Source organism: Streptomyces sp. NPDC052910, from assembly GCF_055585605.1.
The window spans coordinates 54,960-112,292 of the sequence record NZ_JBVJJR010000005.1; the positions used below are offsets into that span (position 1 = coordinate 54,960).

The window sequence follows — 57,333 nt, forward strand, 5'->3', positions numbered from 1 at the left end:
TTCCGTCACGAGGGGGGGGGGGGGGGGGGGGGGGTTGGTGGGTGCCTGTTTCCCCGCCCGGGGGGGCGGGCGGTCCCCCCCCCGCGGGGGGCTGGGTGGCGGCGCCGGGATCCCCCGCGGGCCGCCACCGTCGTTTGCGCGGGCGCTTCTGTCCGGTTCGCGGGCGCCCCCGTCCAGTTCGCGGGTGCCCCCGTCCGGTTCCGTGGGCGCTCTGTCCGGTTCCGTGGGCGCTCAACCCGTTTTTCGCGGGAGCCCCGGCCGCACCGGCCCGCGCATCAGCCCGCCGGCGTCGTCTCCGGCGCCTCGCCGGCCAGCGCCCACGCGACGGCCGCCTCCGCGTGCAGCCGGGCCGTCGGGAAGACCGGGACCGGGCTGTCCTCGGCGCCGACGAGGAGTTCGATCTCGGTGCAGCCGAGGATGATGCCCTCCGCCCCCGCCGCGACGAGATCGCGGATGACCGCCCGGTACGCCTCGCGGGACTCCTCGCGGACGATCCCGGCGCAGAGCTCCTCGTAGATCACCCGGTGGACGGTCGCGCGGCCGGCCGCGTCCGGCACCAGGACCTCCAGGCCGCCCGCCGTGAGCCGGTCGCGGTAGAAGTCCTGCTCCATGGTGAACGCGGTGCCGAGCAGGCCGACGCGGCGCGGGCCGGCCGCGCGGACGGCGTCGGCGGTGGCGGTCGCGATGTGCAGCAGCGGGACGTCGGTGGCGGCGGTGATCCGGTCCGCGACCTTGTGCATGGTGTTGGTGCAGATCAGCAGCAGTTCCGCGCCCGCGGCCGACAGCGACTTCGCGGCGGCGGCCAGGATCTCGCCCGCCTCGTCCCAGCGGCCCTCCTCCTGAAGCCGCTCGATCTCCGCGAAGTCCACGGAGTACAGCACGCACTTGGCGGAGTGCAGGCCGCCGAGCCGCTCCCGTGTGCGCTCGTTCAGCAGCCGGTAGTACTCCGCGGTGGACTCCCAGCTCATGCCACCCAGCAACCCGATCGTCTTCATCGGGTCACTCTCGTCCCGGTGGTCCGTGGAGGCAACCGAGTTGTGATGTGACGGTGGCCGCAACGGGGTTTCCGCGAGGAACGTGGGGGTGGTGTGATGACGGCGATGATCCACACTCGATCCCTCGACCTCGGCCGTTTCGCTTGGGAGAAGAGACGCGTGAACCGTCCCGGAACCCCGGAGGTGTCGGCCTCCTTAGGACGCCGCTCGCTCCTCCGCGCCTCGGCGGGTGCGGTGGGGGCCGCCCTGGCCGGAGGAGCCGCCGGCGCCCTGGGCCCGGCGGCGCACGCCGCGACCCCCGCGCCCCGCACACCGTCCATGGACCCCGTACCGCTGCCGGCCCCCTCCGGCCCCCACCCGGTGGGCACCTCCCGGCTGCATCTCGTGGACACCTGTCGTATGGACCCCTACGCGCCCGCGCGGGCAGCGCGTGAACTCATGGTGCAGATCTGGTACGCCACGGACCAGGATGCCGGGCGGACGACCGCCCCCTACCTGCCCGGCGGCCTCCTGCCGTCGGTGGAACAGCGCTTCACCCTCCCGACGGGCTCTCTCTCCCGCGTGCGCACCCAGTCCCGCGCCGGCGCGCCCGTGAGCCGTACGCTCCGGGACGCGCCCCTGGTCTTCTACAGCCCGGGCCGTCAGGACCCGGCCGCGACGGGGACCGCGTTCGCCCAGGAGCTGGTTTCGCGGGGGTACGTGGTGGTGGGCGTCAACCACACGTATGACGGGCCGGCCGAGTTCCCGGACGGCCGTGTCGTCCCCGGGAACCCACCGACGAGCGACCCCGGGCAACTGCGGCGGTACTCCGACGTCCGGGCCGCCGACCTGCGCTTCGTCCTGGACGTGCTGAGCGGTGAGCGGGGCGCGAGCCCCGCGCCCGCGGTGAGCGCCGCCGTGGACTTCGACCGGGTCGGCGCGTTCGGACACTCGCTGGGCGGCTCGGCCTCCGCCGAGGCGCTGCGCACCGACGCCCGGTTCTCGGCCGGGATCGCGCTCGACGGCAGGTTGTGGACGGACGCCGTCCGCACCGGGCTGACGCAGCCGTTCATGCTGTTCACGGAGGACTCCGCGGACACCGGCTGGGACTCCTTCATGGCGGCCCACCGGGCGTGGGGCCGCAAGGTGAACCTGCTGGGCACCCGGCACTACGGCTTCACCGACCTGGCGCCGCTGGGCGTCGGCCTGGAGCTGGCGAAGTCCTGGCCGCCGGAGCGGTTCCAGCGGTATTTCGGCACCCTGGAGGGGCGCCGCGCGCAGGCGGTGACCAGCCGTTATGTCACGGCCTTCTTCGGGCTGCACCTGTGCGGGCGGCCCGCGCCGGAGCTGGACGCGCCGGGCGCGGACCTGCCGGAGGTGCGGATCGCCTGGCGGCGGGACGCGGCGGGCTGAGCCGTCGCCCGGCGGCCGGCCCCGGCGCGGGGCGGTCGCCGGCGCGGGGCGGGTTCACCAGCGCGAGGCGGGCCGCCGGTCGCGGTGGCCGCGAGGCGGGCGGCCGTGGCCGGGGTGCCGCGGAGGCGACGGCTGCGGGTCGCCACGGCTCCCCGGCCGCCCGGGTCAGACCTCGCGCACGCCCCGGCGCCAGACCGCGGAGACCAGCGGGACGCCCGGCCGGTACGCGAGGTGCACGTGGCTCGGCGCGTCCAGCAGAACGAGGTCGGCGCGGGCGCCGGGGGCGACGCGGCCGACGTCCGTCCGGCGCAGGGCCGCCGCGCCGCCCGCCGTGGCGGCCCACACGGCCTCGTCGGGGGTCATCCCCATGTCGCGCACGGCCAGGGCGACGCAGAACGGTACGGAACTGGTGTAGGACGAGCCGGGGTTGCAGTCCGTGGAGAGCGCGACCGTGACGCCCGCGTCAAGCAGTCGGCGCGCGTCCGGCCAGGGGGCGCGCGTGGAGAACTCCGCGCCGGGCAGCAGAGTGGCGACCGTGTCACCGGAGGCCAGGGCGTCGACGTCCGCGTCGGTCAGGTGGGTGCAGTGGTCGGCGGAGGCGGCGCCGAGCTCGACGGCGAGCCGGACGCCGGGGCCGTGGCCGAGCTGGTTGGCGTGGACGCGGGCGTGCAGCCCCTTGGCGATCCCCGCCTCCAGGACCGCACGCGCCTGGTCGCCGTCGAACGCGCCGCGCTCGCAGAAGACGTCGACCCAACGGGCGTGCGGGGCACAGGCGTCGAGCATGTCGCCGGTGACGAGCGCGACGTAACCGTCCGGATCGTCGGCGAACTCCGGAGCCACGATGTGGGCGCCGAGGTAGGTGACCTCGTCGGTGTGGGCGGCGGCGATCCGCAGGGCGCGGGCCTCGTCGTGGACGCTGAGGCCGTAACCGGACTTGGTCTCCAGGGTCGTGGTGCCCTGGCGCAGGGCCTCCTCAAGGTGGCGCCGGAGGTTGGCCTCCAGCTCGGCGTCGGTCGCGGCGCGGGTGGCGGCGACGGTGGTGCGGATGCCGCCGGCGCTGTAGCTCCGGCCGGACATCCGGGCGTTGAACTCCTCGGTCCGGTCACCCGCGAAGACGAGGTGGGAGTGCGAGTCCACGAAGCCCGGCAGGACCGCCCGGCCCTCGGCGTCGACGGCGTTGTCAGTGGCGGGTGCTTTGCTTGTCGGACCGACCCAGGCGATGCGGTCGCCGTCGATGACGACCGCCGCGTTCTGGATCACGCCGAGGGGGCCTGTACCGGGGAGGGAGGGGTCGTTGGTGACGAGGCTGCCGATGTTGGTGATCGCCGTGGTGATGGGGGCCATGGGAGTGAGGACGTCCTTCGGGTTCGGGCGTTTCGGGCTCGGCCGCTTCTTGTCGGGGGTTCGGGCGGGGTTCGTGTCGGGGAGGTGGCCGGGCTTCCGGTCGGGGATCCCGGCGGGTGGTCGGACGGGCTTGCCGGCCCGCGGCCCGGCGGGAGCCGCGTCCGGCTTCTCGCCCGGTTCCGCTTCCCGGCGGTCCGGGGACGGACGCTTGCGGGCCGGGACCGGCCGCTCCGCCGCCGAACCTACCCGCCCTGGTGGACCGGGCGGGCCCGGCAGGCCCGGCGGACCGAACGGGACCGGCAGGTCCCCTGAACCGGTCGGGCCCGGGATACCGAACGGCCCGGTCGGGCCGGGCGGTTCCCACGGACCGGGCGGAGCGGGCAGCGTTGTCGGACCGGACGCGCCGGGCGCCTCCCCGGACCCGGACGGACCCGGGATGCCGACCGGACCGAGCGAGCCGGGCCGCTCCGGCGGACCGAACGGGCCCGGCAGGCCCACCGCACCGCCTGGAGCCGGCGGTCGCGTCGCACCGAACGGGTCCACCGGGTCCGGCCGCCTCAGGAGCGCAGGACCGCGATGGAGTCGGCCAGTGCGCCCGCCACGTCCTCCACGAGCAGGTGGACACCGTCCCGTACGACATGCCGCCCGCCGACGATGGTGTGCCGTACGTCCGCGTTGGTCGCCGCGAATACGGCCGTCTCGGCGCCCAGTCGGGGGTGCGGCCCTGCCGTGCGGACGGAGTCGAGCGCGACGGTGGTGAGGTCGGCGAGGGCGCCGGGTTCGATGCGGCCGGCCTCGGACCAGCCGAGGGCGGCGTGGCCGTCGCCGGTCGCGGCGCGCAGCAGGGCGGCGGCCGTCCAGTGGCCCCGGGTGCGGGTGCGGAGGCGCTCGTCGAGTTCCATCGCGCGGGCCTCTTCGAGGAGGTCGATGACGGCGTGGCTGTCGCTGCCCAGGGAGAGCGGGGAACCGGCCCGCTGGAGGGCGGCGGCGGGGCCGATGCCGTCGGCGAGGTCGCGTTCGGTGGTGGGGCACATGCAGGTGCCGGTGGAGGAGCCGCCGAGCAGGGCGATGTCCTCGTCGGTGAGGTGCGTGGCGTGCACGGCGGTGGTGCGCGGGCCGAGGACGCCGTGGTCGGCGAGGAGCCGGGTGGGGGTCACGCCGTGCGCGGCGCGGCAGGCGTCGTTCTCGGCGGTCTGCTCGGAGAGGTGGACGTGCAGGGGGGCGGCCCGGTCGGCGGCCCAGGCGGCGACGGTGGCCAACTGGTCGGCGGGGACGGCGCGCACGGAGTGCACGGCCGCGCCGATCCGGGCGTGCCCGCCGCCCTTGAGGGCGGCGGCGCGTTCGGCCCAGGCGTCGGCCGTGCCGTCGGAGAAGCGGAGCTGGTGCCGGTTGGGCGGCTGTCCGAAGCCGGCGGAGAGGTAGGCGGTGTCGAGGAGGGTGATGCGGATGCCGGCTTCGGCTGCGGCGGCGAGCAGGGCCTCGCCCATGGCGTTGGGGTCGTCGTAGGGGGTGCCGCCGGGGGCGTGGTGGAGGTAGTGGAACTCGCCGACGCAGGTGACGCCGGCGAGGGCCATCTCGGCGTAGGTGGCGCGGGCGAGCGCGAAATAGCGGTCGGGGGTGAGTTTGTCGGAGACGCCGTACATGGTGTCGCGCCAGGTCCAGAAGGTGCCTGAGCCGATCTGGACGGCGCCGCGCAGGGCCCGGTGGAAGGCGTGGCTGTGGGCGTTGGCCAGGCCCGGGAGGGTGAGTCCGCGCAGGGTCACCGCCCCGGGCGGGGGTGCCGTCACCTCGGTGCGCACGGCCGTGATCCGGCCGTCGGCCGGGTCGGTGTCGATGGCCACGCCGGGCTCGACGTGGGTGCCGAGCCAGGCGTGCTCGGCCCAGTAGGTGGTGGTCACCGGCACGCCAGGCCCTCCAGTACGTCGGTGAGTGCGGTCACCCCGGCCACGCAGTCGTCCTCGGTGGCCGTCTCGGCCGGCGAGTGCGAGACGCCGGTGGGGTTGCGTACGAACAGCATGGCGGTGGGAACGCTGCCGGAGAGGATCCCGGCGTCGTGTCCCGCGCCCGTGGGGAGCACGGGCACGCCGCCGAGCAGTCCGGCGAGCTCGTCGCGGAGGCCGTGGGCGAACTCGACGACGGGGGTGAACGACTCGCGGGTGACGCGGACGTCCACGCCGTCGCGGAGGCCGCGTTCGACGGCGGCCTGCTCGATGGCGGCGACGACCTCGGCCAGGGTGGCCTCGTCGGCCGCCCGCGAGTCGAGCCAGCCGCGGACGAGGGAGGCGATGGCGTTGACGCCGTTGGGTTCGACGGCGACCTTGCCGAAGGTGGCGAGGGCGCCGGCGAGGCGCGCCTTCTTGCGGGCGGCCAGGACGGTGTTGGCGTAGGTGAGCATCGGGTCCTTGCGGTCCTCGATGCGGGTGGTGCCCGCGTGGTTGGCCTCACCGTGGAAGTCGAACCGCCAGCGGCCGTGCGGCCAGATCGCGGAGGCGACGCCGACGGGGTGCGGCGTCTCGGCGAGCGCGCGGCCCTGCTCGACGTGCAGCTCGACGAACGCGGCGATGCGGGCGAGGCGTTCGGGGTCGGGGCCGATGGCCTCCGGGTCGTATCCGGCCCGTTCCATCGCCTGCGGCAGGCCGACGCCGTCGGCGCCGCGCAGCGCGTGCGCGGCCTCGGGCGTCAGGGTGCCCGCGGTGAGGCGGGAGCCGACGCAGGCGACGCCGAAGCGGGCGCCCTCCTCGTCGCCGAAGTTGACGACGGCGAGGGGCCGGGTGGGCGCGGCGCCGCGCGCGCGGAGTCCGTCGAGGGCGGCGAACGACGAGACGACGCCGAGGGGGCCGTCGAAGGCGCCACCGTCGGGGACGGAGTCCAGGTGGGAGCCGGTGACGACGGCGTCTCCGGCGGTGGGGTCGCCGAGCCAGGCCCACTGGTTGCCGTTGCGGTCGACCTCGTAGGTGAGGCCGCGGCTTTCCGCCTGGGCCTTGAACCATTCACGGCAGTCGGTGTCGGCGCCGGTCCAGGCGTGGCGGCGGTAGCCGCCGCTTTCGGGGTTCCGGCCGATGGGCGCGAGGTCGCGCCACATCTCGTGGAAGCTCGCGCCTGCGGCGGGCCGGTTCCCCACCCCTCCCCCAGAGGGGGCACCCCCACTTCCCGTTTCTTGCGGGGGCTGCGCCCCCGCACCCCCGAAACCGCGCTCCGCGCGGTTGTCCTCAAACGCCGGACGGGCTGTATCGCTCACGCGTCACCCTCGCGCATCGGCACCCGAACACCCCGGTTCTCGGCGACCGACTCCGCGATGTCGTACCCGGCGTCCACGTGCCGGATCACGCCCATCCCCGGGTCGTTCGTCAGCACCCGCCGGATCTTCTCGCCCGCCAGCGGCGTGCCGTCGGCGACCGTCACCTGGCCGGCGTGGATCGAGCGGCCCATGCCGACGCCGCCGCCGTGGTGGATCGACACCCAGGAGGCGCCCGAGGCGACGTTGACCATGGCGTTGAGCAGCGGCCAGTCGGCGATGGCGTCGGAGCCGTCGCGCATGGCCTCCGTCTCACGGTAGGGGGAGGCGACGGATCCGCAGTCGAGGTGGTCGCGGCCGATGACCACGGGGGCGGACAGTTCGCCGCTCGCCACCATGTCGTTGAACCGCTCGCCGGCCCGGTCGCGCTCGCCGTAGCCGAGCCAGCAGATGCGGGCGGGGAGGCCCTGGAAGTGGACGCGTTCGCCGGCCATCTTGATCCAGCGGGCGAGGGACTCGTTCTCGGGGAAGAGGTCGAGGATGGCGCGGTCCGTCGCGGCGATGTCCTTGGGGTCGCCGGACAGGGCCGCCCAGCGGAAGGGGCCCTTGCCCTCGCAGAACAGCGGCCGGATGTAGGCCGGGACGAAGCCGGGGAAGGCGAACGCCCGCTCGTACCCGGCGAGCCGGGCCTCGCCGCGGATGGAGTTGCCGTAGTCGAAGACCTCGGCGCCGGCGTCCTGGAATCCGACCATGGCCTCGACGTGCTTCGCCATGGACTCCCGGGCGCGGGTGGTGAAGCCGGCCGGGTCCTTGGCGGCGGCGTCGGTCATGTCCTCGAAGGCGATGCCGGTCGGCAGGTAGGCGAGCGGGTCGTGGGCGGAGGTCTGGTCGGTGACGATGTCGATGGGCGCGCCCATCGCGAGGAGCTGCGGGACGAGGTCGGCCGCGTTGCCGAGGACGCCGATGGAGAGCGGGCGCCGGGCGTCGCGGGCCTCGACGGCCAGGTGGAGGGCGTGGTCGACGGAGTCGGCCTTCACGTCGAGGTAGCGGTGCTCGATGCGCCGGTCGATGGCGCGCGGGTCGCAGTCGATACAGATCGCGACGCCGTCGTTCATGGTGACGGCGAGCGGCTGGGCGCCGCCCATGCCGCCGAGGCCGGCGGTGAGGGTGATCGTCCCGGCGAGGGTGCCCTGGAACTTCTTGGCGGCGACCGCGGCGAAGGTCTCGTAGGTGCCCTGGAGGATGCCCTGGGTACCGATGTAGATCCACGAACCGGCGGTCATCTGCCCGTACATGGTGAGGCCGAGGGCCTCCAGGCGGCGGAACTCCTCCCAGTTGGCCCAGTCGCCGACCAGGTTGGAGTTGGCGATCAGGACGCGCGGCGCCCACTCGTGCGTCTGCATCACACCGACCGGGCGGCCCGACTGGACGAGCATGGTCTCGTCCTGCTTCAGGGTCCTCAGGGTGCGGACCATGGCGTCGAAGGAGCGCCAGTCGCGGGCCGCCTTGCCGGTGCCGCCGTAGACGACGAGCTTGTCGGGGTGCTCGGCGACCTCGGGGTCGAGGTTGTTCTGCAGCATCCGCAGGGCGGCCTCCTGCTGCCAGCCCAGGGCGCTGAGCTCGGTGCCTCGCGGCGCTCGCACGGGTCGCGGTCCTGACATGGGCCCTGCCTCCCTGACTCCCGGCCGCGGCGGGCGCCGGCCGTGGGTGAGAAGAACGTGTGGAGAACGTGCTGAATAGAACTTCTGCACATACTGGGCCGGTGAATACGTCTAGTCAACAGGTGGTGGGACCCCCTTCGCGCCGTGGCGCGGCACCGGGTCCGGTGGTGAAGTAGGGGGGTGGGCCTGACGGGGAACGGCCGGCCGGAGCCCGGCCCGGCGGAGCGGCGGGACGCCGCCGTCCGGGCGGCGGTGGCGCGGGGGCTGGTGAACGAGGGGCACCCGGTGGCCGGGTTGCTGGACGTGACCGGGATACGGGCGTCGGCGGCGGCCCTGCGCGCGGCGTTCGCCGACGTCCGGACCGGCGGCGAGGCGCGGGCCGGCGGCGGCCGGGGCGTACTGCACGCCTTCGCGGTGAAGGCCGCCTCCCTGGTGCCGGTGCTGCGGCTGCTGGCCGACGAGGGGCTGGGCTGCGAGGTGGCGAGCCCCGGCGAGCTGGCCCTGGCCCGCGCCGCCGGCGTGCCGCCCGACCGGATCGTCCTCGACTCCCCCGCCAAGACCCCCGCCGAGCTGCGCGAGGCACTGGCCCTCGGCATCGCCGTCAACGTGGACAGCCGGGCCGAACTCGCGCGTCTCGACGCCCTCGTGGCATCCGGCGGGCCGCCCGCCTCCCCGCTGGGCGTCCGCGTCAACCCACAGGTGGGCGGCGGCAGCATCGGCGCGATGAGCACCGCCACGGAGAGCTCGAAGTTCGGCGTGGCGGTGCGCGACCCGGGGCCCGCGCCTGGCTGCTGCGGGCGTACGCGGACCGCCCCTGGCTGACCCGGCTGCACGGCCACGTCGGTTCGCAGGGCTGCCCGCCGGAGCTTCTCGCGGAGGGCGTGCGGATCGTCTACGAGCTGGCCGAGGAGATCAACGGGCTCGCCGGGCGGCAGCAGGTCGACACCCTCGACATCGGGGGCGGGCTGCCCGTCGACTTCGCCTCGGATGTGGTTCCGAGCCACCGGGACTACGCGCGGCTGCTCGCCGCGACCGTGCCGGGGCTGTTCGACGGGCGGTACGGGCTGGTCACCGAGTTCGGCCGGTCGCTGACGGCCAAGCACGGCCTGGTGCTGGCCCGCGTCGAGTACGCCAAGTCCGCCGGTGGCCGCCGGATCGCGGTGACGCACGCGGGTGCCCAGGTGGCCACGCGGACGGTCTTCGCGCCGGACGCCTGGCCGCTGCGGGTGGCCGCGTACGACGTCCGGGGGCTGCCGAAGACGGGCGAGCCGGTGCCCCAGGACGTCGCCGGGCCCTGCTGCTTCGCGGGCGATCTGGTGGCCGTGGGCCGGAGCCTGCCGCCGCTGGACACCGGCGACCACGTCGCCCTGCTCGACACCGGCGCCTACTACTTCTCCACCCACTTCGCCTACAACGCGCTGCCCCGGCCGGGGGTGTACGGCTGGCTGGACGCGGCGGACGGAGTGCGGTTCGCGCCCGTCCGCGCGCCGCAGTCCCTCGGCGAACTGGTCGCCGAGAGCGGGGGCACGCACGCGGAGGCGCTCAGCGGGCTGCGCTGACCGCCGCCCGGGGCGCCGCGGGACGCCGGGACCGGCGGGCACCGCCCGGGGCGGCGTCACCGGCCGCGAGACCGGTGGTCAGGTAGGCGGGGACGCCCTTGGCGGCCGGGCTGCCCTTCGCCCACTCCGTCCGCACCCACAGCAACGCCTCCGCCCGGCGCTCCAGCCCGCCCAGCCACTGGGCCTTCGCCCACAGGCCCGCGCCGACACCGGCCAGGGCCAGGCCGGCGGCGCCCGGGGCCACGAGGGACGAGGCGACGGCGGCCGGGAACGCGAGCGCCAGCCACCAGCGGCGGCCTCGCCGCCAGGTGCGGGCGGTGACGGCACGGTCCTGGAGGAAGACCGCCTTCCCGGCGCGCGAGGCGGCTCGCGCCAGATGTGTGTAGCGCTTGCGGCGGGCCGTGAACGCGGCGGCGGCGGTCGCCAGGAACAGGGCCGCTCCGGCGAGCAGGCCGATGCGGCGGCCGGTGAGGCCGGGGAGGGCGGCTCCGATGCCCGCCGCGAGCAGGCCGAGCCACCACAGCAAGGCGGCGGGTGCTCGTACGATCACGGCGACGCGCGCCAGTGAGCTGCTTCCGTTTCCGCGTCCCATCCTGAACCTCCTCACGTCGGCTGATCCTGGGCGGAGGGTAGCGGGCGAATCTGAGGAGAAGCTGAGGATGTCCGGGCGGGGGCGCCTGCGGCGGGCTGTGCCCCGGTCCCTCCCCCAGAGGGGGCACCCCCACTTCGCCGCTTCCCGGGGGCAAGCCCCCGCCCCCCTGAAACCGCGCTCCGCGCGGTTGTCCTCAAACGCCGGACGGGCTGAAGTGGGCGCTCGCTTCAGCCCGTCCGGCGTGAAAGGGCGGGACCGGGGCATCCCACATGACCGAACGATGACAGCAACGTCATACCCCGGTATCACCCACCGCTGAGCGCCCCGGTATGACGTGTACGCGCCCCCGGCCCCGCTACCGTCGACGTAGCGCACGGGGGCGGAGCAACGAGCGAAGGGACCCGGAATGCCGGTCGACAAACGGGGATTGAGGCGACGCGCGGCCGTCGCGGCGGTGGCGCTGGCGCTCACAGGGCTGATGAGCTTCCTGGGGTCGGCGACGGAGGCCGGCGCGCAGGCGCCGCAGCGGACAGCCGCGAGCGCCCAGGCCCGCTGACACCGCGTCACTCCGCGAACAGCCCCCGCGCCACCGCCTTGACGTCGAACTCCTCCAGCCGCGCCTGCGCGTCGGGCAGCGCGTCGCACATCGCCTCCAGCAGCACCCGTCCCAGCAGCATCGGCGCGCAGGCGGTGTCGAAGACCAGGCCGGTGCCCACGGCGGCGGGGAGCAGCAGGTCGCTGTGGCGGGCGACGGGGGCGAAGGTGGAGTCGGCGACGGTGACGACGGTGAGGCCCGCGCCCCGCGCGTACTCCAGTGCCTCGACCACCTCGCGCGGGTGGCGGGGCAGGGCGAAGCAGAGCAGGACGCTCGCGCCGGCCCGGACCGCCGCGTCGAGGCGGTCGACGAGCAGGCTGCCGCCCTCGTCGAGCAGCCGGACGTCGGGGTGCACCTTGCGGGCGAAGTAGGTGAAGCCGGCCGCCTGGGCGCCGGCGGCCCGCAGGCCGAGCACCGGCAGCGGCCGGGAAGCGGCCAGCAGCCGGCCCGCGCGGGCCACGGGCTCGGGGTCGGCGAGCAGCGAGGCGAGGTGCCGCAGGTTGTCGATCTCTGCGTGGACCGCCTGCTGGTAGGCGTTGTCCGTGTCCGGCGCCGCCGCGGGGGCCGCCGGGACCGCCTCCCGCAGGTGGCGGCGGAGCGCCGGGTACCCGTCGAAGCCGAGGGCCACGGCGAAGCGGGTGACGGACGGCTGGCTCACCCCGGCGAGCTCGGCCAGTTCCACGCTGGAGAGGAAGGGGGCGTCGGCGGCCCGGCGCACCATGCAGTGGGCGATGCGGCGCTGGGTGGGCGTCAGCCGGTGGCCCTCGAAGAGCTTCTGCAGCCGTGCGGTGGCCTCCGGTGCCGCGCCGGTCTCCGTCATCCGCTCGTCCTCTCGGGTCGCTCCCGGGTCACTCCCGGATCGTTCCCCGGGCCGTTCCCGGGGGGCACCGGGCCATTCATCCGGTCCGGGTCTGCATGGAATTATGCAGGCCCGGCGGACCGACGCCCCCCGCCCGCGCCCCCTACAACCCCTCCAGCAGCTTCTTCTGCGGCTTGCCCATCGCGTTGCGCGGCAACGCCTCCAGGAACCGGACGCGGCGCGGCCGCTTGTGGACGGACAGATGACCGGCGACGAAGTCGATCAGCGCCTGTTCCGTCACCCCCTCCGCCACCACGTACGCGACGATCTCCTGGCCCAGGTCGTCGTGCGGCAGCCCGACGACGGCCGCCTCGGCCACCGCCGGGTGGTCGAGCAGCGCGTTCTCCACCTCCCCGGCGCCGACGCGGTACCCGCCGGACTTGATGAGATCGGTGGAGGCGCGGCCGACGATGCGGTGGGTGCCGTCGGGGTCCAGGGCGGCGATGTCGCCGGTGCGGAACCAGCCGTCGGCGGTGTGCGCCCGGGCGGTGTCCCCGGGGCGGCCGAGGTAGCCGGCGAAGAGCGTGGGGCCCGACACCTCCAGCTCGCCGATGCCGTCGCCGCCCTCGACCGCCGCGATCCGGGTGCGCGTCCCCGGCAGCGGTACGCCGACGCGTCCCGGCACCCGCTCCCCGTCCGCCCGGGCGGCGACGGTGATCAGCGTCTCCGTCATCCCGTACCGCTCGACGGGCCGCTGTCCGGTCAGCGCCTCCAGCTCGCGGAAGACGGGCGCGGGCAGCGCGGCGCTGCCGGAGACCAGCAGCCGCGCCCCGGCCAGCCGCCGGGCGGCGGCGGGGTCGCGGACGACCCGGGACCACACCGTCGGCACCCCGAAGTACAGGCTGCCGCCCGCCGCCGCGTAGGCCTCGGGCGTCGGCTTCCCGGTGTGGACCAGCCTGCAGCCGGTGCGCAGCGCCCCCAGCACGCCCAGGACGAGCCCGTGCACGTGGAACAGGGGCAGGCCGTGGACCAGGGTGTCCTCCGCCGTCCACTGCCAGACCTCGGCGAGCCCGTCGAGGCAGGCCGTGATGGCGTCGTGCGGTATCAGCACGCCCTTGGGGGCGCCCGTGGTGCCGGAGGTGTAGAGGATCAGCGCCGGACGGTCCGGGTCCGCCGTCCGCGCCGGGTGGCCGGCCCGTTCCCCGATGTCCACCGGGACGGAGGCCACGTCGTCGTCCTCCGCCTCCCCGCCGAGGAGGAGTTCGGCGCCGGAGTCCCGCAGGATGTGCCGACGTTCGACGGGCCCGGCGTCCGGTGGCAGCGGCACCACGGGCACCCCGGCGAGCAGTCCGCCGACGACCGCCACGGCCGTCTCGGCCGTCGCCGTCGCGCGGACGGCGACACAGGCCGCGCCGGCGATCCGGTGCGCCACGGCCCCCGCCGCGCCGAGCAGGTCCTCGCGGGAGAGGGTGCGGCCGGCGAAGGAGAGGGCGTCCGGCCGGTCGGCGGTCTCGCCGTCGGTGAGGGACGACAGGAGGGCGGCTGTCACGGACTGCTCCTTCCACGGGCCCGCCCCGGGGACGGCCCCACTGCGGATACGGGTGCTGACCCCACTGACGGAGGTCACGGGCCGACCGTACCGTTGTCGGCATGAGCGGCCATGACCCAGACCTGAAGACCGACCTCAAGAAGGACCTCGACGCGTCCCTCCAGGCCCGCAGGGAACTGGGCGACGACTACGAGACCGAGCTCGTCGACTCCTTCCTCGAGAAGGTGGAGAGCAAGCTCGACGGCGCGGTGGAGCGGCGGCTGCGCCGCCAGGCGGCGGAGCAGCAGATGGCGGCCGCGCGCGGCGGCAGGCCCGGCGCGGGCGGTGAGTTCGGCACGTTCGGCGAGCGCTTCGGCTTCGCCGTGGTGACGCTGGTGCTGGCGATCCCGCTGTCCGCGATCGGCGTGGCCAACGCCGGGCTGGCCGGCCTGCTGGTGACCTGGGCCGGGATCGTGGGGGTCAACGCGGTGCAGGTGATGCGGGGGTTCCCGTGGCAGCGGAACCAGGACCGCGGCGGCTCGGAGTGGGACTGACCGGTGTGGGACCGACCCGGAACGGGACTGCCCCGGGGCGGGACTGAGGGGTCCCGGGACCGGGCCTGAACGGAACGGACTGCGCGGGGGCCGCCGCACCCCGGGCCGAGCCCGGGGTCGGGACGGCGGCGGTCCCCCGCGGGGACGCGGCCCGGGCCCTGGGGCGCCGGCCACCGCGTCCGGACGGCCGTGGAGTCCGGGAGCCGCTCCGGAAGTCCAGCCGTCGCACCGACGTGCCGCCCGGGACGTCTCCGTCCCCGCGGCACGCCTCCCAGTGTGGCCCGGCCGTGTTAAGTCCGTGCTGCCGTCACGTGACACATACGTTCCCTTTACGGGGCGAGGGCGCGTCTTGACGGGCCCCGAACGCGCCGGGCCGGTTCGCACCGGCCCGGCGCCCCCGTACGCGTCCGGCTACTTGCTCCCGTTGCCCTCCGCCAGGAAGGCCAGCAGGTCCTGACGGCTCACCACACCGGTCGGCTTGCCCTCGACCAGCACGATCGCCGCGTCCGCCTGCCCCAGGACGGTCATCAGGTCGCCGATCGGCTCGCCGGAGCCGACCTGCGGCAGCGGCGCGCTCATGTGCTTCTCCAGCGGGTCGGAGAGCGAGGCGCGCTGCGTGAACAGGGCGTCGAGCAGCTCGCGTTCCACGACCGAGCCGATGACCTCGGCGGCCATCACGTCCGGGTGGCCGGCGCCCGGCTTGACGATCGGCATCTGCGAGACGCCGTACTCGCGCAGCACCTCGATCGCCTCGCCGACCGTCTCCTCGGGATGCATGTGCACCAGCGAGGGCAGGCCGCCGTCCTTGCGGCGCAGCACCTCACCGACGCGGGCGGCGTCGCCCGGCTCCTCCAGGAAGCCGTAGTCCGCCATCCACTCGTCGTTGAAGATCTTGCTGAGGTAGCCGCGGCCGCTGTCCGGCAGCAGGACGACCACGACGTCGTCCTCGGTCAGCCGCTCGGCCAGGCGCAGGGCGCTGACCACGGCCATGCCGCAGGAGCCGCCGACCAGCAGCCCCTCCTCGCGGGCGAGGCGGCGGGTCATCTGGAAGGCGTCCTTGTCGGAGACCGCGATGATCTCGTCGGTCACCGTGCCGTCGTAGGCGGTCGGCCAGAAGTCCTCGCCGACGCCCTCGATCAGGTACGGACGGCCGGAACCGCCGCTGTAGACCGAGCCCTCGGGGTCCGAGCCGACGACCTTGACCCTGCCGCCGCTGACCTCCTTCAGGTACCGGCCGGTGCCGCTGATCGTGCCGCCGGTGCCGACGCCCGCGACGAAGTGCGTGATCTTGCCTTCGGTCTGCTCCCACACCTCGGGACCGGTGGAGTGGTAGTGCGACAGCGGGTTGTTCTTGTTGCTGTACTGGTCGGGCTTCCAGGCGTTGGGGATCTCACGGACCAGCCGGTCGGACACGTTGTAGTACGAGTCCGGGTGCTCCGGGTCGACGGCGGTGGGGCAGACGACGACCTCGGCACCGTAGGCCCGCAGCACGTTGATCTTGTCCTGGGACACCTTGTCCGGGCAGACGAAGACGCACTTGTAGCCCTTCTGCTGGGCCACCATCGCGAGACCCACGCCCGTGTTGCCCGACGTCGGCTCGACGATGGTGCCGCCCGGCTTCAGCTCCCCGGACTTCTCCGCGGCCTCGATCATCCGCACGGCGATGCGGTCCTTCACCGATCCGCCGGGGTTGAAGTACTCGACCTTGGCCAGCACGGTCGCCTTGATGCCCTCGGTCACGCTGTTGAGCTTCACGAGCGGGGTGTTCCCGATGAGCTCGATCATCGAATCGTGATACTGCACGGTGGTCTCCGCGGTCGGGGGCACTAGCGGTTCGTCGCGTGCCCGTACAACCAGCCTATTCGGACGATTCGAGGGCCGAGTGCACCAGTGACGCGTTGCACTGACCGGTGCTCGGGGCACGTAGCTATCAGCACGGTCGAGCAAGGGTGCACAGCGCTCGCGGAGCGGGAGGAGACCCGCCTTATGTCCATGTCGAGGGCGAGGGCCGCGCGACGGATCGCGGCGGCGGCGGCATACGGAGGCGGCGGCATCGGGCTGCTGGGCGGGGCGGCCCTCGGGCTGCTGCTGACCGAGGTGGCGCTGGCCCGACGGGTCGTCGGAGGCAACAACGAGGTACCGCCGCAGGCGGACGGCCGGTACGGGTCGGCGTTCGTCCACCGGGCCGGGAACGACCCCCTGGTCCTCGGCATGCTGGGCGACTCCACGGCCGCGGGCAAGGGCGTCCACCGGCCCCGGCAGACGCCCGGCGCCCTGCTGGCCGCCGGACTGGCGGCGGTCGCCGAGCGGCCGGTGGAGCTGCGGAACGTGGCGCTGTCCGGCGCCCAGTCCTACGACCTGGAACGGCAGGTCACCCTGCTGTTGTCCGGTCACGACCGGGCCCCCGACGTCTGCGTGATCATGATCGGGGCCAACGACGTCACCCACCGGGTACCGGCCGCCCGCTCGGTCCGCCTGCTGTCCGAAGCCGTGCGCAGACTCCGCGACGCGGGCTGCGAGGTGGTCGTCGGCACCTGCCCCGACCTCGGCACGATCGAACCGGTCTACCAGCCGCTGCGCTGGCTGGCCCGGCGACTCAGCCGCCAGTTGGCGGCGGCGCAGACCATAGGGGTGCTGGAGGCGGGCGGGCGCACGGTCTCCCTGGGCGACCTGCTCGGGCCGGAGTTCGAGTCCAACCCCCGGGAACTGTTCGGCCCGGACAACTACCACCCCTCGGCGGAGGGCTACGCGACCGCCGCCATGGCCGTGCTGCCCACCCTCTGCGCGGCGCTCGGCCTCTGGCCGGAGGACGAGGAGCGGCCGGACGCCACCCGCCGCGAGGGCATCCTGCCGGTGGCCCGGGCCGCGGCCGAGGCGGCGGCCGAAGGCGGCACCGAGGTCACGGCGGCCCGCGGCCGCTGGGCCCTCCTCAAGCACCGCCGCCGCCGGCAGCTTCCCCCGGCCGAGGGGCCGGGGGACGGACCGGGGGACGGGCCGGAGCGGCACCACATGTGGCACCGGGTGGGGAGGTAGCCCCGGCCCCTCCCTTTCACCGTTTCCTGCGGGGGCAGGCCCCCGCACCCCCGAGCGCACCTTCGGCGCGCGTCCTCAAACGCCGGACGGGCTGATACTCCAGCCCGTCCGGGCGTCGCGGAGCGACAATGGACGGGCACCCCGCCGCCGGGGGAACCGCATGCCGTCGTCCGGCCCGACGGCCATGAGTCACATCACAGCCGCGGCCTCGTGACCTTGACCTTACGTGCGGGTAACTTCACCGGAGTCCTGCCTGCCGTCGCGTCGACTGGAGCCCTGATGCCCGAAGCCGTGATCGTCTCAGCCGCCCGTTCCCCCATCGGCCGGGCCTTCAAGGGCTCGCTGAAGGAGCTGCGGCCGGACGACCTGACCGCCACGATCATCCAGGCCGCCCTCGACAAGGTGCCCGGCCTGGACCCGCGCGAGATCGACGACCTGATGCTGGGCTGCGGCCTGCCCGGGGGCGAGCAGGGCCACAACCTCGCCCGGATCGTCGCCGTGCAGATGGGCATGGACCACCTGCCCGCCACCACGATCACCCGTTACTGCGCCTCGTCCCTCCAGACCTCGCGGATGGCCTTCCACGCGATCAAGGCGGGCGAGGGCGACGTCTTCCTCTCGGCGGGCGTCGAGATGGTGTCCCGGTCCGTGAACGGCTCGTCGGACGGCATGCCCGGCACGCACAACCCGCTGTTCGCCGACGCCGAGGCGCGCACCGCGGCCCGTGCGGAGCAGGGCGGCGAGGGCTGGCACGACCCGCGCGAGGACGGCCTCGTCCCCGACGCCTACATCGCGATGGGCCAGACCGCCGAGAACCTCGCCCGCCTCAAGGGCATCACCCGCGAGGAGATGGACGAGTTCGGCGTCCGCTCGCAGAACCTCGCCGAGCAGGCCCTCGCCAACGGCTTCTGGGCGCGCGAGATCACCCCGGTGACCACCCCGGACGGGACGGTCGTCGAGAAGGACGACGGCCCGCGCGCGGGCGTCACCATGGAGGGCGTCAGCGGCCTCAAGCCGTCCTTCCGCCCGGACGGCCTGGTCACGGCCGGCAACTGCTGTCCGCTGAACGACGGCGCCGCCGCGCTGGTGATCATGTCCGACACCAAGGCGCGGGAGCTGGGCCTCACCCCGCTCGCCCGGATCGTCTCCACCGGCGTCTCCGCCCTCTCCCCCGAGATCATGGGCTACGGCCCGGTCGAGGCGAGCCGCCAGGCCCTGAAGCGGGCCGGCATGACCATCGACGACATCGACCTCGTCGAGATCAACGAGGCCTTCGCCGCCCAGGTGATCCCGTCCTACCGCGACCTCGGCGTCGACATCGACAAGCTCAACGTCAACGGCGGCGCCATCGCGGTCGGCCACCCGTTCGGCATGACCGGCGCGCGCATCACCGGCACGCTCATCAACTCACTCCAGTTCCACGACAAGCAGTTCGCGCTGGAGACGATGTGTGTGGGCGGCGGACAGGGCATGGCGATGGTGATCGAGCGGCTGAGCTGAGGCGTAGCGGAGGGTAGGGGTCGCCTGAGGAACGAAGGCGGCACCTGCCCGCAGCGGAGCCGACGCTCGGCGCGATCGTGAGAGGTGTGCGGCTGAGCCGAGCTCTTCCGTGCGGCATCCGGTTCGTGACCCAATCTCCCCCAGGATGTGACCAACGTCCCGGGGGAGATTCGTTTCCGCAGGTCAGATAAGTTGAACTTACTACCTCCGGGCCCTAAGTCCCGCCGGTTTCATGACGTTTTGCACTGGGGACCGGGAACGGCGCGCGCGAAGCTGAGGTAGGAATTCGGGGACCGACAGCAACCGGGAGTACGTCAGTGAGCGCCATGTCCCTTGCCCTGCTGCTGGCCGCCGCCACTGCCACCGCCGCGGGCACCGCCGCCCTGTGGACGACCCGCGGGCTGCGCCGGCAGATCCACGCACTCCGCGCCGATCTGGCCGCGGCCGGCTCCCGGCGCACGGCCGCGGCGGACACGGCGGCCCCGGCGGTCCCGGCCGCGCGGACGGCCCCCGCCGAGGAGACCGGCGTGGTCCTCTCCGACATACGGGCCGCCGTCGCCGACGCGCTCGCGGAGGAGCGCGAGCGGGAGCTCGCCGAGGCCCGGGCGTTCTGGGCCGCGCAGGAGGCCCTCGACCTGAGCGGTGTCGCCGACGCGCCGTCGCTGCTGTCGAACCTGCCGGGCGCCGTGGACGAGACGGCGGCCCCCGAGCTCCTGTACGGCGACGTCCCGCAGGCCCCGTTCCCGTACCTGCCCCGGCAGACCGACGCGGCCGCGGCGGACGAGGCGGAGTCCCCGGAGCTCACCGCCGCCCGCCGCCGGCACCCCTCGCATCCCGACTTCTCCCCCGCCGGCGCGCCGGTGGGCGACCACGAGCGCACCGTCGAGCGGCTGACCGAGCTCGCGGAGGCCGGCGTACCGCTGGCGGACGTCCGTCCCGGCCCGCTCGGCACCCTCGACGTCTACGTCTTCGCCGACGGCACCACCGTCTGCATGACGCCCGGCCACCGGGAGACCGCGGAGAGCCTGGCGCACGCACTGCGCACCGGCGAGGCTCCGGTGCTGCTCGGCGGCTCCGGGGTGGCGGGCGCGTACGCCCTGACCTTCGGCTGTGCCACGGGCAACGTCTACGTCCTGGCGGACCGCGTCATCGCGTCGCTGTGACCTGACCGGGGCGTCCGGCGCCGGAAAGCGCCGAGAAGCTCCGAAAAGCTACGGAGAGCTCCGGGGAAGCCTCGCGGCCTCATTGCAGGCCGCACCGCCGCGCCGCCTCCGTCACCAGTTCCACCGCCTCCGCCACCGCGGCCCCCGGCGCACCGCCGGCGGCCAGCGCCTCGGCCAAGTCGTGGCCGGCGACGGCCACTTGGTCGGCCACGGCGAACATCCCCGCGTCCGGCATCTCGCGCGGCGCGGCGTCCCCGGGCTCCTCCACCCGCTGGGCCCGGGCCGCCAGCTCCCGGGCGAGGGCCAGCGCCTCGGCGGCGGCCCCCCGGCTCAGCCGGGACTGCGGCAGGGCGCGTACGCGGTCGGCGAAGGTGTCCACGGCGGTCAGCAGAGGCGTCACATCATCCACGCCCCGAGACTATGCGGCCGCCACCGACTGTTGCCAATGACTGAACACTCGGGCACGGTGACATGAAGGACCATCATCCGACGCGTCCGGAGGCGCCGATGTCCTACGTCATCTCCGACGAAACCCACCGGAACCTGCTCTCCCGAATCCCCCACTGCACCGGCCGAGAAGTCGCCGACTGGATGCGCACGGTCGACGAAGGCCCCTCCCTGTCCCGGTTCGAGGAGAAGGTGAGCTGGCTGCGCGGAGAACACGGTCTCGCCTATGGCCACGCCAAGGCGATCGTGCACGAGTACGACCTCCGACGGGCCGCGCGCAGGCTCCTGTAGCCGCGGGCGGCCGGTCCGCACCCGCACGACGTCCCGTGGAGACGGGCAGGGCCCGGGAAGCCGATGTCAGTCGGTCTTCCCGGGCCCTGCCCGTCACTCGTGACCCGCGGGGGTCAGTCGTCGCTCATCACCAGGGCGATGACCCGCAGCAGCTCGGTGTAGATCCACACCAGCGACAGCGTCAGACCGAACGCGGCCAGCCACGACTCCTCGCGCGGGGCGCCGTACTGCACGCCGTCCTCGACCTGCTTGAAGTCGAGTGCCAGGAACGCGGCACCGATCAGCACGCCGATGACGCCGACGAGGATGCCCACCGGGCCGGTGCGGAAGCCGAGGCCGTGACCGAACACGGCGAACAGCGTGTTGACGACGCCCAGCAGCAGGAAGCCGATCGCTGCGCCGATCGCGAACCGGTAGAACCTGCGGTTCACGTTGATGATCCGGGCCCGGTACGCGAAGAGCACACCGGCGAACACCGCCACCGTGCCCAGCACCGCCTGCATCGGGGCGCCCTTGGCGACCTCGTTGTAGGCCTGGCTGATGACACCGAGGAACAGACCCTCGAACGCCGCGTAGGCCAGGATCAGCGCCGGGGAGGGCTTGGCCTTGAACGACTGGACGAGGCCCAGCACCATCGCGATCACCGCGGCGCCGAAGCCGAGGCCGACGGGCAGCTTGAGCGCCCACGCCGCGCCGGCGGCGACGATCACCAGGCCCAGCGTGATGGCGGTGCGGCTGACGACGTCGTCCATCGTCATGGCGCCCGGGCGGGCCGGGGCCTGCGGCATCCCCTGCCGGAGATCCGGGGCGCCCTGCGCGTACGGGTTGGTGGGCTGGCCGTACGGGTTGCCCGCATAAGGGTCGGCCGACTGCGCGTACGGGCTGTTCGCGTAGGGGTTCCCCTGCGTCGCGGACCCGGACGGCGGTGCCGCGTTGAAGTTCGCGTAGCCGCCTCCGGGAGTGAACCCCCGTCGCGAGAAGACCGGGTTCCTGCTCCTCATTTCACTCCTCCATGGCCACCCTGCGCGGCCTTGCCGTCAAGGGTAATAGGTAGGCAAAGGAATGGCTCTCGTGCTGTGGGACGATCTTTTGACCTCCACCTCTCCTACCAGAGAACGCGACGGACAAACGACAGGTTCCGCCGGGGACGGCCGAAAGCCGGGCGGCCCGTCCGAAGACGGCCCGCCCGGCCCGTTCGTGCCCGGTTCCCCGCGTCGCGGCCCGGTCAGCCCGCCAGGGCGTTCACCCGGACGGCCATGTTCCCGGACGGGTGCCGGTTCTCGTACATGAGCTGGTGCGCCCGGCCGGTGTCGGCGAAATCACCGGTCCAGGACAGGCACGGGTCGAGTTTCCCGCTCGCGGCGAGTTCGATGACCTGGCGGCACTGGCGGATGTTCGCGAAGTGGGAGCCCTGCAGCCGCTTCTGCCGCATCCAGAGGAATCGCAGGTCGAGGTCGCCGTTGTAACCGCTCGTGCCCCCGCAGATGACGACCATTCCGGCGGTGTCGCACAAATACATCGACGTGGGAATGGTGTTCTGTCCGCTGTGCTCGAGAACGATCCGGGGAGCCCGGCGTTCGCCCAGGATCTCCCAGAACCGGTTGCCGAAGGCGCGGGCGCCCTTCATCCATTTCGCCATGGCGGCGTCGTCCGAGGTGTCGGGAAGCCGTCCCCAGTGGTCGAAGTCGTTGCGGTTGATGAAACCCTCCGCGCCGAGCTCCAGGCAGTGCTTGCCGCGCTCGTCGTCCGAGACCACGGCGACGGGGATGCCGCCGCGGATCCGGGTGATCTGGATCGCCATCGAGCCGAGGCCGCCCGCGCCGCCCCAGATCAGCACCGGGTCGCCGGGTTCCACGGTGTGCGGGGGCCAGCCGCAGAGCTGGCGGTAGGCGGTGGCGCCGGTGAGCAGGAAGCAGGCCGCCTCCTCCCAGGAGAGGCTCTTCGGCTTGGGGTGGCACTGGAAGTCCTTGACCAGGGCGTACTGGGCGAAGGTGCCGTAGTTGGTCTCGTAGCCCCACGCCTTCTGGGTGACCGAGGTCATGGGGTCGGCGCCCAGCCGGATGTCCTCGGCGGTCTCGTCCCAGGTGCAGCCGGAGAGGGTGACCTCGTCGCCGACCTTGACCGAGGTGACGCCCTCGCCCACGGCCCAGACGATGCCGGACCCCTCGGAGCCGCCGATGTGGAAGTCCTCGGGCTCGCCCTTCTTCCGCCGGCCGGCCACCACGTCGTACGGGTAGCCGAGGGAGGCCCACACGTTGTTGTAGTTGATGCCCGCGGCCATGACGTAGACGAGCACCTGGCCGCGGCCGACCTCCGGCACGTCCACGACCTCCATGGCGAAGCCCTGGGACGGCGGCCCGTAGCGCTCCGGACGGATGACCGACGCGTGCATCCGCGCCGGGACCTCGCCCAGGGGCGGCATCTCGCCGATGTCGTACAGGTCCTTGGTCAACTCTTCCTCCACATGGGGTGACTGGCGTCACATGCGTCAAGCGGTACGGGTGGGCGGCCGGGTGCTCCGGGCGGGGGACCTCAGGCGGGGATCTCCGCCGCCAGCTCCCGGGCCAGGGACGCGGTGGTGGTGGCGCGGCCCAGCCGGGCCACGGGGAGGGCGACGCCCAGCTCCCGTTCGAGCCGCTTGCGCAGCTCCGTGGCCATCAGCGAGTCCATGCCGAGCCGGTGGAACGGCTTGTCGACGTCGAGCCGGCCCGCGCGCATCCCCAGCACCGCGGCGACGTGCTCGGCCACCCGGTCGGCGACCGGGCGGTCGGCGGCGGGGGGCCCGGCGGGGGCGGCGGCGGGGGTCTCGGCCGGGGCGGGCGCGGGGGCCGGTGCCGGTGCCGCGGCCACGGGGGCGGAAGCGGCGGGGGCGACGCGTACCGTCGCGGGAGCGGGCTCGGCGGACGCGGAGCCGGGGGTTCCGCTCCCGCTCACCGCCCCCGAGCCGGTGATGCGCAGGCTGCCGCGCAGCTCGATCACGAATCCGCTCGCCGGGTCCGTCAGCCGCAGTTCCCCGGTGAGTTCGACACCCTGGTCCGCCCTGGCCGCCGGGGCCCGCCGCACGCCCGTCTCGTCCGCCCTCGCGTGCTCGGTCGTCACGGTCCCGTCCTCACTCACGTCGCTCACGTGCTCCGGTTTCTCCTTCTCGGCCGCCGCCGACCGTCCGACGGGCATGCCCTTCGCCTCGGCGACGGCCCGGCCTCCGGCGTCGAACAGCACGGTGTCCAGGGCGAGCGCCCCGCCGGCGCCCTCCGTGATCCGGCAGACCGTCCACAGCTCCTCGGTCGCCTCGCCCGTCACCGCGAACCCGGTCAGGTGCGGGGAGAGCAGCGACGGGTCCGGCAGCAGGGCCAGGGCGAGCTGGTAGGCCGACCGGACGAGCTCGGGGTGGACGGGGTGGCCGGGCCGGGGTTCCGTCCCGACGGGCCGGCGCAGCCGGGCGACGGCCTCGCCCTGCCCGAGCCACACCTCCTCCAGGACGGGCCGGAGGGCCCCGGCCGCCGGGACGCGCCGCCGGAAGGCGTCGCCGTCCAGGTGCTCGGGGCAGCGGGCGAGGACGGTGGCGGGCGGCTCGTGCCCGGCGTTCTCCAGGCCGGTGGCGGCGGCGCCCCGGGCGCGCCCGGTCCACCGCGCCGCGCCCTCGGCCCGGCTCTCGACCTCGAACGCCCATTCCCCGTCCGCCGCGCCCGGGGTGACGGTGACCCGCAGCACGGGCGCCGTCCCGGGCGGGACGAGGAGGGCCTCGCCGATGTCGGCGGCGGTGAGCCGGACGTCCTCGGTGCCGGCGGCCCGGGCCACGGCGGTCCGGGCGGCCTCGACGCACTCGGGGCCGTGGACGACGACGGCTCCGCCGTCCGGAGCAGGCGGCGGCAGGAACGGCGTGCCCGGCTCGTCCAGCCGGAACTCGTACGTCCGGGGCAGCGCGTCCAGGTCCTCCACCCAGTGGCTCTCCCGCTGCCAGGGGTAGGCGGGCAGCGGGACGCACCGGCCGCCGCCGTACAGGGCGGTCCAGTCGACGGGCGCCCCCGCCTCGTACACCCGGCCCAGGTGGGCGAGGAGCGTCTCGCGCTCCGGCTGGTCGCGCAGCAGGGAGCCGACGGCGACGCCCGGGAGGCCGGCGGCGGTCAGGGTCTCCTGGACGGCCTTGCACAGCACGGGGTGCGGGCTGATCTCGACGAAGACGGTCTCGCCGGCCTCGGCGGTGGCGAGCACGGCCTCGTGGAAGTGGACGCGGCCCCGGATGTTGCGGGTCCAGTACGCGGCGTCGAGCCCGGAGCCGTCGACGAGCTCGCCGGTGACGGTGGAGCGCATCGGGACCGTACCGGCGCGGGGCGCGAGGTCGCGGAGCTCGTGGGCGAGTTCGTCCAGCAGCGGGTCCATCCGCGAGCAGTGGGAGGCGGCCTCGGCCTTCATGACGCGGCAGAAGACGTCCCGGGCGTCCAGCTCGGCCTTGATCTTCTCGATGCCCTCGACCTCGCCCGCGAGCACGGTGGTGCGGGGGCCGTTGCTGGCGGCGACGGAGACGTCCACGGCGAGTTCGGCGATCAGCCGGCCGGCCTCGTCGGCGGTCAGGGCGGCCACCGACATCGTCCCCTGGCCGGCGACGCGGTCGCGGATGAGCCGGGCGCGGCGGCAGACGACGGCGGCGGCGTCGGCGTGGCTCAGCGCGCCGGCGACGCAGGCGGCGGCGGACTCGCCCATGCTGTGGCCGAGGACGACGTCCGGTTCGACGCCCCAGGCCCGCCAGGTCTCGGCGAGCGACACCTGGACGGCCCACAGGACGGGGTGGACGACGGCGACGGTCTCGTTCACCAGGTCGGTGCCGTCGGTGAGCCGGTCGATGACGGACCAGCCGGTCTCGGCGCGCACGGCCTCGTCGCAGCGGATCAGGGACGCGCTGAACGCCGGGGAGGCGTCCATGAGTTCGCGGGCCATGCCGATCCACTGGGATCCGTGGCCGGAGAAAACGAAGGCGACGCGCGGGCGGCCCGCGTAGCCGGCGTCGGCCGCGTCCTCGGCGGCCTCGCGCAGCCGGGCGGCCAGCGTCCCGTGGTCGTCCGCGACGACGGCGGCCCGGCAGTCGTGGTGGGCGCGGCGGACGGCGGCGGTGTGGCAGAGGTCGGTGAGGGGGGTGTCGCGACCGTCGGTTTCGAGGTGGCCGGCCAGATCCAGCAGGCGCTGCCGCAGGGCCTCGGGGGAGGCGGCGGAGACGGGCAGCAGGTGCGCGGCGCCGCGCTCGGCGCCGGCCGGCCGGGTGGCGGGCCCGGCGTCCGGCCCGGTTTCGGTGAGGACGACGTGCACGTTGGTGCCGGAGACGCCGAACCCGCTGACCCCGGCGGTCAGGGGCCGGTTCGCAGCGGTGAGCGGCACGGCGCCGGCGTGCGGGAGGTCCATTCCGGCGGCGTCCCAGTCGACGGTGGGGGTGCGTTCGGTGACGTGCAGGGTGCGGGGGACGGTGCGGTGCTGGAGGACGAGGACGGTCTTGATCAGACCGAGGACGCCGGCGGCGGCGCCGGTGTGCCCGATGTTGCTCTTGAGCGAGCCGACGAGCAGCGGGGCGCGTCCCGCGCGGTCGCCGCCCAGGACGGTGGCGATAGCGCCGAGTTCGACGGGGTCGCCGGCGCGGGTGCCGGTGCCGTGCGCCTCGACGTAGTCGACGTCGGCGGCCGGGACCCCGGCATGCGCGTAGGCCAGTTCCAGCATCTGCCGCTGGCCGCTGAGCGCCGGGTTGATCATGGTGTCGCTGCCGGCGCCGTCGTTGTTGACGCTCCAGCCGCGGATGACCGCCCGTACGGGGTCGCCGTCGGCGAGCGCGCGGTCCAGCGGCTTGAGGATGACGGCACCGACGCCCTCGCTGAACACGAAGCCGTCGGCGGAGGCGTCGCCGAAGCGGCAGTTGTCGGAAAAGACGTTCGCGTCCACGAAGCCGTGGTTCTCGGTGTTGGTGAGCAGCAGTTGGGAGCCGCCCGCGATGGCCACCGTGGACTCGCCGGTGGCCAGGCTCTGGCAGGCCAGGGCGATGGCGGTCAGCGAGGACGAGCAGGCGGTGTCCACGGAGAGGCCGGGGCCGGTGACGTCCAGGGCGAAGGAGACGCGGCCGGTGGTGGTGGATCGGGAGCCGGCGCCGAGCGAGGCGTGGATGTCCGGGTGGCCGGCGGACTGCTGGAGCTCCCAGTAGTGCACGTTGGTGGTGCCGACCCAGACGCCGGTACGGGTGCCGGCCAGTGTGGAGGTGTCCTGTCCGGCGTCCTCCAGCGCCTCCCAGACGGCCTCCATGAACAGGCGCTGCTGCGGGTCCATGCCCGCCGCCTCGCGGGGGGAGATCCCGAAGAACGCGGCGTCGAAGCGGTCCACGTCGTCCAGCAGCCCGGACCGGACGCGCGCCCCCGGGATCTCGTACGGCCGCCCGAAGCGGGTCGACGGCACGTCACGCACCGTGCAGGTCTCGTCCGTCAGCAGTCGCCAGAACGCGTCCGGGCCGTCGGCGCCGGGGACCCGGCAGCCGATGCCCACGACGGCTATGGGAGCGGGCCGCGCCCCGTCGTATTCGCCCATGGTGTAAGTGACTTCCTCGGTTTCGGATCGATTCCGGGGCCCGCGCGGCCGGTGCCGGCGCGGGTTCGGTCTCCGGCCCTCGGATTCGGTCTCCGACTCCCGGATACGTCACGACTTTCGGCGACGGCGCGAAGGGGTTCAACGGGCCGGTCCGGAAACTGCCGGGCGGCCCACGGGATGTCCTGAATTCCCTGCCGCCGGTGGCAGCTTCCTGCCGCCACGACATACGGATGTCACATGCGCGTGCTTATGCGCGCAACAAACCCGCGCCCGCGGCGTAGAGGCCCGCCTGGAATCGGGAGCGGGCGCCGAGCAACCGCATGATGTCGGCGACGCGGCGGCGGTAGGTACGGACGGAGATGTCGAGTTCGCGGGCGGCCACCTCGTCCGTGTAGCCCTCGCCGAGCATGCGCAGGATGCGGGCGCCGGAGTCGCGGCGCAGGCACTCCTGGAGCCGCTGGTAGCGGGTGAGGGGGGCGGCCCGGTACCAGGCCGTCATCAGGATGTCGTAGAGCGCCCGGACCACGCTGGGCGCCCGGACGAGCGACGCCTCGGCACCGAACACGGTGGCCTCACCGGCCCTGACCAGCGCCACCCGCTGGTCGACGACGGCCGCCGCGTGCCGTACGCCGGCGGCCAGCCGGATCTCCACGCCGTCGAACAGCGTCGTCAGCTCGGCCAGCCGCGCGTCCGCGGCCAGTTCGGGCGGGGCGAGGATCCGTACCCGGGCGTCGTCCGGACGCCGGTCGGCCAGCGCCTTCAGCGCGTCGGTCACCAGCCGCAGGGCGTCGCCGGCGGGCGGGAGGAGCAGGGTCACCGACGTCTCGGCCCGGCGGACCAGACCGATGAGCGCGTCGACGGCGACGGCACGGTCGCCGATGACCGCGAGGCTCGATTCCTCCAGCGCCCGGACCTGTGTGGTCTGCATCACGGATTCGATGAGCGGGCGCATCCGTAAAAGCACTTGGTCGACGTCTTCCGCCGGTATGTCACCACCCGCCCGCGGGCCGTCGGCGGCCTCCCGTTCGCACGGGTCGGGAACCATGTAAAGAGAATTGGGAATACGCATACACGCCCCAGTGAGTTTCTTTGCATCCCGTCCGGTTGGCGGGCTGCGGGCGTGACCGCCGGTAAAGGCGGGAAAGAAACCGGGGAGAGCCGGGAATTCACGGGCCGCCGCCCCGCCGGACGTCCGGACCGCCCGCCTCCCCCGCCTCTTCCCTCCCGGCGATCACAACCCTACCGATCGGTAACGCTACATACCGTAGCGTTCGAGCGTCAACGCGCTGTAGCAGACCGACAGTTGACATTCGGCCAGGCGGCCGGAGCCGCACCCCTACGCCGGGGCTTTCTTGCGCGGTGCGCAAACTTGCGGGGCGCGCACGTTTCTGTATCGTGAGGGGCATGAGCAGCGAGGCCGTGAGGACGACGGCGCGGCGGGAAGCCGCCGGACGGACGGGGACGGGGACGCGGAAGGGGACGAGGACGGCGGACGACCGGGCGGATGCCGGCCCCGCGACCGGACACCACCCCGCGGAGCGACGGAATTCCGGGCTCCGGGAACGGAAGAAGCAGGCCACGCGAACGGCGCTCGGCCTCGCGGCGCTGCGGCTCGCCGCGGAACGCGGCTGGGAGGCTGTCCGGGTGGAGGACATCGCGGCCGAGGCCGGTGTCTCGGCCCGGACGTTCAACAACTACTTCTCCAGCAAGGAGGAGGCCGTCATGGCCTCCGGCACCGAACGGGCCGAACACGTCCGCGAGGCCCTGGCCGCCCGTCCGCCGGAGGAACCGCTGTGGGACGCCCTCACCCACGCCTTCGCCACCGCGCTGGAGGAGCTCTCCGCCGTCGACCCCGGCACGATCCTGCGCGCGCGGCTGGCCCTGACCCACTCGCAACTGGCGGCGGAGCAGGTGCGGTTCGAGGCCGGGATGGCCGCCACCCTGGCCACCGAGATCGCCCGGCGCACCGGCACCGACCCCGAGCACGACCTCTACCCGCTGCTCGCCGCCACGATCGCCTTCACCACCACCCGGCTCACTTTCGAGCACTGGGTGCGCACCGGCTCCCGCACGCCCGTCGCCGAGGCGGTGCGCCGGGAACTGGAGCGCGTGCGCGTGGACCCCTGACCGGCCGGCCCGCCCGTACGCCCCCGGTCTGCCCCGACACCCCCCGGCGCGGAGTACCGGCGTCGGGCGCGCGGCGGGACGGGATGCGCCGGGGGGTGTGAGGGCGTGCGGGATGACGGCGGGGTGACGGGGAGGCGTTGACACACCGGCCGCGCACCGCCGGTGCGGCGGCAGCAGGGCAACGGCCCCGGGCCCGTCGACCGCACCACAGCCGCGCCACAGCCGCACGTCCGCGGCACACCGGCACCACGGCACTTCAGCCCCATGGCACAACACGGCACGCCACCGCACACCACGGCACAGCACCGGATCGCACGGCACCGCACGCCCGGCCGCCCGGCGACACCGCGCGCACCACAGCACGGCACCAGGAGCACGTCACCCGCCCCGAGGGGAACTCCCATGTCCCGTACATCCACTGACACCACCGGCCCCACCGCCCACTCCGACGGCCCTGAGGGCCCTGAGGGCTCCGAGGGCTCCGCCCCCGATCCGACCGGCCCCGCCGATCCGGCCGCCGATCCGGCCGCCGAGGCGGCGGCGGGGTGGCGCAAGGTCCCGGTCCTGATCGTCGGCCTCACCGTCCTGCTCGCCGCCATGCTGACCGCCTTCGCGCTGCCGGCGATCAACTCCGGCCCGCACAAGGTGCCGATCGCGGTCGCCGGGCCCGGACCGGCGGCCGACCGGGTCGCGGACCATCTGGCGGAGGCCCGCCCCGGCGCGTTCCGCGTGACGAAGGTGCCGGACGCGGCCGCCGCCCGGAAGCGGATCGACGACCGGGACGCCTACGGCGCGGTGGTCCTCGGCGCGGCACCGGGCGACAAGCCCGAGGTACTGGTCGCCACCACGGCCGGACCGTCCGTCGCCGCCGCCCTGCGCGCCCTCGCACCGGCCCTCGACCCGTCCGCGCCGCGCCCCTCCGTGGCCGTGCACGACCTGCACCCGCCGACGGCGGACGACCCCAACGCGGCCGGACTCGCCGCCGGCGCCCTGCCGTTGGTACTGGGCGGCTACCTGGCGACCGTCGCCATCGTGATGCTGCTCCGCCGGCCGGCCCAGCGGGCCGCGACCTCCCTCGGCTTCTCGGTCCTCGCCGGTTTCACCCTCAGCGCCCTGCTCCAGTACGGGTTCGGGGTCACGGACGGGGACTACGCGCTGATCGCCCTGGCCGTCACCTTCAACACCGCCGCCACCTCCGTCACCATCATGGGCCTCCACTCGCTGCTCGGCGGGCCCGGTCTCGGCCTGGGCGCCGCCATGATGATCTTCCTCGGCAACCCGCTGTCCGGTCTGGCCTCCGGCCCGGAGTGGCTGCCCTCCGGCTGGGGCACGTTCGGCCAGTTCCTGCCGCCGGGCGCCGGCGGCACACTGCTGCGGTCGACCGCTTTCTTCGACGGAGCGGGGTGCGGGAGGGCACTGGTCGTGTTGTCCTGCTGGCTGATCGGCGGGCTCGCCCTCTTCGCTGTGGGGTCGCGGCGGGCGACGGCGGTGCGGGTGCGGGCTTCCTGAGCCCCGGACTCACCCCTTCCGGACGGGCCGGCCCACCCGGCCCGTCCGGCGTCCGGGGACAGGAAACAGTGGAGGGCTCAGCCCTCCAGGAACGCCACCACCCGCGCCGGCGCCGCACTCGTCCCTGTGAGCTTCAGCGGGAAGAACCCGACCATGAACCCGGTCGCCGGAAGCGCGCCGAGGTTCACCAACTGCTGGACGATGAACGCCTCCTTGTCCTGGATCGCGTAGTGCCCGTCCCAGATGTGCCCGGGATCGCGCGTCTCCTGGAAGGCCCGCCGCATCGCCGGAATGGGCCGGTCCCACCCGATGGCGTCCGTACCCAGAACGGTCGCCCCCAGCCCGGTGAGGTAACGGGTACCCGCCCCCGACATGCCCGGATAGGCGAAGTACTCGGGGTCGCCCAGCCGATAGCGCTCCTGACCGGTCCTGATGAGCACCGCGTCACCCGGCTCGACGTCCCGCCCGGTGGCCGCGATCGCCTGCTTCAGCGCCTCGACCGGAATGGCCTCCCCCGGCTTCGCCCAGGGGCGGACGTCGAGGACCATGCCCGGCCGGTACAGCTCCTCCAGCGAGATGTCGCTCAGCGTCCGGGCCGGCCGGCCCTCGCACATCCGCCCGCTGTGCAGTGGGGCGTCCACGTGCGTCCCGCAGTGGGTGCTGATCTCGTGCATGACCTCCCCGGCCGGGCCCTCGCGCCCGGGAAGGTCGTCGGGGTCGCACCCGAAGGAGGCGACCATGAAGTCCAGGCCCCACTCGTCGTGCGTGTGGTAGTCCATGCGCGGAGCGACCACCAGGGCCAGGTCGGGCATGCTCTCCGGGACGAGTTCGAGGTCACGGGGGTCGATGGGGGAGGTCAGGTCGACGATGCGGCTCATGTCGCGGTACCAGCTCTCGGGTCGTCGGGTCCCGGGGGCCGGCCGATCAGCCCCCGCAGTTCGGTCTTGAGCACCTTTCCGTAGCTGTTCTTCGGCAGCGCGGCCACGAACAGGAAGCGTCGGGGCCGCTTGAAGCGGGCCATGTGGCCGAGGCAGTGGGCCTCCAACGCGGCGGCGAGAACGCCCCCTTCGCCGGGAGCGCCACCGTCGGCCCGTACCACGAAGGCGACGGGCAGTTCGCCCCACTCGGGGTCCGGCGCGCCGACCACCGCGGCCTCGGCCACCGCGGGATGGCGCAGCAGGACTTCTTCCACCTCCCGCGGGTAGATGTTGGAACCCCCGGCGATGACCAGGTCCTTGGCCCGGTCGACGAGGGTGAGGAAGCCGTCCTCGTCCAGCCGGCCCAGGTCGCCGGTGTGCAGCCAGCCGTCGCGCACGGTACGGGCGGTGGCCTCCGGCGCGTTCCAGTAACCGGACATCACGGTGGCCCCGCGGACCAGCACCTCCCCGGTCGCCCCGGCCGGCAGATCCCGCCCGTCCGGGTCCGCCACCCGCACCTCGACGCCGGTGCGCGCCCGGCCGACGCTCGCCAGCCGGCGGCCCAGCGCCTCGGGGTCGTCCCCCGCGTGGTCCTCGGGACGCAGGTGGGTGATGGTGCCGGGCGACTCGCCCTGCCCGTAGCCCTGCCACAGCCGCCCGGGGCCGAAGCGGGCGACGATCCGCTCCAGGTCCTCCCGGTACATCGGCGCGCCGCCGTAAAGGATGCGGTGCACCCGGGGGACGAGCTCGTCGGGCAGCAGGGCGGGATCGAGGAGGCGCCGCAGGATCGTCGGCACCGCGAAGAACGTCACCGGGCCGAACGCCCGCAGCGCCTCGGCCAGGGTGCCGGCGTCCACCGCCCCGCCCCGGGGGAAGACCTGGGCCCGGCCGCGGGCCACGTGGGCGAGGCCGAAGAGGCCGCCGGCGTGTGACATGGGCGCGATGTGCAGCATCGCGGCCTCGACACCGTCCCCGATGTCGGCGAGCGCGCTGTCCGTGGCGGCCCGCAGGTTGCCATGGGTGAGTGTCGCGCCCTTGGGCCGGCCGGTGGTCCCGCTGGTGTAGAACAGCCAGGCGGGCGCGTCGGCCGGGACGTCGACGGGCGGCCGGACGAGGCTGCGGACCGGCGTCCCGCCGCCGGCGGTCTCGGCGAGTTCGTCGGCCGTCACCAGGGCCGCCGGGCCGAGCTCCTGCTCGCTCAGCGGACCGGCGAGTTCGCCGGTGGCGGCGCAGAGCCGTGCGCCGCAATCCTCGACGAGCTGCGCGAACTCCCTCGGGTGAAGGCGGGCGTTCATCGGAACGGCCACCAGCCCCGCCCACCAGACCCCGAACAGCACCTCCGGGTAGAGCGGGGTGTTCCGCATCGCCAGTGCCACCCGGTCGCCGGGACGCAGACCGTGGTCGCGGCACAGCGTCTCGCCGATCGCCGCGGCTCGCTCGGTGAGAGCGCGGTAGTCGCGGAGGATGTCCGCCCCCTCGCACACGGCGGGCGCGTCCGGAACCTCGGCGGCGGCATGGCGCAGCAGGTACGCGACATTGGCGGGCCCGGCCTCCGAAAGCACCTCGCCACGTGGTGCTTCGGCGGCCGCACGGCCGCCCGCCGGCACCCCCACGACGCTCACCGGCCCCACGGCACCCGTAAATCCTCCGCTCATGGGTGCCTCGCCCGCTGTCTCCGTGCCACTCGCCACCGCTTCCCCCTCCCCCGGGCCCCCGTCCGTACCCCCGCCCGTCACAGCCGCCTCCCCGGTGCCTCCAGGACGACCACCGCCGCCGCGGCCTCCTCGAAGCCCAGGAAGCCGCCGCCGTTCTCGGCCACGCCGATCCGGGCGCCGGGGACCTGGCGGTCGCCCGCCTCCCCCCGCAGTTGGGTGACGAGCTCGTGGACCTGGCCGACGCCGGTGGCGCCGACGGGGTGGCCGTTGCTCTCCAGGCCGCCGGAGGTGTTCACCGGCAGCCGGCCGCCGAGGGCCGTCTCGCCGCGCTCGGCGGCCTGCGCGCCCTCCCCGTCCGGGACCAGTCCCAGAGCCTCCACCTGCAACACCTCGCCGATCGCGGTGGCGTCGTGGACCTCCGCGAGCGAGACGTCGGCCGGGCCGGCGCCCGCCCGCTCGTAGGCGGCGGCCGAGGCGAGGCGGGTGATCCGCCGGGCCTCCTCGTCGAGCGTCCGGCCGGTGCCGGAGGCGACGACGCTCGCCCGGATCCGGACCGCCCGGCGGGCGCCGAGCCGGCGGGCCGCGGCGGCCGAGCAGACCAGGGCCGCGGCGGCGCCGTCCCCGATCGGCGCGCACATCGGCTGGGTCAGCGGCGGCACGATCGCCCGCGCGGCGAGCACCTGGTCCACGGTGAGCGCCTCGCGGCGCGCCGCCCGCGGGTTGAGCGCGCCGTGCCGCCGGTTCTTGGCGGTGACGGCGGCGAGCCGGCGCGGCGTGAGACCGGGGTGGCGGCGCCGGTAGTCGGCGGCGAGCGCGGCGTAGACGTCCATGAACACGGAACGCCGGCCCGGCGGTGCCGCCTCGGCGCCCGCCGCCTCGCGCAGGGCCTTGAGCCCCTCCTCCCACCGGGCGACGTCGAGGCCGCCGTGGAAGGCGGCGGCCAGCCGCTCCTCGTCCGCGCCGTACATCTTCTCGACGCCGAGGGCGAGCGCGACGTCCGCTTCCCCGGCCCGCACCGCGGTGGCCGCCAGGTGGACGGCGGCGGTCCCGGAGGCGCAGGCGTTCTCGACGTTGAAGACGGGGACGCCCGCGATCCCCGTGTCCCGCAGCGCCACCTGACCGCGCACCAGGTGCTGCCCCTCCAGGGCGCCCTGGGTGGCGTTGGCGAAGAACACCGCGCCCACGGCGGCCGGTTCGACGCCGGCGTCGGCCAGGCACAGGGCGAGCGCCTCGCCCGCGAGCGCGCCGACGGTCAGGCCGGGGAACCGGCCGTACGCCGTGCGACCGACGCCGAGCACGTACGCGTCGCTCATGACCGGCCCGGAGCCCGGCTCGAAGCCCGGCCCGGACCCTGCCCCCGGTCCTGCGACGCGGGCACGCGCACGGTGTTGCGCAGCACGCCGATGCCCTCGACCTCCAGCTCGACCACGTCCCCGTCCGCCAGGTGCCGCCCGAGGTCGAACCCCGTCCCGGACGGCACGGTTCCGGAACCGATCACCTCCCCGGCGTGCACCTCGCGGTCCCGGCTCAGGTGCACCACGGCGTCCTCGAAGCTGTGCTCCATCCCGTCGGTGGTCCCCCGCGACCACTGCTCGCCGTTGACCCGGGCGGTCATGGTGAGGGAGTACGGGTCGGGGAGCTCGTCGCGGGTCACGATGCACGGGCCCAGGGAGTTGGAGCCGGCGAAGTCCTTGCCCTCGCACGGTCCGACGCCGGCCCGCATCAGGACGGCCTGGAGGTCACGGGCGCTCCAGTCGTTGTAGACGGTGTAGCCGAAGACGTGGGCGGGGGCGTCGGCGGGCTTGACGTCCCGGCCGGTCCGTCCGAGCACAGCGGCGAACTCCAGTTCGAAGTCCAGCTCCCGGGCGCCCGTGGGCGCGGTGATCTCGTCGTCCGGTCCGCTCACGCAGAGGGGGTCGGCCGTGTAGTACATGACGCGCTCGCGGAAGAGCGGACTGAGGTCGAACCTCCCGCTGGCCATCAGCCGCTCGAACGCGGCGGCCGGATCGTCCTCCGTCGCGGCCTGCCGCCGGGCCAGTTCCCGCAGTCCGCTCTCCAGGTGGGCGATGAACAGCCCGCAGTCCCGCAGCCGTACCGGGCGGGGCAGCGGTGCCAGCAGCCGGACCCCGCTCCGGGCGCGAACGGCCTCGCCGGGAGGGCGTTCGCACAGCTCCCGCACCCGGTCGAGGCCCGCCTCACCGGACTCGATCAGGGCCTGGAGCGAGGCGAGCCGGGGGTCGCCGGGGGCGGCGGCGACGAGGTCGAGCACGGCGCCGTCCGCCGCGTCGCCGTCCAGCAGGACGCCGGCGCGGGGGCGGTCCGGCGGGGTCCCGCCGGTGGAATGTGGGGCGGTGAACGTGATCAGGCGCATGACGGCTCCGATCGTGCGGTCGGTGGTCCCGGGCGGAGGAACGGACGCGCGGGGAGGCCCGGGGGTGGCGTGAATCGACCGGCGTGCGGCCGGTGGAGGAGCGGTACGGGGAACGTGCGGCTCGGAACGTGTCCCGCCACTTCTGCGCCGTGAGCCGCCGTACACCAGGGCATTCAAGGTCCCCGGCTCCGCTCACCCGCGAAAACTGGACGGTGGTCCAATCGTTGAACGCTTGGCACAGGCCGTCAAGTGGTGTGCGGTGATTGGTTTTCCGGACACGGGACGGTGAACGAAGGGGTCCGCACCCCTTCGGCCGCGGGGCACCCCGTGGAACAATCACCGTATGACCGGTCGTCGTGAGGAGTCCGCCCGCGAGAGCCGCCGGCGGCTGCTGGAGGCGGCGACCGAACTGGTCGCCGAGGGCGGGCCGCGGGCCGCCTCCGTCCAGGCCGTCGCCGACCGCGCGGGCATCAGCCGGGGATCCGTCGCCTGGCACTTCGGCTCCAAGGAGGGTCTGATCGTCGAGGTGATCGGGCAGGCCTTCCGCAGCGCCGAGGACGCGTACCGCCGACTGCTCCCGGAGACCGGGCCCCTCACCTTCGACGCCCTGCTCGACGCCCACCTGGCGGTGGTGGACGCGCCCTGCGGCCGGGTCTTCGCGACGGTCCTGCCGGAGGTCATGAGCGGTCCCGGGCCGCTGCGCGACGCCTATGTGCGCGGATACGAGGGGACCCGCCGGGCCTGGGTCGGCTACCTGGAACGGATCACGTCCGGCACCCCCGGCCTGCCGGACGCCAAGAGCCTGGCCTCGCTGGTCTTCGGCAGCGGCGTGGGCGTGAACACCCTGCACGGCCTGGACGGCCTGGTGGACCGGGCGGAGGCGTTCGCCGCCCTCAGGACCCTTTTCGAGCTGGCGGGCGGGACGGCACCGGGCACGCGCGACTGACGCGGACCCCGGCCGCGGCACGGGCGTCCCGAAGCGCCGGCGGACGCGGCCGGCCGCCGGACACACCGGACGACGGCACCACCGGGCGCCCGGCCGGCTCCTGGCCGGACGGGGTGGCTCCGGGCGGCCGGAGCGCACCCGTCGCCGGGCACACACGCCCGCCCACAGGCGAACGGTGAACGTGCGGATGTGCCCGGAGCCGGACTCGAACCGGCACGGCCCGAAGGGCCAGCGAGGTTTAAGCTCGCCGTGTCTGCATTCCACCATCCGGGCGGGCCCTCGGGCCACGCGTGCACGGACGCGCGCGCGGGTTCCCTCGAGGAGAACAGGATGAGCCTATCCGGGTGGCGCCCCCCAAACAGCGGAACACTGACCAGAGGTTGTCTTATTTTATGGGCAACTGAGGACCTGTCAGTGCAGCAAAGACGCCATAGGCACATGCCAGCGGCCGATCCATCCCGTTCACCACCCCACCCGGGCACTCTCACGGAATTGTCGCAATCTCGACTCCACGCGGTCCCTCTGCGTCACCACCCCGTAGCGCGGTCTTGACGCGGGCCCGACGGCGTATCGGCGCCGCTCCCGGCGCTCCCGGCGCCTCCCGTACCGGCATGCATGGCCCGGTCAGTCCCGTACCGGCGCCGTCCCGAACGATCCCGTACCGGCGGCGTCCCGAACGGCCCGGTACCGACGCCGTCCCGAACCGCCCCGGACCGGACGATCCCGTTCCGGGACCACCGCCCTCACGCCCCCGCGCACCCTCATACCGAAGGATGACCCCACCCTCCGGCCGTACCTCTGGAGACGGGCCCGGGAACGGGAGCCTGGTCTGATCCGCGCCGGGCAGGCGGACAGGACCATGGAATCACGTCCCGATCCGCGTCCCGACAGGAGTGTCCCCCGTGACCACCAGCCCCTACGGCGCCCCGACCGCCGTCCGTACCGCCGAGGTGGCGGCCCGTGCCACGGATCTCACCAAGGTCTACGGCCAGGGCGAGACCCAGGTGGTCGCCCTGGACGCCGTCTCCGTGGACTTCCGCAGGGCCGAGTTCACGGCGATCATGGGGCCGTCGGGTTCGGGCAAGTCCACGCTGATGCACTGCATGGCCGGGCTGGACACGGTCTCCGGCGGCTCCGCCCGCATCGGGGACACCGAGCTCACCGCGCTCAACGACAAGAAGCTGACCCAGTTGCGCCGGGACAAGATCGGCTTCATCTTCCAGGCGTTCAACCTGCTGCCCACGCTCAACGCCCTGGAGAACATCACGCTGCCGATGGACATCGCCGGCCGCAAGCCCGACCGGCAGTGGCTCGACACCGTCGTGGACACCGTCGGCCTCTCCGGCCGGCTCAAGCACCGCCCGAACCAGCTCTCCGGCGGCCAGCAGCAGCGCGTCGCCGTCGCCCGCGCCCTCGCCGGCCGCCCCGAGATCATGTTCGCCGACGAGCCGACCGGCAACCTCGACTCCCGCTCCGGCGCCGAGGTCCTGGGCTTCCTCCGCAACTCCGTACGCGAGCTGGGCCAGACCGTCGTCATGGTCACCCACGACCCGGTGGCCGCCTCCTACGCCAACCGCGTCGTCTTCCTCGCCGACGGCCGCATCGTCGACGAGATGTACGAGCCGACCGCCGACGCCGTCCTGGACCGCATGAAGGCGTTCGACGCCAAGGGCCGGACGAGCTGACCGACCGGCGGCCGAAGGCCGACAGGCCGCCGGGCCACTCGCCCCCGGCCACTCGCCCCCGGCCACTCGCCCGCCCGGCCGCCGGAAACCGACGTCAGCCGGCCAGACCACCGACCCCCAGGACCCCCCTGTGTTCCGTACCGCACTGCGCAACGTCCTCGCGCACAAAGCCCGGTTGCTGATGACCGTCCTCGCCGTGATGCTCGGCGTGGCCTTCGTCTCCGGCACCCTCGTCTTCACCTCCACCTTCTCCGAAGCCCTCCAGAGCAGCAGCCAGAAGGGCTACACCGGCATCGACGTCGCCGTCCGCCCGCACCAGGAGGACGACGACAAGGGCGATCCCGGCGGGCCCCCGCTGCTGTCCCAGGGGCTGCTGGACAAGGCCGCGAAGGTGCCCGGCGCCGCCTCGGCCACCGGCAGCGTCGACGGCCAGGCGTACCTCGCCGACCGGAACGGCGACCTGGTGGGCCAGGGCTTCACCCGGGCCGGCTCCAACTACTTCCCCGGCGAGGACGGCAAGGACGCCCGCTACCCGCTGACGTCCGGCCGGGCTCCGCAGCGCGCCGGCGAGATCGCCGTCGACGCCAAGACCGCCGACCGCGCGGGCTTCAAGGTCGGCGACACCGTCCGGATGTCCGTCCGGGGCCCGGTCCTCACCGAGAAGATCACCGGTGTCTTCACCACCGACAAGGGCCAGGTGACGGCCGGCGGCACGCTCACCCTCTTCGACACCGCCACCGCCCAGAAGCTGTTCGCCAAGCCCGGCCGGTTCCACGAGATCGACGTCAAGGCCGCCCCCGGCACCTCCCAGGACCACCTGAAGGCCGCGGTCGACAGGATCCTGCCGCGCGAGGCCGAGGCCACCACCGGCCAGAAGCTCGCCGACGACGAGGCGGAGATGATCGCCCAGGGCATGAGCGGCGTGAAGACCGGCCTGCTGGTCTTCGCCGGGATAGCCCTGTTCGTCGGCGTCTTCATCATCGCCAACACCTTCACCATGCTGGTCGCCCAGCGCACCAAGGAACTGGCCCTGCTCCGCGCCGTCGGCGCCAGCCGCCGCCAGGTGACCCGCTCGGTGCTCGTCGAGGCGTTCGTCGTGGGCGCGGTCGCGGCCGTCGCCGGACTGCTGGCCGGCATCGGCATCGGCGCCGGGATCCGGGCCCTGCTGCCCGCGGACGCCATGCCGGACGGCCCGCTCGTCATCCCCCCGTCGGCGATCGTCTCCTCCCTGGCCGTCGGCATCCTCGTGACCATGCTCGCCGCCTGGCTCCCGGGCCGGCGGGCCGCGAAGATCCCGCCGGTGGCCGCGATGAACAGCGTCCACGCGGTGGCCACCACCAAGTCCCTGGTGGTCCGCAACACCATCGGCGCGCTCCTCAGTGCCGCCGGTGCCGCCGTGTCCGTCACCGCGGGCGACGAGACGGCCCTCGGCCTCGGCGCCGGCCTGCTGCTCATCGGTGTCTTCGTGCTGACGCCGCTGCTCTCCCGTCCGCTGATCGCCGCCGTCGGGCCGGTGCTGCGCCGCTTCGGGATGCCCGGCAAGCTCGCCGGGCAGAACGCCGTCCGCAACCCGCGCCGTACCGCCGCGACCGCCACCGCGCTGATGATCGGCCTCACTCTGATCACCGGCCTCACGGTCATCGGCACCAGCGTCCAGAAGGCCGTCGACAAGATGGCGGCCGACTCACTGAAGGCCGACTTCGTCGTCGCCATGGCCGGCGGCAGCGACCTCTCCCCCGACGTGGCGAAGAAGCTCGCCGCCCAGCCCGGCGTCACCGCCGCGAGCGCCCTGCGCGCGTCGCCGGCCCGCATCGACGGGGACAACGAGACCCTGGTCGGTGTGGCGCCCGGGAGCATCGCCAAGCTCACCCGGCTCGACTTCACCTCCGGCTCCTACACCTCGCTGTCCCAGCGGGGCCGGGTGATCGTGGACGACTCGACGGCCAAGAGCCACCACTGGAAGGCCGGTTCGTCCTTCGACGTCACCTACGAGGACGGCAAGAAGGGCCGGCTGACGGTCGGCGGGATCTACCAGGGCAACGAGATGCTCAAGGGGATCATGGTCGACCACCGGACCGTCACCCCGCACATGTCCGAGGTCGCCGACCGGCAGGTGCTGGTCAAGACCGACACGGGGGCGACCGCCGGCGCCAAGAAGGCGCTGCGCAAGGCCGTCGGCGACAACCCGGCCGTCCAGTTCAAGACCAAGGACGACATCTCCCGCGAGTTCGCGTCTTTGATCGACATGATGCTGAACGTCCTCTACGGCCTGCTCGCCATGGCGGTGATCGTGGCGGTGCTGGGTGTCGTCAACACCCTCGCGATGTCCGTCTTCGAGCGCCAGCAGGAGATCGGGATGCTGCGGGCCATCGGTCTGGACCGCGCCGGCATCAAGCGGATGGTCCGGCTGGAGTCGCTGGTCATCTCGCTCTTCGGCGGGGTGCTGGGCATCGTTCTCGGCGTCTTCTTCGGCTGGGCCGCGGGAGAGCAGATCGCCGACAGCCTGGCCACCTACGAGCTGACCCTGCCGTGGGACCGGATGGGACTGTTCCTGCTGCTGGCCGCCGCGGTCGGCGTGCTGGCGGCGCTCTGGCCGGCCCGCCGGGCGGCCCGGCTGAACATGCTCTCCGCCATCAAGGCCGACTGACGGCCCCGGCCGCCGGGAGGGGCCGCCGGCCGGCAGGCCGACCGCCAGGAGGGCCGACCGCCAGGAGGGCCGACCGCCAGGAGGGCCCGGTTCCGCTACGGAACCGGGCCCTCCGGCCGTTGTCAGGACCGCCACTCCCGGGTGCGCAGCGGCAGCCCCGGATCACCGGATCCGGGAGTCCGCACGGCCAGCACCTGGTTGACGCCGATCCGGTTGCGCTCGAACGCCAGCGCCGAGGCGGCCATGTAGAGCCGCCACACCCGGGCGCGCCCCGGCGAGGTCAGCCGCACGGCCTCGCCCCAGCGCGCCTCCAGGTTGGCCACCCACCGCCGCAGCGTCAGCGCGTAGTGCTCGCGCAGCGCCTCGACGTCCCGGACCTCGAACCCGGCCTCCTCCAACTGGGCCACCGTCCGTCCGACGGGCGCCAGTTCGCCGTCGGGGAAGACGTAGCGGTCGATGAACTCGTCGACCCGGTACGCCTCCTCGTCCTTCAGCGGCCGGCGGGCGATCTGGTGGTTGAGCAGCCGGCCGCCGGGCCGCAGCAGCGCGTACAGATCGGCGGCGTACTCGGCGTAGCGCTCGCGGCCGACGTGTTCGGCCATGCCGATGGAGGAGATCGCGTCGAAGGGCCCGTCGGAGATCTCGCGGTAGTCCTGGACGCGGATCTCCACCCGGTCCGTCAGTCCGGCCTCGGCGATCCGCTTGCGGGCGTAACCCGCCTGCTCCTCGGAGAGGGTGATGCCGACGGCGGTCACCCCGTACTCGCGGGCGGCGTGCAGCACCATCGAGCCCCAGCCGCAGCCGACGTCGAGCAGGCGCGCGCCGGGGGCCAGGCCCAGCTTGCGGCAGACCAGGTCGAGCTTGGCGCGCTGGGCGTCCTCCAGGGTGCCCTCGGGCTCCCAGTAGGCGCACGAGTAGACCATCGAGGGGCCGAGGACGAGTTCATAGAAGGCGTTGCCGACGTCGTAGTGGTGGCTGATGGCCTGCTTGTCGCGGCGGAGGCTGTGCAGCCGGCCGGACGTCCCGCGGGCCTCCTCCGGAGGCGGGGCGGGGGGCGTCCAGGGGCCGGCGAGGCGGAGCAGCTCCCGGCCGGCGGCCCGCAGCCGCGGGTCCCGCACGGTGTCCAGGGCGGACCTGAGCCGGCCGCCGCGGGCGGGCTCCTCGCCGCGCTCCCAGATGGACTCGGCGAGCAGGTCGAGGGCCGCGTAGAGATCACCCTCGACGTCCAGGTCCCCGGCCACCCACGCCCGGGCCAGACCGAGCTCGCCCGGCTTCCAGAGCAGGCGGCGGAGGGCACGGCGGTTGCGGACGACGAGCACCGGCGCACCGGGCGGACCCGCCTCGCTGCGGTCCCAGGCGCGGAGCCGGACCGGGAGCGGCGCCCCCAGTACCCGTTCCGCGAGGTCGGCGAGCCGTCGGGCGGCCTGGGCCATGTCGCACACCTCCATGATGCAGCGTCAGGAGTCAGCTTCGACGAAATAGGTTCATCTGACACCTAAACACCGGCGAGCCGTGCTGTAGTCCTTCCCAACGGGAGTGCGTCACCTTCGTACCGGGGGAGGGAAATCGCCACGACGGCCGAGCAGGGGGTGCTCTCGGGGGCGCAGGGGGGCGGTGGGGTACCCGGGGCCGGCGGGCGGAGGTCGACCGGCGCACGAGGGGGGGAGGGCGGCGCGCGCGATGGGGCGTGCGATGCGGCGTGCGACGGGTGGCCCGCGTACGGGAGTGGCGGGCACGCGTGGGGCGAGGCGGGGCGTGCGAGGGATGGCCCACGTACGGGAGTCGCGGGCACGTCTGGGGCGGAGAGGGACGGCCCGGGGGCGCGGGGCAGCGCACGGAGGGCGGCCGGATCGCGACGCGGCGCGCTCGGGACCGGGGTGCGCTCGGGTGCCCGGGGGGGCACGTGGCACGCCCGGGTGACCGGCGCATGCGGGAGGGCACGCCGAAGGGCGCCCACCCCACGGATTTGGTGGACGCCCTTGTGCGGATGCCGTGCGTGGTCCGCCGGCGGTCGACTCAGCCGGCCTTGGCCTTCTGGGTCGGGACCGCGTCGGCCGGCTGCGGAGCGGGCTTGGCGGCCTCGTAGAACTCCTCGCGGGGGTTCTCCATGGCGCCGAGCGAGACGACCTCACGCTTGAGGAACATGCCCAGCGTCCAGTCGGCGAAGATGCGGATCTTCCGGTTCCAGGTCGGCATGGCCAGACCGTGGTAGCCGCGGTGCATGTACCAGGCGAGACGACCCTTGAGCTTGATCTTCATCTTGCCCATGACGATCATCGCGACGCCCTTGTGCAGGCCGAGACCGGCGACCGCACCCTTGTTGGCGTGGCTGTACTCCTTCTGCGGGAAGCCCCGCATGCCGGAGACCACGTTGTCGCCGAGGACCTTGGCCTGGCGCAGCGCGTGCTGGGCGTTGGGCGGGCACCAGGCGTTCTCGTTGCCCGCCTTGCGGCCGACGAGGTCCGGGACCTGGGCGTTGTCGCCCGCGGCCCAGATGTAGTCGGTGCCCTGCACCTGGAGGGTCGCCTGGGTGTCCACGTGGCCGCGCGGACCGAGCGGCAGGCCGAAGCGGGCCAGCGCCGGGTTGGGCTTGACGCCCGCCGTCCACACGATCGTGTTGGCGTCGACCTCGAGGCCGTTCTTGAGCACGACGTGACCGTCGACGCAGGAGTCCATGGACGTCGAGAGGTGGATCTCCACCCCGCGGCTCTCCAGGTGCTCCTTGCCGTACTGGCCGAGCTTGGGGCCGACCTCGGGGAGGATCTTGTCGGCGGCGTCGACCAGGATGAAGCGCATGTCCTCGCGCTTCACGTTCCGGTAGTGCTTGGCCGCGTCGCGGGCCATGTCCTCGACCTCGCCGATCGTCTCGGCGCCGGCGAAGCCGCCGCCGACGAAGACGAAGGTGAGCGCCTTGCGGCGGATCTCCTCGTCGGTGGTCGAGTCGGCCTTGTCCAACTGCTCGAGGACGTGGTTGCGCAGGCCGATGGCCTCCTCGATGCCCTTCATGCCGATGCCGTTCTCGGCGAGGCCGGGGATCGGGAAGGTACGGGAGACCGCGCCCATCGCGATGACCAGGTAGTCGAAGGGCAGCTCGTACGCCTCGCCCACCAGCGGGGCGATCGTGGCGACCTTGCGGTCCTGGTCGATGGTGGTGACGCGGCCGGTGAGGACCTCCGCCTTGGGGAGCACACGTCGCAGCGGCACCACGACGTGACGCGGCGAGATGCTGCCGGCCGCTGCTTCGGGGAGGAAAGGCTGGTACGTCATGTACGAGCGCGGGTCGACGACCGTGACGGTCGCCTCGCCGTACCGCATCTTCTTCAGGATGCGACGCGCCGCATACAGGCCGACGTACCCACCGCCTACTACGAGGATCCGTGGACGCTCCGTGGTGCTCATGATTCGAGTATCCAGCACACCCCGAAGGGGTGCTCGTGCGCCCCTTCACTAGACGTTAGGTGCTGTCTGCTACACTGCGCCGCCCACGTGACCGACGCCATACCCCTTCCAGGGAACCACGGACCCCCGAAACGCGTTGATCACCCCCGCTGAGCTGGCCTTGCGCCCTGGAACGCAACTGGACCACTCGGCTCCGCAGCCCTGCCTGAACGTTCCTTCTCCGCAGTCACGGAAGACCCGTTGCCGCTCATCCGGGCCCCTTCGGCCCCTGATGGGGGCCGATCGGCACTGGACCAGCGTTCCAGTCCCTCATTTTCATGTGAAGGATTTCACGAACTTTTTCCCCGAAGGAGCGCCGCTCCGCTGCCGGGGTCCGCCGGGACCCCCTCGGACGCACCGGTAACGGCGCCAAGGAACGGCCTCCGCGCTCAGTCCGGACCCGCCAGAACGTCCACGAGCACGCGCCCCTCCCGAGCCTTGCGCCGCAGCAACAGCGCCGCCACCGCATGCAGCTCGCCCCACGCGTGTGGACGCCCGATCGCCGCCGCGTCACCGACGACGGCCAGCGCCGCGTCCAACGCCGCGTCGGCCTCACCGGCCCCCGCGTAGGCGTGCGCGAGGCACGCCCCGTACCAGGCTCTGTCCCGCCGGAATCCGGGCGCGAAACCGGCGAGCCCCACCACCAAGTGGTCGACGGCACTGGCCCAGTCCTTCAGGTGCAGGTCGGCCATGCCCCGCTGCGCCGAGAACCAGGACTCGCCGTAGAAGTACAGCCAGGGCGGAGCGTCACGCGCCTCCCGAACGACCCGGTGCGCTTCGTCCAGATTGCGGTACGCGCCTTCGGGATCGCCGTCGAGCGCGCACCCCCGCCCCGCCATCTGCAGCGCCATGGCCCGCGTCGCCCGGCTCACCCCGGCCGTGGCCACCGCCGCTTCCGCGAGCCGGACGCACCCCCGCCCTCTGCCCTTCGACCAGGCGAGATGGGCCTTCATGCTCATGGTCGTGGCCGCCAGATCACCGTGCCCGGCCTCCAGCGCCCAGTCGTAGGACCGGTCGAACCACCCCAAAGCGAGCGGGGTGTTGTCCTGGTCCTGCGCGATCCACGCGAGGAACTGCGCGTACTCCGCCACCAACCTCACCAGCCGGTCCGCCAGCGGCCCCCGCGCCTGGCCGTACAGCCCGGCCACCCGCTCGAACTGGGCGGCCACGACCCCGGCCATGACCCGCGAACCGAGCGTGTCCTCGGCCCGGCGATGAGAGGCGAGCAAGCTTTCCATCGCTTCGAGAGAGGCCACGTCCAAGCGCACCCGGCCGTCCCCGACCCGTCGCAGCCGTTCCATCGCGGGGTCCGCGACCACCTCGGGCAGCACCAGCGAGGGCAGCGGCAGCTCGGCTTTCGCGCCACCCAGCAGCTCGGCCGGTACATCCAGCCCCCGGACGATCCGCTGCCGCACCTCGGCCGAGGTGACCGTCCGCCGCCGGTTCTCGATCGCGGAGACATCAGGCTGCGACAGCCCCACGCGGGCCCCAAGTTCACTTTGAGTGGCCCGGGTCAGCGCCCGCCACCCCTTCAACAGCGCAGCCCAGTCCTCGGCCGCCACGGCGGCCCGTAACCGTGGGTGCGCCCAGACGTCCGGCTCCGGCTCCATGGCCGCAATATACGGCGGCCGTATACGGCCTGGCAGTGGATCAGTGCGAAGACGGACCGGCATGGTGAAAGCACATCGCTCCCGAGAGGGCGGCCCAGTGAGGGCTAAGCGACCGGGTTCGACCACGAGGCCCCCAACGGGTCGTCAAGCCTGCTTCGCCCCCGAGAAATCACCGATCCACACAGGAAGAGAGCCATGCCGCCTGCCTCCCACGCCCTGGGCCTCGCCCATATCACCGATGCCGACGGACGTCTCCTCATGCTGAAGGGAGGGGACGGACGGTGGCGCCTTCCCGGCGGGCCGGCCCTGCCGGAAGAATCGGCCCGGAGCGCGATGGCGTACCACGTACGCCGAGTTCTCCGGCTCCGCGTCGAACCACGCTTCCTCCTCGGAACGGAACCGGTCCCCGACACCGCTTCCACGGCTTACCTCTTCGCGTGTGGACCCCTGACGGCCGACGACATCGGGCGCATCAGGCTCCCGGAGGGCAGCATCCGTTCGACCGTCGTGGCGCTGGCCTTCGTGGACTATCCCGGCATCACCAAAGGCGTCAGCCCCCATGAGCACCGGCTCATCGCCGAAGCCGCCGCGGCCTTCCTCCGGAGAGGCCCCTCCTGACCCTTGGCCCTAGGCGTTCACGGGCAGCGGTCAAGGTCCCGCCGAGGTCTCCACCGGCCGGTCGGGCATGTCCCTCAAACCCCGGAAAGGTGGACCGCAACGATGGTTGACTGTCCGATATGAGCGCCGCCGCGGCGAGGGTCCCGGTACGACCCGGTACCGGGACCCTGTCCGCAGGTCTCGCCGTATCCGGCCGACCCCGCTGCCCCGCCCGCCTCAGGCCTCCTCGGCCGTCTTCCAGGCGATGCCGTCCAGGATGTCGTGCTCGCTCACCACGACGTCCGTCGCCCCGATCCGCTCCATCAGGCATTGGAGGACGAGCGCGCCGGCCGCGATCACGTCCACCCGCCCCGGGTGCAGCACCGGGATGGCCGCTCGTTCCTCGTGGGTGGAGGTGAGGAGGCGGGTGGTGACCTCGCGGACGTGGTCCAGGGGGATGCGGGCGTGGTGGATGGCCGTCGAGTCGTACTCGGGGAGGCCGAGGGCGATGGCGGCCACCGTGGTGACCGAGCCGGCCAGGCCGACGAGCGTGCGGGCCTCGCGGAGGGGGACGGTCCGCTCGGCGAGGTCGAGGGCGGCCTCGATGTCGGCCCGTATGGCGGCGATCCGCTCGGGCGACGGCGGGTCCACGACCGCGCCGTCCGCGACGAGGTGACGTTCCGTCATGCGGACGCAGCCGACGTCCACGCTGCGTGCCGCCCGTACCCGGTCGTCGCCGACGACGAACTCCGTCGAGCCGCCGCCGATGTCCACGACCAGGAAGGGGCGGTCGAGGTCGGTGCGGCCCGTGAGCTCCTTGGTGGCGCCGGTGAAGGAGAACTCCGCCTCCAGGTCACCCGTGATCACCTCGGGCTCGACGCCCAGGATGTCCTTGACGCCGGCAACGAACTCCGCGCGGTTCTTCACGTCCCGGGACGCCGAGGTGGCGACGAACCGCACCCGCTCCGCGCCGTGCGCCCGGATCGCCTCGGCGTACTCCCGGCACGCGGCGAACGTCCGCTCCAGCGCCTCCGGCGCGAACCGCCCGGTGCGGTCCACGCCCTGGCCGAGCCGGACGATCGTCATCCGCCGGTCGAGCTCCTTGAACGCTCCCGTGGCGGGGTCGAGGTCGGCGACGAGCAGACGGATCGAGTTCGTACCGCAGTCGATCGCGGCAACGCGGGTCATGCCTGTACTCCTTATTCCTCGGTGTCGGAGCTGCCGGAGGTGCCGGACTCCGAGGGCGCGCCGCACGGCGACACACACGGGCCCTTGCGCCACCACTCCGGCAGCATCGCGATCGTCTCGTCCCCCAGCGGGTTGACGCCGGGGCCGGCCGCCAGCGAGTGGCCCACGAGCACGTGCAGGCACTTCACCCGGTCCGGCATGCCGCCCGCGCTGGGGAAGCCCTCCAGCACCTCGATGGCGTCGCGCCGGCGGATGTAGTCCTCGTGCGCGGCACGGTACGCGGCGGCCAGCTCCGGGTCGCTCTGCAGCCGGGCGCTCATCTCCTTCATCACGCCCTCGGCCTCCAGCGTGCCGATGGCGGAGGCCGCGCGGGGGCACGTCAGGTAGTAGAGCGTCGGGAACGGCGTGCCGTCCTCCAGCCGCGGCGCGGTCTCGACGACGTCCGGGTTGCCGCAGGGGCAGCGGTGGGCGATCGCCCGCAGGCCGCGCGGGGGGCGGCCGAGCTGCTCCTTGAACGCGGCGATGTCCGCGTCGGTGGGCTGGGTGGGCTCGGTCTGGGGAGGAGGGGTGTCCATGTGCTCGCTCGTGTCGGAGGGTCGGAAAGTCGGAGGAGGTCCGGAAGTCGGAGGAGGCCTGGAAGAAGGAGATCCGGAAAGAGACGGTCCGGAAGGAGGAGGTCCGGAAGGTTGGAGTGGGGCGCGTCAGCGGTGGGCGTCCGACGTGTCCACGCCGTCCCACAGGTTGACGTACCACGGCCGGTCGGCGGCGCCCTGGTCGCGGCGGTGCCGGGCGTTGCCGCTGCCGTCCACCACCGTGTAACCGGTTTCGCCGGGACGGACGTAGTGCAGGTGTTCGCGCGCCAGCCGTTCCACGTACGCCGGGTCCTCCAGCCGCGCCTTCTCCTCGCGCAGCCGCTTCACCTGCTCCTTGGCCTGCTCGGAGCGGTGCCGCTGGTCGTCGATGTCCGAACGCTGGGTGACCCACTGGCGCATGGGGTAGGCCAGGGCGACGATCAGCGAACAGACGACCAGGGCCAGCAGCGCCGCGCGGCCGGTGAGCCGGCTGCGGCGCGGCGGACGGGTGCGCCGGCCCCGGGCGTCCGGCCCCTGGACCAGGACCGTGCCGATCGCTTTGAGCCTGGTCGCGGTGGAAAACCGTTCCGCCGCCACATCGCCTCCCCGCTGCCGGCTTCACCGAAGCCGGACCGCATGCCAAAACCGTCCCCGGCCACGGTACGGGACCATGGCCGGGGACGGGGTGAGGCGTGAGGCTTTGTCAGCCTCGCACGCGCCCTGTGCGCTGCCGCGCCACCGGCGCGTACGGAGCGATCAGCCCTGGCGGAAGCGCGGGAACGCGCTGCGGCCGGCGTACACCGCGGCGTCGTCGAGGATCTCCTCGATGCGCAGCAACTGGTTGTACTTGGCGACGCGCTCGGAGCGGGCCGGGGCACCGGTCTTGATCTGGCCGCAGTTGGTGGCGACGGCCAGGTCGGCGATGGTGACGTCCTCGGTCTCGCCGGAACGGTGGGACATCATGCACTTGAAGCCGTTGCGCTGGGCCAGCTCGACGGCGTCCAGGGTCTCGGTCAGCGAACCGATCTGGTTGACCTTGACCAGCAGGGCGTTGGCGGCGCCCTCCTCGATGCCGCGGGCGAGGCGCTCGGGGTTGGTGACGAACAGGTCGTCACCGACGAGCTGGACCGCGTCGCCGAGGCGCTCGGTGATGGTCTTCCAGCCGTCCCAGTCGTCCTCGAACAGCGGGTCCTCGATGGAGACCAGCGGGTACGCCTCGACGAGCTCGGCGTAGTAGTCGGTCATCTCGGCGGCGGTGCGGCTCTTGCCCTCGAAGGTGTAGACGCCGTCCTTGTAGAACTCGGAGGCGGCCACGTCGAGCGCGAGCGCGATGTCCTGGCCGGGGGTGTAACCGGCCTGCTTGATGGCCTCGAGGATGAGGTCGAGGGCCTCGCGGTTGGAGCCGAGGTTCGGGGCGAAGCCGCCCTCGTCGCCCAGGCCGGTGGACAGGCCCTTGGCCTTCAGCACGGCCTTGAGGGTGTGGTAGACCTCGGTGCCCCAGCGCAGCGCCTCGGAGAAGGACTCGGCGCCGATCGGCGCGATCATGAACTCCTGGATGTCCACGTTGGAGTCGGCGTGCGAGCCGCCGTTCAGGATGTTCATCATCGGAACGGGCAGCAGGTGCGCGTTCGGGCCGCCGAGGTAGCGGAAGAGGGGGAGGTCCGAGGCCTCGGAGGCGGCGTGCGCGACGGCCAGGGAGACGCCCAGGATGGCGTTGGCGCCCAGGGAGCCCTTGTTGTCGGTGGCGTCCAGGTCGAACATGGCCTGGTCGATCAGGCGCTGCTCGGTGGCGTCGTAGCCGACGAGCTCCGGGCCGATCTGCTCGATGACGGCCAGCACGGCCTTCTCGACGCCCTTGCCCAGGTAGCGGTTCTTGTCCCCGTCACGGAGCTCGATGGCCTCGAAAGCACCGGTCGAGGCGCCGGACGGCACCGCGGCGCGGCCGGTGGAGCCGTCGTCGAGGCCGACCTCGACCTCGACCGTGGGGTTGCCTCGCGAGTCGAGGATCTCGCGAGCTACGACGACGTCGATGGACGGCACGAGGGTCTCCTTCGTGTGTGTCTGGGTACTCCAGCGTTCTGCAGCACGAGCCTAACGGGCGCCGGAGGGTCCACCCGCCCCCGGAGCGCCACCCCGCCGGAAAAATGGCACAAACGCCGAGATCAAGGGACGAATGGGCGGGGTGTTCGCTCAACGGGGAACCGGCGGGGGAAACGGGGACGCGCCGTACGGGGGCCGGGATGCGCCGCACAGGGAGCCGGACGTGCCGGACGGGGAGCCGGGCGAGGGGCCGTTCGTCCGCGACCCGGGCCGGTCTCGAGACGTGATGCCGGCCGCGCGACGTGGCGCCGGCCGCGCGCCGGTTGCATGCCGACCATCTGCCGACCGTGCGCGGAAACGGCGGAGCCCCGCTCTGATGCGGCCCGGGGGGGGATCGGTCGCATCGGAGCGGGGCGGTTCCGCTGGGCCCGGGAACGGCGTTCCGGGCCGGTGGTACGGAGGCTGGGGTACGGGTGGGTGCCGCGGTACGGGCGGTGGTGCGCACCGCCCGCGGCCGCGAGAACCCCGGCCGCGAGGCCCGATCGGGAGGCCCGATCGCGAGGCCCGGCCGCGTACGACGACGCGGCACGGGCCACAGCCACGGCTCGCGGCCCTGACTCCCGGCCCCGGAATGCGCCTCGGCCTTAGCTGAGGTGCAGCTTCTGGCCGGGGAAGATGAGGTCGGCGCTGTCCACGACGTCCTTGTTGCGGTCGTAGAGCTTCTCCCAGCCGCCCTTGACCTTCTTGGCCTCGGCGATCTTGGCGAGGGTGTCGCCTTCCTTCACCTCGTACTCGCCGTCACCGATCTTGACGGTCTTCGGCGCGGCGTGCTTCGGCGCGGCCGGCTTGGCGGCCGGGGCGGCCGGGGCCTCCTCGGCCTCCCGCTGCGGGGCGGCGTGCTTCGGCGCGGCCTTGCGCTCGCTGCGGTCGGCGTGGCTCTGGCCGGTCGAACGCTGGCCCGAGGCCGACTTGGAGACGACCTTGCCGGAGCCGGAGCCGTCGACCTGCGGGGAGCCGCCACCGCGGGTCAGGCCGCCCTCACCGGCGCAGCCCCAGGCTCCGGGGCCCTGGGCGGCGAGCAGCTTCTCGGCGACCAGGATCTGCTGGCCCTTGCTGGCCAGGTCGGCGCGCGGCGCGTACTGGGTGCCGCCCATGGCCGCCCACGAGGACTGCGAGAACTGCAGGCCGCCGTAGTAGCCGTTGCCGGTGTTGATCGACCAGTTGCCGCCGGACTCGCACTGGGCCACACGGTCCCAGGTCTCCACGGAGGCGGCGTGGGCGGACGTGGCCATCATCAGCGGGGCGGCGACTGCGGCGCCGGTGACACCCGCGAGCGTGGCGATGCGGACGGCCTTGTTCGGACGACGGTGCTTGCCCTTGGACATGACTCGGTTTCCTCACCGGCGCCTACGAGGTGAGCTGTCGGGTTCGGGCGTGAGTTGCCCGGCCCGGTGGCTTGCGCTCACCAGGCTTCACCCCAAGCCGTACCGGTACGTCGGTCGTTGACCGATGAACCGTTCCGGCGACCTACCGTGGTTCCCCCGCTCCTGCCTACGGCGCTTGCGCGACGACTCCCCCGGCCGCCGGCAGGATTCGGCGTGACGACCGTGGTGCTCGCGATGGCGAGCGATGACGACGTTAAGCACAGACGGCCTATGGGTTCAAACCCTCCTTTTCAGCCACCGCCTGCTCCCCCCACCCCGGGGAACTCACCGTTTCCGCAGGTGGGAATGGTTTCTCGGGATTCTGACGAGCCGTCTCCGCGCCGATGTCAACGAGACCCATGTCTCACTTTCCTCCGGAACGGACATTCGACGCGAACTCCCCCGCTACTTCTTCAGTTCGAGCTGCTGACCGGGGTGAATCAGGTCGGGATCGCCCCCCACGACCTTTTTGTTGTCCTGGTACACGCGGTGCCAGCCGCCCTCGACCCGGTGCTCCTGGGCGATCTCTGACAGGTTGTCACCGGGGCGCACGGTGTAGTCGTGAACGGCTGTCGCGTCGGCGCGCCCGCGCTCGGCGCCGCGCGACGCGCGCTCGCCACCGGAACCGGACGGCTCCGCGCGGTGCTTGCCCGCGCCGGAGCCCGCCCGCTCATCGAGCGTTCCTGACACGGACGTTCCGGCGCCCTGGCCGGAGTCCCGGCCGGCCTCGGAACCGCTCTCGCGGCCGGCCTTCGCGTCGGTCGCCGAGTCGGCGGACGCCGCGTCGGACGAGCCGTCCGCCCCGCCGCCGTCCGGCTTGCGGTGCTTGCCGCCGGCGGACGAGCCGGTGGACGTGTCGCGGTCCTCACCGGAGGGCTTCTCCGGCTGCCCCGGCTTCCCGGAGGCATCGGTGGTGCCGGTGCCGTGCTCGCCGGCCTTCTCGCCCGTATTGCCCTTGTCGGCCTTGTCGGTCGACCGGTTGGCGTCGGAGGCGGCGTCCTTTCCTGAGGAACCGCCCTTGCCGGAGGAGCCGCCCTTCCCGGTGGAGGCGCCCGTCGACGTCTCACCGGCCTTCCCGTCGGCCCTGTCACCGGCCTTGTCGGACGATGTGTCCCGCGTCCGGCCGGAGTCGGACCGTCCGGACGTTCCGGAACCCGACGCGTGCGACGAACCCTCGACGGCGTCGTGCGGCATGCCCGGGTTCACCTCGGGCGCCCGGCCGTCCTTGGCCAGGTCGGACTTGACCGCGCAGGCGGGCCAGGCGTACGGGCCGCGGGCGTCGAGGATGCGCTGGGCGACGGCGATCTGCTGGGCGCGGCTGGCCTGGTCGGGGCGCGGCGCGTACTCCGTTCCGCCGTACTGCTCCCACATCTCGGGGGTGAGCTGCAGTCCGCCGTAGAACCCGTTGCCCGTGTCCGCGCTCCACAGGCCGCCGCTCTCGCACTGGGCGACGCGGTCCCAGGTGGGGGCGTCCGCGGCGTCGGCCGTGGTGGCACCGAGCAGGGGCATGGCGATCCCGGCGCCCGTCACGCCCGCGGCGACGACCACGGCGGGCAGTTGACGGGGACGGCGATGTCGGCCTTTCCCGGAGAGCATGCGATCACCTCTCATCTAGCTGCCGACCGGCTGCCGACGGCTGCCGATCGTGTGGCTGCTGAATATGACCGCAGAAGATAGCCAGGGCCCTCAGAGGCCACAACCCACCGTGATCAGCACCGGATGATGGTCAAGCCCAGTTGACGTATAGTCATGTGCCCGTCTGCCCGGGCTCCGGAGAGAAGGCCACGGGCAGGGTCCGCAGACCCCGCATGATGAGCCCGCCGCGCCAGCGGAGATCGGCCGGATCGGCGGAAAGTCGCAGGTCGGGGAGGCGCCGCAACAGCGTCGCGAGCGCCGTCCGGCCCTCCAGCCGCGCGAGCGGCGCCCCGAGGCAGTAGTGGATGCCGTGCCCGTACCCAAGGTGCTGATTGTCACTGCGGGCGAGGTCGAGGGTGTCGGGGTCGGCGAACCGTTCCGGGTCGCGGTCGGCCGCGGCGAGGACGACGAGCACGGGGTCGCCCTCCGCGATCCGCTGCCCACCGATCGTCAGATCGCGGGTGGCGAACCGCCACGTCGCCAGCTCCACCGGACCGTCGTACCGGAGCAGCTCCTCCACCCCGGTCTCCAGCAGGCTCTCGTCCCCGGCGTCCAGCGCGCGCTGGAGGCGCTCGCGCTCCCCGGGGTTGCGCAGGAGCGCGTACGTACCGTTGCCGATGAGATTGACCGTGGTCTCGAAACCGGCGAAGAGCAGGATGAAGGCCATGGCGGCGGCCTCGTTCTCGGTGAGGTGCTCGCCGTGGTCGCTCGCCCTGATCAGTCCGGAGATCAGGTCGTCGCCCAGGTCCTCGCGCTTGCGGTGGATCAGCTCGGCGAGGTACGTCCGCATCCGCTTCACCGAACGGGCCACTCCGCCACGCGGCCCGCCGCCGTGCCGGATCATCATCCCGGCCCAGTCCCGGAAGTCGTCCTGGTCCTCCGGCGGGACGCCGAGCATGTCGCAGATGGCGTAGATGGGGAGCGGGAACGCGAACTCGTGGATGAGGTCCGCCTCCCCGCGCTCCGCGAACCCGTCGATGAGCCGGTCCGTGAGCTCCTGCACGCGGGGCGCGAACTCCGCGACGCGCCGGGGCGTGAACGCCTTGGAAACCAGACGGCGCAAGCGCGTGTGGTCCGGGGGATCGATGTTGAGCAGGTGCGTCATGAGGTTGGCGCTCCGCTCGCCCGGAATGCCCACCTTGCCCTTGCCGTGCGCGGACTCGGAGTGGTGCACGGGGTTCTTCGACAACCGCTGGTCCGCCAGCGCCTGCCGCGCGTCGGCGTACCGGGTGACCAGCCACGCCTCCACACCGCTCGGCAGGGCGGTCTTGTGCACGGGGGCATGCTCGCGGAGCCAGGCGTACGCCGGGTACGGGTCGCTCGCGAACTCCCACGTGAAGAGGGGAGGGGTGGGGCCCTCCACGGGACAGGCGGGGGCTGCGGGCGCGTGTCCGCCATCACGGTCGCGGGCGGCGTCGTCACGCTCGCGGGCGGCGTCGCCGGTGTGGCCGTCCGTGTGGTCGTCGGTTTTGTCGTGCACGGTCCGACGCTACTAGGGGGCGTCCGTAAGGGGCGCGGGGACCGGCTTGACGAGAGGGGGGGAGGCAGGAGGCGGGAGGCGGGAGGCGGGAGGCCAGGAGACAGGGCTCTGTGACAGGCGCGGAGCATGGCAGGGGCGGGAGGGGTGAGAGGCGTGGGGCCGCAGGTGCCTGACCCGCGCCGCCCCACACGGATGCCTCTCCGCCCGGGCGGGGAACCGTCCGGCGGCGACTCCCCAGTGGTGACCGCCCCCGCTTCCTAGTGGTGACCGCCCCCGCCGCTGCCGAAGGCACCGCTGCTTCCGGGATTCCACTTCCGCTGTTCCTCGGTGAGCTCCTCCTCGTGGCTCCCCGGGTTCCTGAGCTCGTGCGGCAGCAGCCGCTCCCCCGGCCCCTCGGCGCGCAGCGGGTCCGCCTCCCGGTGCTCGGTCACGTAGCCGACTGCGTCGCCGTTGTCGTCGTGTCCGGGCCCGTGGTCCGGCGACGACGGACCCCTGTCGTGCTCCTCACGCGTCTGCCACGCGCCCTGCCGCCGCTGCGGCTGGCTCGGGGGCGGCGGTTCCTTCTCGCGCCACCGCTTTCCGTACACGAAGGCGAGGAGCAGCAGGGCGCCGACGCAGAGCCCGACGGCGAAGGGGGCGGCGCCGCCGACCCAGGCGGGCAGGGCGAGGACCATCTCATCGGTACGCATGCAGTCCGGTTACCCGGAGGGCGCCCGGTCAAGACCGCCACTGAGCCGAACGGGTGTGCACCCGCCGCCCGCGCCCGAGGGACTACGCGTCCCCCTCCTCCGTGCCGTCCCCCTCTTCCGTCCCGTCTGCCTCCTCCGTACTGACCGCCTCCTCCGTACCGTCCGCCTCCGCCTGTCGGATGGCGTCGCGGTAGGTGCGGGCGGCGGCGCGGAGCGCGGTCTCCGGTTCGACGCCCTCCGCTTCGGCGCGTACCGCCATGGCCAGCAGCGCGTACCCGACGCCCTCACCGGCCGGAAGGGGCACGTCCAGGCCCTGGGCCCGGACGCGGGAGGCGAGCTTGGCGGCGAGCGCGAGGGCCGGCTGCCCCAGCGGCACCCCCTCGGTCACGGACGCGCGGCGCTTCTCGGCCGCCTTGGTCCGCGTCCAGTGGGCCCTGACGTCGTCCGGCGTCTCCGCCGCCGCGTCCCCGAAGACGTGCGGATGCCGGTGGACGAGCTTGTCGACGATGGTTCCCGCCACGTCGTCGATCGCGAACGGCTCGTCGGGGTCGTCCTGGGCGATGCGCGCGTGGAAGACCACCTGGAGCAGCACGTCGCCGAGTTCCTCGCGGAGCGCCTCGCGGTCGCCCGTCTCGATGGCCTCGACGAGTTCGTACATCTCCTCCAGGCCGTACTTCCCCAGGTCCTCATGGGTCCGGATGCCGGTCCACGGGCAGGCCACCCGGATCCGGTCCATGACCTGCACCAGATCGAGGAGGCGGGAGCCCGGCAGGTCGTACGAACCGGGCAGCAGCTCCAGCGCCGGCATCCGCTGCCGGCCGGAGCCCGCCAGCCGGGCCAGGCCGTCGGTCAGCGCGGACTCCCCCGCCGCCGAGGAGATCACGACGACGGTGCGGCCGCCGGCCAGACAGTCGTCCACGAGCGCCCGCGCGTCGAAGGGCCCCTCCGGGGTCTCGGCGGTGATCCCGGCCTCCCCGAGGTAGGGCAGCAGCGGGTGGGCCGGGTCGGCGCACAGGACCCGGTCGGCGGCGTGCAGCGTCTGCCACGCCGGCCAGGACAGCAGTCCGGGCGCGACGCGGTGGCTGGTGGTGAGCAGGACGATCCGGCCGGCCGCCGGGGACGCAGAGTCGTTCACCCTGCCGAGCGTAGGGGACGGCGGACGGGAGGGAGCCCCGAGGGGGCGCGGGCGGCCTCGGAGGCACCGGCAGCCCCAGGGGCCGCAGGCGGTCGCGCCGGGCTGCCGGCTCCTCCCGAGTCCCCGCTACACCGGGCTCTCGGCGCCGGGCGGGGCGACGGGCCGCAGCCAAGGCTCCTGCAACGGCCGGGCGGTGCCGCGCTTGGCGTCCCACGCGCCGTAGCGCGGGTTGATGTCGACACGCAGCGCCTGCGAGGTCTTCATCAGCACCTCGTTGGTACGCGCGGCGCCCAGCTTGCCGTCGAGCTTGGTGCGGACGAGGTCCATGGCGAGCGCCTGGTCGATCTGCTCGGGGGCGATGCCCAGGGCCAGGAAGCGGCCGCGCACCGCCTCGGCACCGCCGTTGGCGTGCTCGACCTGGGACC

At 73.6% G+C, this 57,333-nt stretch carries 44 protein-coding genes, 1 tRNA gene, 1 pseudogene and 1 riboswitch (1 of these 47 cut by a window edge); of the genes and pseudogenes, 14 read left to right on the forward strand and 32 right to left on the reverse strand.

All coding sequences use genetic code 11. The annotated features are described in order from the left end of the window. Positions 1 to 275 precede the first annotated feature (275 nt). Positions 276 to 995: an aspartate/glutamate racemase family protein gene (locus ACZ6X9_RS19460; protein WP_469779239.1), complete on the reverse strand. Its 720-nt coding sequence runs from the start codon at positions 993 to 995 to the stop codon at positions 276 to 278. A gap of 159 nt (positions 996 to 1,154) precedes the next feature. On the opposite strand from ACZ6X9_RS19460, the gene ACZ6X9_RS19465 reads away from it, so the two are divergent. After that, entirely contained in the window at positions 1,155 to 2,387 is a 1,233-nt protein-coding gene (locus tag ACZ6X9_RS19465; RefSeq protein WP_469779240.1) for an alpha/beta hydrolase family protein, read from the forward strand. 165 nt (positions 2,388 to 2,552) lie between these two features. Here ACZ6X9_RS19465 and hutI read toward each other — a convergent pair whose 3' ends face one another. The 4 genes from hutI to hutU form a co-directional block, all read right to left on the reverse strand. Then, positions 2,553 to 3,731: an imidazolonepropionase gene (gene hutI, locus ACZ6X9_RS19470; protein ID WP_469779241.1), complete on the reverse strand. Its 1,179-nt coding sequence runs from the start codon at positions 3,729 to 3,731 to the stop codon at positions 2,553 to 2,555. A 557-nt stretch (positions 3,732 to 4,288) separates the two neighbouring features. Further along, complete coding sequence (locus ACZ6X9_RS19475; protein WP_469779242.1) at positions 4,289 to 5,635, reverse strand: formimidoylglutamate deiminase; 1,347 nt, start codon at positions 5,633 to 5,635, stop codon at positions 4,289 to 4,291. Next, a complete protein-coding gene (locus tag ACZ6X9_RS19480) occupies positions 5,626 to 6,813 on the reverse strand; it encodes an allantoate amidohydrolase (protein ID WP_469779620.1) in 1,188 nt (395 codons plus the stop codon). The genes ACZ6X9_RS19475 and ACZ6X9_RS19480 overlap by 10 nt, the downstream gene beginning before the upstream one ends. Positions 6,814 to 6,965: 152 nt before the next feature. Further along, positions 6,966 to 8,627 (reverse strand): urocanate hydratase, encoded by a 1,662-nt coding sequence (gene hutU, locus ACZ6X9_RS19485; RefSeq protein ID WP_469779243.1) that lies wholly within the window; start codon positions 8,625 to 8,627, stop codon positions 6,966 to 6,968. 180 nt (positions 8,628 to 8,807) lie between these two features. Between hutU and ACZ6X9_RS19490 the strand changes: the two are divergent. Continuing rightward, a pseudogene (locus tag ACZ6X9_RS19490) lies at positions 8,808 to 10,186 on the forward strand (type III PLP-dependent enzyme domain-containing protein). Here the strand turns inward: ACZ6X9_RS19490 and ACZ6X9_RS19495 are convergent. Then, positions 10,170 to 10,778 carry a hypothetical protein gene (locus tag ACZ6X9_RS19495; RefSeq protein ID WP_469779244.1) on the reverse strand — a complete coding sequence of 203 codons (609 nt, stop codon included), beginning with the start codon at positions 10,776 to 10,778 and terminating at the stop codon, positions 10,170 to 10,172. The pseudogene ACZ6X9_RS19490 and the gene ACZ6X9_RS19495 sit on opposite strands and share 17 nt — an antisense overlap. Positions 10,779 to 11,205: 427 nt before the next feature. Between ACZ6X9_RS19495 and ACZ6X9_RS19500 the strand changes: the two genes are divergently transcribed. Next, entirely contained in the window at positions 11,206 to 11,334 is a 129-nt protein-coding gene (locus tag ACZ6X9_RS19500) for a hypothetical protein (RefSeq protein ID WP_469779245.1), read from the forward strand. A gap of 7 nt (positions 11,335 to 11,341) precedes the next feature. On the opposite strand, the gene ACZ6X9_RS19505 is transcribed toward ACZ6X9_RS19500, so the two are convergent. Beyond that, on the reverse strand, positions 11,342 to 12,193 hold the full coding sequence (locus ACZ6X9_RS19505; RefSeq protein ID WP_469779246.1) for a MurR/RpiR family transcriptional regulator: 852 nt from the start codon (positions 12,191 to 12,193) through the stop codon (positions 11,342 to 11,344). Between the two features lie 142 nt (positions 12,194 to 12,335). Further along, positions 12,336 to 13,721, reverse strand: coding sequence for an acyl-CoA synthetase (locus ACZ6X9_RS19510; protein WP_469779247.1), 1,386 nt, complete (start codon positions 13,719 to 13,721; stop codon positions 12,336 to 12,338). A 101-nt stretch (positions 13,722 to 13,822) separates the two neighbouring features. Between ACZ6X9_RS19510 and ACZ6X9_RS19515 the strand changes: the two genes are divergently transcribed. Then, positions 13,823 to 14,254, forward strand: coding sequence for a hypothetical protein (locus tag ACZ6X9_RS19515; RefSeq protein WP_469779248.1), 432 nt, complete (start codon positions 13,823 to 13,825; stop codon positions 14,252 to 14,254). A gap of 411 nt (positions 14,255 to 14,665) precedes the next feature. On the opposite strand, the gene ACZ6X9_RS19520 is transcribed toward ACZ6X9_RS19515, so the two are convergent. Beyond that, positions 14,666 to 16,057, reverse strand: a complete 1,392-nt coding sequence (locus tag ACZ6X9_RS19520) for a cystathionine beta-synthase (protein WP_469779249.1) — start codon at positions 16,055 to 16,057, stop codon at positions 14,666 to 14,668. A 183-nt stretch (positions 16,058 to 16,240) separates the two neighbouring features. On the opposite strand from ACZ6X9_RS19520, the gene ACZ6X9_RS19525 reads away from it, so the two are divergent. The 3 genes from ACZ6X9_RS19525 to ACZ6X9_RS19535 all read left to right on the forward strand — a co-directional run bounded on the left by ACZ6X9_RS19525 (position 16,241) and on the right by ACZ6X9_RS19535 (position 19,950). Continuing rightward, positions 16,241 to 17,287: an SGNH/GDSL hydrolase family protein gene (locus ACZ6X9_RS19525; protein WP_469779250.1), complete on the forward strand. Its 1,047-nt coding sequence runs from the start codon at positions 16,241 to 16,243 to the stop codon at positions 17,285 to 17,287. A 279-nt stretch (positions 17,288 to 17,566) separates the two neighbouring features. Continuing rightward, on the forward strand, positions 17,567 to 18,787 hold the full coding sequence (locus ACZ6X9_RS19530; protein WP_469779251.1) for an acetyl-CoA C-acetyltransferase: 1,221 nt from the start codon (positions 17,567 to 17,569) through the stop codon (positions 18,785 to 18,787). Positions 18,788 to 19,104: 317 nt separating this feature from the next. After that, positions 19,105 to 19,950 carry a hypothetical protein gene (locus ACZ6X9_RS19535; protein ID WP_469779252.1) on the forward strand — a complete coding sequence of 282 codons (846 nt, stop codon included), beginning with the start codon at positions 19,105 to 19,107 and terminating at the stop codon, positions 19,948 to 19,950. A 79-nt stretch (positions 19,951 to 20,029) separates the two neighbouring features. On the opposite strand, the gene ACZ6X9_RS19540 is transcribed toward ACZ6X9_RS19535, so the two are convergent. After that, positions 20,030 to 20,359, reverse strand: a complete 330-nt coding sequence (locus ACZ6X9_RS19540) for a hypothetical protein (RefSeq protein WP_469779253.1) — start codon at positions 20,357 to 20,359, stop codon at positions 20,030 to 20,032. A gap of 98 nt (positions 20,360 to 20,457) precedes the next feature. Here ACZ6X9_RS19540 and ACZ6X9_RS19545 point away from each other — a divergent pair, with 98 nt between their 5' ends. Further along, positions 20,458 to 20,688: a DUF4287 domain-containing protein gene (locus tag ACZ6X9_RS19545; protein WP_223767193.1), complete on the forward strand. Its 231-nt coding sequence runs from the start codon at positions 20,458 to 20,460 to the stop codon at positions 20,686 to 20,688. 113 nt (positions 20,689 to 20,801) lie between these two features. Here ACZ6X9_RS19545 and ACZ6X9_RS19550 read toward each other — a convergent pair whose 3' ends face one another. The 4 genes from ACZ6X9_RS19550 to ACZ6X9_RS19565 form a co-directional block, all read right to left on the reverse strand. Continuing rightward, a complete protein-coding gene (locus ACZ6X9_RS19550) occupies positions 20,802 to 21,689 on the reverse strand; it encodes a Bax inhibitor-1/YccA family protein (RefSeq protein WP_469779254.1) in 888 nt (295 codons plus the stop codon). Between the two features lie 224 nt (positions 21,690 to 21,913). Continuing rightward, the gene (ccrA, locus tag ACZ6X9_RS19555; RefSeq protein ID WP_469779255.1) at positions 21,914 to 23,140 is read right to left on the reverse strand and encodes a crotonyl-CoA carboxylase/reductase; all 1,227 of its coding nucleotides are present in this window, start codon (positions 23,138 to 23,140) and stop codon (positions 21,914 to 21,916) included. An 80-nt stretch (positions 23,141 to 23,220) separates the two neighbouring features. Further along, positions 23,221 to 27,243, reverse strand: coding sequence for a type I polyketide synthase (locus ACZ6X9_RS19560; RefSeq protein WP_469779256.1), 4,023 nt, complete (start codon positions 27,241 to 27,243; stop codon positions 23,221 to 23,223). Between the two features lie 247 nt (positions 27,244 to 27,490). Beyond that, entirely contained in the window at positions 27,491 to 28,288 is a 798-nt protein-coding gene (locus ACZ6X9_RS19565; protein ID WP_469779257.1) for a helix-turn-helix transcriptional regulator, read from the reverse strand. A gap of 359 nt (positions 28,289 to 28,647) precedes the next feature. Here ACZ6X9_RS19565 and ACZ6X9_RS19570 point away from each other — a divergent pair, with 359 nt between their 5' ends. Next, complete coding sequence (locus ACZ6X9_RS19570; protein ID WP_469779258.1) at positions 28,648 to 29,370, forward strand: TetR/AcrR family transcriptional regulator; 723 nt, start codon at positions 28,648 to 28,650, stop codon at positions 29,368 to 29,370. Positions 29,371 to 29,772: 402 nt separating this feature from the next. Next, positions 29,773 to 30,879, forward strand: a complete 1,107-nt coding sequence (locus ACZ6X9_RS19575) for a hypothetical protein (protein ID WP_469779259.1) — start codon at positions 29,773 to 29,775, stop codon at positions 30,877 to 30,879. A gap of 77 nt (positions 30,880 to 30,956) precedes the next feature. Here the strand turns inward: ACZ6X9_RS19575 and ACZ6X9_RS19580 are convergent, their stop codons facing one another. The 4 genes from ACZ6X9_RS19580 to ACZ6X9_RS19595 form a co-directional block, all read right to left on the reverse strand. Further along, the gene (locus tag ACZ6X9_RS19580) at positions 30,957 to 31,757 is read right to left on the reverse strand and encodes a cyclase family protein (RefSeq protein ID WP_469779260.1); all 801 of its coding nucleotides are present in this window, start codon (positions 31,755 to 31,757) and stop codon (positions 30,957 to 30,959) included. Next, a complete protein-coding gene (locus ACZ6X9_RS19585) occupies positions 31,754 to 33,451 on the reverse strand; it encodes a class I adenylate-forming enzyme family protein (protein ID WP_469779261.1) in 1,698 nt (565 codons plus the stop codon). Before ACZ6X9_RS19585 ends, ACZ6X9_RS19580 begins: the two co-directional genes overlap by 4 nt. A gap of 77 nt (positions 33,452 to 33,528) precedes the next feature. Continuing rightward, positions 33,529 to 34,764: a thiolase family protein gene (locus ACZ6X9_RS19590; protein WP_469779262.1), complete on the reverse strand. Its 1,236-nt coding sequence runs from the start codon at positions 34,762 to 34,764 to the stop codon at positions 33,529 to 33,531. Beyond that, positions 34,761 to 35,822, reverse strand: coding sequence for a fumarylacetoacetate hydrolase family protein (locus tag ACZ6X9_RS19595; protein WP_469779263.1), 1,062 nt, complete (start codon positions 35,820 to 35,822; stop codon positions 34,761 to 34,763). Before ACZ6X9_RS19595 ends, ACZ6X9_RS19590 begins: the two co-directional genes overlap by 4 nt. A gap of 343 nt (positions 35,823 to 36,165) precedes the next feature. Here ACZ6X9_RS19595 and ACZ6X9_RS19600 point away from each other — a divergent pair, with 343 nt between their 5' ends. Continuing rightward, positions 36,166 to 36,768 (forward strand): TetR/AcrR family transcriptional regulator, encoded by a 603-nt coding sequence (locus ACZ6X9_RS19600; RefSeq protein WP_469779264.1) that lies wholly within the window; start codon positions 36,166 to 36,168, stop codon positions 36,766 to 36,768. 190 nt (positions 36,769 to 36,958) lie between these two features. Here the strand turns inward: ACZ6X9_RS19600 and ACZ6X9_RS19605 are convergent. Next, positions 36,959 to 37,041: transfer RNA gene (locus ACZ6X9_RS19605), tRNA-Leu, on the reverse strand. 629 nt (positions 37,042 to 37,670) lie between these two features. Between ACZ6X9_RS19605 and ACZ6X9_RS19610 the strand changes: the two genes are divergently transcribed. After that, positions 37,671 to 38,453, forward strand: a complete 783-nt coding sequence (locus ACZ6X9_RS19610) for an ABC transporter ATP-binding protein (protein WP_223767140.1) — start codon at positions 37,671 to 37,673, stop codon at positions 38,451 to 38,453. A 130-nt stretch (positions 38,454 to 38,583) separates the two neighbouring features. Then, positions 38,584 to 41,100 (forward strand): ABC transporter permease, encoded by a 2,517-nt coding sequence (locus ACZ6X9_RS19615; RefSeq protein WP_469779265.1) that lies wholly within the window; start codon positions 38,584 to 38,586, stop codon positions 41,098 to 41,100. 122 nt (positions 41,101 to 41,222) lie between these two features. Here ACZ6X9_RS19615 and ACZ6X9_RS19620 read toward each other — a convergent pair whose 3' ends face one another. The 3 genes from ACZ6X9_RS19620 to ACZ6X9_RS19630 all read right to left on the reverse strand — a co-directional run bounded on the left by ACZ6X9_RS19620 (position 41,223) and on the right by ACZ6X9_RS19630 (position 46,148). After that, entirely contained in the window at positions 41,223 to 42,533 is a 1,311-nt protein-coding gene (locus ACZ6X9_RS19620) for a class I SAM-dependent methyltransferase (RefSeq protein WP_469779266.1), read from the reverse strand. A gap of 583 nt (positions 42,534 to 43,116) precedes the next feature. Beyond that, positions 43,117 to 44,499 (reverse strand): NAD(P)/FAD-dependent oxidoreductase, encoded by a 1,383-nt coding sequence (locus ACZ6X9_RS19625; RefSeq protein ID WP_469779267.1) that lies wholly within the window; start codon positions 44,497 to 44,499, stop codon positions 43,117 to 43,119. Positions 44,500 to 44,927: 428 nt separating this feature from the next. Further along, positions 44,928 to 46,148, reverse strand: a complete 1,221-nt coding sequence (locus tag ACZ6X9_RS19630; protein ID WP_469779268.1) for a helix-turn-helix domain-containing protein — start codon at positions 46,146 to 46,148, stop codon at positions 44,928 to 44,930. A gap of 195 nt (positions 46,149 to 46,343) precedes the next feature. On the opposite strand from ACZ6X9_RS19630, the gene ACZ6X9_RS19635 reads away from it, so the two are divergent. Continuing rightward, positions 46,344 to 46,766, forward strand: coding sequence for an NUDIX hydrolase (locus ACZ6X9_RS19635; RefSeq protein ID WP_469779269.1), 423 nt, complete (start codon positions 46,344 to 46,346; stop codon positions 46,764 to 46,766). A gap of 216 nt (positions 46,767 to 46,982) precedes the next feature. On the opposite strand, the gene ACZ6X9_RS19640 is transcribed toward ACZ6X9_RS19635, so the two are convergent. The 10 genes from ACZ6X9_RS19640 to ACZ6X9_RS19685 form a co-directional block, all read right to left on the reverse strand. Beyond that, a complete protein-coding gene (locus ACZ6X9_RS19640) occupies positions 46,983 to 47,933 on the reverse strand; it encodes a Ppx/GppA phosphatase family protein (protein ID WP_469779270.1) in 951 nt (316 codons plus the stop codon). An 11-nt stretch (positions 47,934 to 47,944) separates the two neighbouring features. After that, positions 47,945 to 48,508 carry a DUF501 domain-containing protein gene (locus tag ACZ6X9_RS19645; protein ID WP_469779271.1) on the reverse strand — a complete coding sequence of 188 codons (564 nt, stop codon included), beginning with the start codon at positions 48,506 to 48,508 and terminating at the stop codon, positions 47,945 to 47,947. A 126-nt stretch (positions 48,509 to 48,634) separates the two neighbouring features. Continuing rightward, positions 48,635 to 49,102 carry an FtsB family cell division protein gene (locus tag ACZ6X9_RS19650; RefSeq protein ID WP_469779272.1) on the reverse strand — a complete coding sequence of 156 codons (468 nt, stop codon included), beginning with the start codon at positions 49,100 to 49,102 and terminating at the stop codon, positions 48,635 to 48,637. Positions 49,103 to 49,261: 159 nt separating this feature from the next. Then, the gene (gene eno / locus ACZ6X9_RS19655; RefSeq protein WP_185942684.1) at positions 49,262 to 50,545 is read right to left on the reverse strand and encodes a phosphopyruvate hydratase; all 1,284 of its coding nucleotides are present in this window, start codon (positions 50,543 to 50,545) and stop codon (positions 49,262 to 49,264) included. Positions 50,546 to 51,189: 644 nt separating this feature from the next. Beyond that, a complete protein-coding gene (locus tag ACZ6X9_RS19660) occupies positions 51,190 to 51,930 on the reverse strand; it encodes a transglycosylase family protein (RefSeq protein WP_469779273.1) in 741 nt (246 codons plus the stop codon). Positions 51,931 to 51,934: 4 nt separating this feature from the next. Next, a riboswitch (cyclic di-AMP (ydaO/yuaA leader) is annotated at positions 51,935 to 52,114 on the reverse strand. A 260-nt stretch (positions 52,115 to 52,374) separates the two neighbouring features. Beyond that, the gene (locus tag ACZ6X9_RS19665) at positions 52,375 to 53,565 is read right to left on the reverse strand and encodes a transglycosylase family protein (protein ID WP_469779274.1); all 1,191 of its coding nucleotides are present in this window, start codon (positions 53,563 to 53,565) and stop codon (positions 52,375 to 52,377) included. 151 nt (positions 53,566 to 53,716) lie between these two features. Further along, the gene (locus ACZ6X9_RS19670) at positions 53,717 to 54,967 is read right to left on the reverse strand and encodes a cytochrome P450 family protein (protein ID WP_469779621.1); all 1,251 of its coding nucleotides are present in this window, start codon (positions 54,965 to 54,967) and stop codon (positions 53,717 to 53,719) included. A 374-nt stretch (positions 54,968 to 55,341) separates the two neighbouring features. Further along, entirely contained in the window at positions 55,342 to 55,773 is a 432-nt protein-coding gene (locus tag ACZ6X9_RS19675; protein ID WP_436784277.1) for a DUF6479 family protein, read from the reverse strand. An 82-nt stretch (positions 55,774 to 55,855) separates the two neighbouring features. Beyond that, positions 55,856 to 56,908, reverse strand: a complete 1,053-nt coding sequence (locus ACZ6X9_RS19680; protein ID WP_469779275.1) for a nucleoside triphosphate pyrophosphohydrolase — start codon at positions 56,906 to 56,908, stop codon at positions 55,856 to 55,858. A 126-nt stretch (positions 56,909 to 57,034) separates the two neighbouring features. Beyond that, positions 57,035 to 57,333, reverse strand: the 3' end of a protein-coding gene (locus ACZ6X9_RS19685) for a SurA N-terminal domain-containing protein (protein ID WP_469779276.1). Its footprint extends 319 nt past the window's final position; the window shows 299 of its 618 coding nt (coding positions 320–618); the start codon falls outside the window, past its right edge; its stop codon occupies positions 57,035 to 57,037.

Coding starts and splice junctions, on each gene's coding strand:
- ACZ6X9_RS19620 (WP_469779266.1), bottom strand. CDS start 42,533: ATGGCCCAGGCCGCCCGACGGCTCGCCGACCTCGCGGAACGGGTACTG.
- ACZ6X9_RS19565 (WP_469779257.1), bottom strand. CDS start 28,288: ATGGTTCCCGACCCGTGCGAACGGGAGGCCGCCGACGGCCCGCGGGCG.
- ACZ6X9_RS19600 (WP_469779264.1), top strand. CDS start 36,166: ATGACCGGTCGTCGTGAGGAGTCCGCCCGCGAGAGCCGCCGGCGGCTG.
- ACZ6X9_RS19545 (WP_223767193.1), top strand. CDS start 20,458: ATGTCCTACGTCATCTCCGACGAAACCCACCGGAACCTGCTCTCCCGA.
- ACZ6X9_RS19575 (WP_469779259.1), top strand. CDS start 29,773: ATGTCCCGTACATCCACTGACACCACCGGCCCCACCGCCCACTCCGAC.
- ACZ6X9_RS19660 (WP_469779273.1), bottom strand. CDS start 51,930: ATGTCCAAGGGCAAGCACCGTCGTCCGAACAAGGCCGTCCGCATCGCC.
- ACZ6X9_RS19640 (WP_469779270.1), bottom strand. CDS start 47,933: ATGACCCGCGTTGCCGCGATCGACTGCGGTACGAACTCGATCCGTCTG.
- ACZ6X9_RS19630 (WP_469779268.1), bottom strand. CDS start 46,148: ATGGAGCCGGAGCCGGACGTCTGGGCGCACCCACGGTTACGGGCCGCC.
- ACZ6X9_RS19595 (WP_469779263.1), bottom strand. CDS start 35,822: ATGCGCCTGATCACGTTCACCGCCCCACATTCCACCGGCGGGACCCCG.
- ACZ6X9_RS19675 (WP_436784277.1), bottom strand. CDS start 55,773: ATGCGTACCGATGAGATGGTCCTCGCCCTGCCCGCCTGGGTCGGCGGC.
- ACZ6X9_RS19505 (WP_469779246.1), bottom strand. CDS start 12,193: ATGACGGAGACCGGCGCGGCACCGGAGGCCACCGCACGGCTGCAGAAG.
- ACZ6X9_RS19570 (WP_469779258.1), top strand. CDS start 28,648: ATGAGCAGCGAGGCCGTGAGGACGACGGCGCGGCGGGAAGCCGCCGGA.
- ACZ6X9_RS19580 (WP_469779260.1), bottom strand. CDS start 31,757: ATGAGCCGCATCGTCGACCTGACCTCCCCCATCGACCCCCGTGACCTC.
- hutI (WP_469779241.1), bottom strand. CDS start 3,731: ATGGCCCCCATCACCACGGCGATCACCAACATCGGCAGCCTCGTCACC.
- ACZ6X9_RS19495 (WP_469779244.1), bottom strand. CDS start 10,778: ATGGGACGCGGAAACGGAAGCAGCTCACTGGCGCGCGTCGCCGTGATC.
- ACZ6X9_RS19635 (WP_469779269.1), top strand. CDS start 46,344: ATGCCGCCTGCCTCCCACGCCCTGGGCCTCGCCCATATCACCGATGCC.
- ACZ6X9_RS19665 (WP_469779274.1), bottom strand. CDS start 53,565: ATGCTCTCCGGGAAAGGCCGACATCGCCGTCCCCGTCAACTGCCCGCC.
- ACZ6X9_RS19525 (WP_469779250.1), top strand. CDS start 16,241: ATGTCCATGTCGAGGGCGAGGGCCGCGCGACGGATCGCGGCGGCGGCG.
- ACZ6X9_RS19560 (WP_469779256.1), bottom strand. CDS start 27,243: ATGGGCGAATACGACGGGGCGCGGCCCGCTCCCATAGCCGTCGTGGGC.
- ACZ6X9_RS19530 (WP_469779251.1), top strand. CDS start 17,567: ATGCCCGAAGCCGTGATCGTCTCAGCCGCCCGTTCCCCCATCGGCCGG.
- ACZ6X9_RS19515 (WP_469779248.1), top strand. CDS start 13,823: ATGAGCGGCCATGACCCAGACCTGAAGACCGACCTCAAGAAGGACCTC.
- hutU (WP_469779243.1), bottom strand. CDS start 8,627: ATGTCAGGACCGCGACCCGTGCGAGCGCCGCGAGGCACCGAGCTCAGC.
- ACZ6X9_RS19585 (WP_469779261.1), bottom strand. CDS start 33,451: ATGAGCGGAGGATTTACGGGTGCCGTGGGGCCGGTGAGCGTCGTGGGG.
- ACZ6X9_RS19460 (WP_469779239.1), bottom strand. CDS start 995: ATGAAGACGATCGGGTTGCTGGGTGGCATGAGCTGGGAGTCCACCGCG.
- ACZ6X9_RS19550 (WP_469779254.1), bottom strand. CDS start 21,689: ATGAGGAGCAGGAACCCGGTCTTCTCGCGACGGGGGTTCACTCCCGGA.
- ACZ6X9_RS19480 (WP_469779620.1), bottom strand. CDS start 6,813: ATGTGGCGCGACCTCGCGCCCATCGGCCGGAACCCCGAAAGCGGCGGC.
- ACZ6X9_RS19590 (WP_469779262.1), bottom strand. CDS start 34,764: ATGAGCGACGCGTACGTGCTCGGCGTCGGTCGCACGGCGTACGGCCGG.
- ACZ6X9_RS19645 (WP_469779271.1), bottom strand. CDS start 48,508: ATGGACACCCCTCCTCCCCAGACCGAGCCCACCCAGCCCACCGACGCG.
- ACZ6X9_RS19625 (WP_469779267.1), bottom strand. CDS start 44,499: ATGAGCACCACGGAGCGTCCACGGATCCTCGTAGTAGGCGGTGGGTAC.